The organism is Prevotella sp. ne3005 (assembly GCF_900110085.1).
Classification (GTDB): Bacteria; Bacteroidota; Bacteroidia; order Bacteroidales; family Bacteroidaceae; genus Prevotella.
In genome coordinates, this window is sequence record NZ_FOCK01000005.1 from 57672 (window position 1) to 115342 (window position 57671).

Annotated in this window: 49 protein-coding genes and 2 pseudogenes (2 of these 51 cut by a window edge); 25 read left to right on the forward strand and 26 right to left on the reverse strand. The window is 46.9% G+C overall.

The genetic code is table 11. From position 1 onward, the window contains the following. Window positions 1-23, reverse strand: partial view of a hypothetical protein gene (locus BMY16_RS08285; RefSeq protein ID WP_091841602.1) — the beginning only. It extends 199 nt beyond the left edge of the window; the window shows 23 of its 222 coding nt (coding positions 1-23); its start codon is at window positions 21-23; its stop codon lies beyond the left edge, outside the window. A 427-nt stretch (window positions 24-450) separates the two neighbouring features. Between BMY16_RS08285 and BMY16_RS08290 the strand changes: the two genes are divergently transcribed. The 7 genes from BMY16_RS08290 to BMY16_RS16040 all read left to right on the forward strand — a co-directional run bounded on the left by BMY16_RS08290 (window position 451) and on the right by BMY16_RS16040 (window position 13872). Further along, window positions 451-681, forward strand: a complete 231-nt coding sequence (locus tag BMY16_RS08290) for a helix-turn-helix transcriptional regulator (protein WP_091841603.1) — start codon at window positions 451-453, stop codon at window positions 679-681. A gap of 201 nt (window positions 682-882) precedes the next feature. Then, the gene (locus BMY16_RS08295) at window positions 883-1749 is read left to right on the forward strand and encodes a hypothetical protein (RefSeq protein ID WP_139207173.1); all 867 of its coding nucleotides are present in this window, start codon (window positions 883-885) and stop codon (window positions 1747-1749) included. Window positions 1750-1794: 45 nt separating this feature from the next. Then, entirely contained in the window at window positions 1795-9174 is a 7380-nt protein-coding gene (locus BMY16_RS08300) for a sacsin N-terminal ATP-binding-like domain-containing protein (RefSeq protein ID WP_211839333.1), read from the forward strand. Then, on the forward strand, window positions 9164-11488 hold the full coding sequence (locus BMY16_RS08305; RefSeq protein WP_091841974.1) for a PIN domain-containing protein: 2325 nt from the start codon (window positions 9164-9166) through the stop codon (window positions 11486-11488). The genes BMY16_RS08300 and BMY16_RS08305 overlap by 11 nt, the downstream gene beginning before the upstream one ends. 103 nt (window positions 11489-11591) lie before the next feature. Beyond that, window positions 11592-13169, forward strand: a complete 1578-nt coding sequence (locus BMY16_RS08310; RefSeq protein ID WP_091841607.1) for an RNA-binding domain-containing protein — start codon at window positions 11592-11594, stop codon at window positions 13167-13169. 70 nt (window positions 13170-13239) lie between these two features. Continuing rightward, window positions 13240-13638 (forward strand): HTH domain-containing protein, encoded by a 399-nt coding sequence (locus BMY16_RS08315; protein WP_091841608.1) that lies wholly within the window; start codon window positions 13240-13242, stop codon window positions 13636-13638. Window positions 13639-13710: 72 nt separating this feature from the next. Further along, window positions 13711-13872 (forward strand): helix-turn-helix domain-containing protein, encoded by a 162-nt coding sequence (locus BMY16_RS16040; protein ID WP_091841610.1) that lies wholly within the window; start codon window positions 13711-13713, stop codon window positions 13870-13872. On the opposite strand, the gene BMY16_RS08325 is transcribed toward BMY16_RS16040, so the two are convergent. The 3 genes from BMY16_RS08325 to BMY16_RS08335 form a co-directional block, all read right to left on the reverse strand. Beyond that, complete coding sequence (locus tag BMY16_RS08325) at window positions 13845-14315, reverse strand: hydrolase (RefSeq protein ID WP_211839334.1); 471 nt, start codon at window positions 14313-14315, stop codon at window positions 13845-13847. The genes BMY16_RS16040 and BMY16_RS08325 overlap by 28 nt on opposite strands. A 78-nt stretch (window positions 14316-14393) precedes the next feature. Further along, window positions 14394-15689, reverse strand: a complete 1296-nt coding sequence (locus BMY16_RS08330; RefSeq protein WP_091841611.1) for a hypothetical protein — start codon at window positions 15687-15689, stop codon at window positions 14394-14396. Between the two features lie 24 nt (window positions 15690-15713). Further along, a complete protein-coding gene (locus BMY16_RS08335; RefSeq protein ID WP_139207174.1) occupies window positions 15714-16655 on the reverse strand; it encodes a carboxylesterase family protein in 942 nt (313 codons plus the stop codon). 147 nt (window positions 16656-16802) lie between these two features. Between BMY16_RS08335 and BMY16_RS15835 the strand changes: the two genes are divergently transcribed. The 3 genes from BMY16_RS15835 to BMY16_RS08350 are packed head-to-tail and all read left to right on the forward strand — an operon-like array spanning window position 16803 to window position 18940. After that, entirely contained in the window at window positions 16803-17084 is a 282-nt protein-coding gene (locus BMY16_RS15835) for a DUF4113 domain-containing protein (protein ID WP_091841614.1), read from the forward strand. Between the two features lie 13 nt (window positions 17085-17097). Then, on the forward strand, window positions 17098-18093 hold the full coding sequence (locus tag BMY16_RS08345) for a nuclear transport factor 2 family protein (protein WP_170836052.1): 996 nt from the start codon (window positions 17098-17100) through the stop codon (window positions 18091-18093). Between the two features lie 13 nt (window positions 18094-18106). Further along, on the forward strand, window positions 18107-18940 hold the full coding sequence (locus BMY16_RS08350; protein WP_091841975.1) for an aldo/keto reductase: 834 nt from the start codon (window positions 18107-18109) through the stop codon (window positions 18938-18940). A gap of 77 nt (window positions 18941-19017) precedes the next feature. Here BMY16_RS08350 and BMY16_RS08355 read toward each other — a convergent pair whose 3' ends face one another. The 3 genes from BMY16_RS08355 to BMY16_RS08365 form a co-directional block, all read right to left on the reverse strand. Then, window positions 19018-20193, reverse strand: a complete 1176-nt coding sequence (locus tag BMY16_RS08355) for an iron-containing alcohol dehydrogenase (protein WP_091841617.1) — start codon at window positions 20191-20193, stop codon at window positions 19018-19020. A gap of 129 nt (window positions 20194-20322) precedes the next feature. Beyond that, entirely contained in the window at window positions 20323-20775 is a 453-nt protein-coding gene (locus BMY16_RS08360; protein ID WP_244512991.1) for a pyridoxamine 5'-phosphate oxidase family protein, read from the reverse strand. A 5-nt stretch (window positions 20776-20780) separates the two neighbouring features. Then, window positions 20781-21236, reverse strand: coding sequence for a cupin domain-containing protein (locus tag BMY16_RS08365; protein WP_091841620.1), 456 nt, complete (start codon window positions 21234-21236; stop codon window positions 20781-20783). Between the two features lie 220 nt (window positions 21237-21456). On the opposite strand from BMY16_RS08365, the gene BMY16_RS08370 reads away from it, so the two are divergent. Together BMY16_RS08370 and BMY16_RS08375 are read left to right on the forward strand one after the other, a co-directional pair. Then, window positions 21457-21801 (forward strand): winged helix-turn-helix transcriptional regulator, encoded by a 345-nt coding sequence (locus tag BMY16_RS08370; RefSeq protein ID WP_091841622.1) that lies wholly within the window; start codon window positions 21457-21459, stop codon window positions 21799-21801. A 37-nt stretch (window positions 21802-21838) separates the two neighbouring features. After that, a pseudogene (locus BMY16_RS08375) lies at window positions 21839-22018 on the forward strand (cell filamentation protein Fic); the annotation flags it as partial. Window positions 22019-22199: 181 nt separating this feature from the next. Here the strand turns inward: BMY16_RS08375 and BMY16_RS08380 are convergent. After that, the gene (locus BMY16_RS08380; RefSeq protein ID WP_091841623.1) at window positions 22200-22886 is read right to left on the reverse strand and encodes a flavodoxin; all 687 of its coding nucleotides are present in this window, start codon (window positions 22884-22886) and stop codon (window positions 22200-22202) included. Window positions 22887-22919: 33 nt separating this feature from the next. Between BMY16_RS08380 and BMY16_RS08385 the strand changes: the two genes are divergently transcribed. Continuing rightward, window positions 22920-23261 (forward strand): hypothetical protein, encoded by a 342-nt coding sequence (locus BMY16_RS08385; protein ID WP_139207175.1) that lies wholly within the window; start codon window positions 22920-22922, stop codon window positions 23259-23261. 9 nt (window positions 23262-23270) lie between these two features. Here BMY16_RS08385 and BMY16_RS08390 read toward each other — a convergent pair whose 3' ends face one another. The 9 genes from BMY16_RS08390 to BMY16_RS08430 all read right to left on the reverse strand — a co-directional run bounded on the left by BMY16_RS08390 (window position 23271) and on the right by BMY16_RS08430 (window position 29136). Continuing rightward, window positions 23271-23639 carry a YccF domain-containing protein gene (locus BMY16_RS08390; RefSeq protein WP_091841626.1) on the reverse strand — a complete coding sequence of 123 codons (369 nt, stop codon included), beginning with the start codon at window positions 23637-23639 and terminating at the stop codon, window positions 23271-23273. A gap of 9 nt (window positions 23640-23648) precedes the next feature. Continuing rightward, entirely contained in the window at window positions 23649-23966 is a 318-nt protein-coding gene (locus BMY16_RS08395) for a heavy metal-binding domain-containing protein (protein WP_091841628.1), read from the reverse strand. Window positions 23967-24030: 64 nt separating this feature from the next. Beyond that, window positions 24031-24579, reverse strand: a complete 549-nt coding sequence (locus BMY16_RS08400) for a 3'-5' exoribonuclease domain-containing protein (RefSeq protein WP_091841629.1) — start codon at window positions 24577-24579, stop codon at window positions 24031-24033. A gap of 3 nt (window positions 24580-24582) precedes the next feature. After that, the gene (locus tag BMY16_RS08405; protein ID WP_091841631.1) at window positions 24583-25407 is read right to left on the reverse strand and encodes an MBL fold metallo-hydrolase; all 825 of its coding nucleotides are present in this window, start codon (window positions 25405-25407) and stop codon (window positions 24583-24585) included. Between the two features lie 41 nt (window positions 25408-25448). Continuing rightward, the gene (locus tag BMY16_RS08410; protein ID WP_091841633.1) at window positions 25449-25988 is read right to left on the reverse strand and encodes a flavodoxin family protein; all 540 of its coding nucleotides are present in this window, start codon (window positions 25986-25988) and stop codon (window positions 25449-25451) included. Between the two features lie 37 nt (window positions 25989-26025). Then, window positions 26026-27021, reverse strand: a complete 996-nt coding sequence (locus tag BMY16_RS08415) for a DUF362 domain-containing protein (protein ID WP_091841635.1) — start codon at window positions 27019-27021, stop codon at window positions 26026-26028. A gap of 69 nt (window positions 27022-27090) precedes the next feature. After that, window positions 27091-27471, reverse strand: coding sequence for an aldo/keto reductase (locus BMY16_RS08420; RefSeq protein WP_091841637.1), 381 nt, complete (start codon window positions 27469-27471; stop codon window positions 27091-27093). A gap of 5 nt (window positions 27472-27476) precedes the next feature. Next, window positions 27477-28181 (reverse strand): flavodoxin, encoded by a 705-nt coding sequence (locus tag BMY16_RS08425; protein ID WP_091841639.1) that lies wholly within the window; start codon window positions 28179-28181, stop codon window positions 27477-27479. A 19-nt stretch (window positions 28182-28200) separates the two neighbouring features. Continuing rightward, entirely contained in the window at window positions 28201-29136 is a 936-nt protein-coding gene (locus BMY16_RS08430) for an aldo/keto reductase (RefSeq protein WP_091841640.1), read from the reverse strand. A 150-nt stretch (window positions 29137-29286) separates the two neighbouring features. On the opposite strand from BMY16_RS08430, the gene BMY16_RS08435 reads away from it, so the two are divergent. Continuing rightward, a complete protein-coding gene (locus tag BMY16_RS08435) occupies window positions 29287-30180 on the forward strand; it encodes a helix-turn-helix domain-containing protein (RefSeq protein ID WP_091841642.1) in 894 nt (297 codons plus the stop codon). 69 nt (window positions 30181-30249) lie between these two features. Here BMY16_RS08435 and BMY16_RS08440 read toward each other — a convergent pair whose 3' ends face one another. Further along, window positions 30250-30924, reverse strand: coding sequence for a flavodoxin family protein (locus BMY16_RS08440; protein ID WP_091841643.1), 675 nt, complete (start codon window positions 30922-30924; stop codon window positions 30250-30252). 202 nt (window positions 30925-31126) lie between these two features. Between BMY16_RS08440 and BMY16_RS08445 the strand changes: the two genes are divergently transcribed. Both BMY16_RS08445 and BMY16_RS08450 read left to right on the forward strand, forming a co-directional pair. Continuing rightward, a complete protein-coding gene (locus tag BMY16_RS08445) occupies window positions 31127-31336 on the forward strand; it encodes an NAD(P)H-dependent oxidoreductase (protein ID WP_091841645.1) in 210 nt (69 codons plus the stop codon). A gap of 6 nt (window positions 31337-31342) precedes the next feature. After that, window positions 31343-31978, forward strand: coding sequence for a GNAT family N-acetyltransferase (locus tag BMY16_RS08450; RefSeq protein WP_091841647.1), 636 nt, complete (start codon window positions 31343-31345; stop codon window positions 31976-31978). A gap of 64 nt (window positions 31979-32042) precedes the next feature. On the opposite strand, the gene BMY16_RS08455 is transcribed toward BMY16_RS08450, so the two are convergent. Together BMY16_RS08455 and BMY16_RS08460 are read right to left on the reverse strand one after the other, a co-directional pair. Further along, a complete protein-coding gene (locus tag BMY16_RS08455; RefSeq protein ID WP_170836053.1) occupies window positions 32043-32429 on the reverse strand; it encodes an HAD family hydrolase in 387 nt (128 codons plus the stop codon). A 103-nt stretch (window positions 32430-32532) separates the two neighbouring features. Further along, window positions 32533-33060, reverse strand: a complete 528-nt coding sequence (locus BMY16_RS08460; protein ID WP_091841650.1) for a hypothetical protein — start codon at window positions 33058-33060, stop codon at window positions 32533-32535. Between the two features lie 97 nt (window positions 33061-33157). Here BMY16_RS08460 and BMY16_RS08465 point away from each other — a divergent pair, with 97 nt between their 5' ends. After that, on the forward strand, window positions 33158-33529 hold the full coding sequence (locus BMY16_RS08465) for a thioesterase family protein (protein ID WP_170836054.1): 372 nt from the start codon (window positions 33158-33160) through the stop codon (window positions 33527-33529). Between the two features lie 296 nt (window positions 33530-33825). Here the strand turns inward: BMY16_RS08465 and BMY16_RS15930 are convergent, their stop codons facing one another. The 4 genes from BMY16_RS15930 to BMY16_RS08480 form a co-directional block, all read right to left on the reverse strand. Continuing rightward, complete coding sequence (locus BMY16_RS15930; protein ID WP_139207176.1) at window positions 33826-33951, reverse strand: iron-containing alcohol dehydrogenase; 126 nt, start codon at window positions 33949-33951, stop codon at window positions 33826-33828. Beyond that, window positions 33951-34796 carry an aldo/keto reductase gene (locus BMY16_RS08470; RefSeq protein WP_091841979.1) on the reverse strand — a complete coding sequence of 282 codons (846 nt, stop codon included), beginning with the start codon at window positions 34794-34796 and terminating at the stop codon, window positions 33951-33953. Before BMY16_RS08470 ends, BMY16_RS15930 begins: the two co-directional genes overlap by 1 nt. 11 nt (window positions 34797-34807) lie before the next feature. Continuing rightward, on the reverse strand, window positions 34808-35413 hold the full coding sequence (locus BMY16_RS08475) for a flavodoxin (RefSeq protein ID WP_091841651.1): 606 nt from the start codon (window positions 35411-35413) through the stop codon (window positions 34808-34810). A gap of 134 nt (window positions 35414-35547) precedes the next feature. Then, on the reverse strand, window positions 35548-39444 hold the full coding sequence (locus tag BMY16_RS08480; protein ID WP_091841653.1) for a hybrid sensor histidine kinase/response regulator transcription factor: 3897 nt from the start codon (window positions 39442-39444) through the stop codon (window positions 35548-35550). A 208-nt stretch (window positions 39445-39652) separates the two neighbouring features. Between BMY16_RS08480 and BMY16_RS08485 the strand changes: the two genes are divergently transcribed. The 5 genes and pseudogenes from BMY16_RS08485 to BMY16_RS08500 all read left to right on the forward strand — a co-directional run bounded on the left by BMY16_RS08485 (window position 39653) and on the right by BMY16_RS08500 (window position 49533). Continuing rightward, a complete protein-coding gene (locus BMY16_RS08485; RefSeq protein ID WP_091841655.1) occupies window positions 39653-42766 on the forward strand; it encodes a SusC/RagA family TonB-linked outer membrane protein in 3114 nt (1037 codons plus the stop codon). A gap of 12 nt (window positions 42767-42778) precedes the next feature. Next, the gene (locus BMY16_RS08490) at window positions 42779-44293 is read left to right on the forward strand and encodes a RagB/SusD family nutrient uptake outer membrane protein (protein WP_091841657.1); all 1515 of its coding nucleotides are present in this window, start codon (window positions 42779-42781) and stop codon (window positions 44291-44293) included. A 193-nt stretch (window positions 44294-44486) separates the two neighbouring features. Next, window positions 44487-47540: pseudogene (locus BMY16_RS08495) on the forward strand (alpha/beta fold hydrolase); the annotation flags it as partial. Between the two features lie 15 nt (window positions 47541-47555). After that, complete coding sequence (locus tag BMY16_RS15840) at window positions 47556-48839, forward strand: family 43 glycosylhydrolase (protein WP_244513017.1); 1284 nt, start codon at window positions 47556-47558, stop codon at window positions 48837-48839. A 19-nt stretch (window positions 48840-48858) separates the two neighbouring features. Further along, the gene (locus BMY16_RS08500; RefSeq protein WP_091841660.1) at window positions 48859-49533 is read left to right on the forward strand and encodes an SGNH/GDSL hydrolase family protein; all 675 of its coding nucleotides are present in this window, start codon (window positions 48859-48861) and stop codon (window positions 49531-49533) included. A 55-nt stretch (window positions 49534-49588) separates the two neighbouring features. Here the strand turns inward: BMY16_RS08500 and BMY16_RS08505 are convergent, their stop codons facing one another. After that, window positions 49589-50497, reverse strand: coding sequence for a helix-turn-helix domain-containing protein (locus BMY16_RS08505; protein WP_170836055.1), 909 nt, complete (start codon window positions 50495-50497; stop codon window positions 49589-49591). A gap of 162 nt (window positions 50498-50659) precedes the next feature. Between BMY16_RS08505 and BMY16_RS08510 the strand changes: the two genes are divergently transcribed. The 3 genes from BMY16_RS08510 to BMY16_RS08520 all read left to right on the forward strand — a co-directional run bounded on the left by BMY16_RS08510 (window position 50660) and on the right by BMY16_RS08520 (window position 56207). After that, complete coding sequence (locus BMY16_RS08510) at window positions 50660-51685, forward strand: efflux RND transporter periplasmic adaptor subunit (protein ID WP_091841663.1); 1026 nt, start codon at window positions 50660-50662, stop codon at window positions 51683-51685. Between the two features lies 1 nt (window position 51686). After that, window positions 51687-54797: an efflux RND transporter permease subunit gene (locus tag BMY16_RS08515; protein ID WP_091841665.1), complete on the forward strand. Its 3111-nt coding sequence runs from the start codon at window positions 51687-51689 to the stop codon at window positions 54795-54797. Window positions 54798-54869: 72 nt separating this feature from the next. Beyond that, window positions 54870-56207 (forward strand): TolC family protein, encoded by a 1338-nt coding sequence (locus BMY16_RS08520; protein ID WP_244513003.1) that lies wholly within the window; start codon window positions 54870-54872, stop codon window positions 56205-56207. Window positions 56208-56218: 11 nt separating this feature from the next. Here BMY16_RS08520 and BMY16_RS08525 read toward each other — a convergent pair whose 3' ends face one another. Beyond that, window positions 56219-57671, reverse strand: partial view of a DUF5597 domain-containing protein gene (locus BMY16_RS08525; RefSeq protein WP_244513004.1) — the 3' portion only. It continues 89 nt past the right edge of the window; 1453 of the gene's 1542 nt are visible here — the last part of the coding sequence; its start codon lies off the right edge, out of view — the gene reads right to left on this strand; its stop codon occupies window positions 56219-56221.

Below are 57671 nucleotides of genomic sequence, written 5' to 3' on the forward strand. Positions count from 1 at the left end.
TTACGTTTCTTCAGTTTCATCATTCGATAGTTTAATACCATTTGTATCTGCGAGTCTAATGACTACTCCTTTAATTATCAATCACTTACAGATAAGCAAAACTTTAATAGGTAACGGTTTAGAAACTTCCTGTCTGCGTCGTTCTGCTTTGTTTCAATATGTCAAATATCTGATGCAAAGGTAATCATTTTCCTCGAAATCACCAAATAATTCTTCAGTATTCTAATACAATGGCAGACAGCCCCCATTGAGAGATAAAGAAATCACAAAACTGCTGTCCCACCTTAATTATATATATGGGACAGATGTTTTGACCGCTGTCAATCGTGCCAATGTTAACGTGTCGTCAGACCTAAACTCGTAAAAAAACATAATTTTAGAAGAAAAACCAAGATATTCGGCAGAAAATGAAAAATTTTCATTATCTTTGTGGCATAAAAACTTTATCGTATGGAAGATGTAAACAGAATTAAATTGGTTCTTGTGGAGAAAAAACGTACCAGCAAATGGCTGGCAGAGCAGCTCGGTGTTAACCCCTCGACTGTCAGCAAGTGGTGTACGAACTCTTCCCAACCAGACCTTGCGTGTATTTTAAAGATTGCAGATCTACTGGAAGTTGACTTAAAAGAACTCTTTGTGAGAGAGTACAAACAATATCTCCTTTCTCAGGAATCAAAATGAACAACAGTAGAACTATCGTAGCAAGGGCGTAGCGTAGGCCGAGGATAGAGGTGGCCGAGAGCAAGCCGAGACCTTTGGGAGAGGTTTGAGAGGGGGTCGAGAAGCCAAGCCGAGTCTTACGTTATGGTAAGAAGATGGTAAGAAGACCCCAAGAAGAGGATAAGAAGTAAACAAGAATATAAAAAACGAAATATAATTCTGATGGATTACGACAATGGATTTATATTGCAGAAGACGGTTGATTGGTCGTTGCTCAATGACGGGATGACCATTCCGGTGTCGGTGTGCTCGCTGTTCAGGGCGTGGGATGAATCCATCTTGACGCACGGGCAGAGCAAGGACATCAAGATTCTGATTGACGGCGAGTTCTACGATGCGAAACTGAAGAACCAGAACTTCGTGCAGAGCAACTGGGCGGGACATAAGGATGTCATTCAGATTCGCTATGGCCGCCAGTCGCCGTTGGCCGTTAAGTTGCGGGCTGTGTTCCAAAAGAGCTATGCGTACCTGTTTGCGCAGAAACAGGAACTGGGCAAGGGCAAGCGGCAGATTCCGCTGCCCGACGACCTGCAGGAGTACATCCGGCTCTACCTGACCTCGTCGCCCGACGTGCTCTGCATGGAGTGCTGCTCCAACTCCGACTATCAGCAACTGGCCCACACGCTGAGCGCCATTCCCGAGGAAGTTTACGAGCAGAGCGACGACGACCAGTTCTTCATGGCCGACAAGACGGCTTCGATTGAGGAGAAGCAGCGGTTGGTGAAGTATCGCCGTATTGACCGCAGCATTATCCTGACCCTGAAGCGGTTCTACGACTATCGCGACGAGATTAGCGGCGAGAAGATTGGCGACGCGTATGGCGACAGCGTTGTCGAGGCCCACCACATTGACTACTTCACCCGTTCGCAGAACAACGACTCCACGAACATCATTATCATCAGCCCGAACTACCATCGGATAATCCACAAGAACAATCCGAGGTTCAATCGCAGGAAGTTCCAGTTCGAGTTCGAGAATGGCGAGGTGCTGAGGCTGAAGCTGTATGAGCATTTGAAAGTGGGAGGATAAGACGATGAAGGTTTAAAATAATAATGAATAAAATATCAGAATAATATGCCTAAATTTATAAATAAGGGACAAATGAGAAGAGCGACCGACGAAGAATTAGAAAAATTCTTCTCGGAAACAACATTTGAAGGTATCTTCTCACGTGAGATTAAAAGTAAGAAAACTGATTTTTATAAGGGCAGTATTATGGATATCAAATTGGAAGGAAGAACAAGTAATCTTGCTCCGTTGTTCCTGAATGTTCCCCGTTCCAGTAATACAATACCAGAAGGACCGTGTTCTTTCAAATGTAGGCTAAATGTTGCTGCATTTAGAGAAGAACCATCAAGATATATATTGAATCTGCTTGGAAGTTCTCTGCGTTCTATAAATTCTGTATCTACGCCAAGTATTGACATTAGTTCCAAGGATACTAAAGAGCAAGAACTTTTTGACATGTGGGGAGTAGAAAGCTGTCAATGTATAGGATTCTACCACTACGATGAGGAAAATGAAGTATATATTGTAGATGATCTTAGGAAACCCAACTTCGACCACATTCCATATTATCCAGGAGATTCAGAAAAAAAAGCAATAAAAATATCATATCCTAATAGAATCCTTGGCATTAAACTTGATGATTACTATGTTTTTACATGGAAATTATCTCATAGAAATGCATTTAACCCATACGAGATAGTTCTGGATTTTGAAAAACAGCAACCAAAGCCAATTGATCCCAAATGGTTCATTGACACCCTTTTTGATGACCGTCACAATGACAAATCAAAGAATTTTGGTTCAGCAACCAATTTTCTTGATACTCTAAGCAAACAATTAAGCGCAAAGGAATCTACATTTGTATATGAACTGCTACAAAATGCTAATGATTATCCTGTAGAGGGGAAAAGTGTGGATGTAGAGTTTTATATTACGGATAATTATCTTCTTTTCCTGCACTCTGGCGAGAAGTTTAACGTCAGGAATATTTCAGGAATCTGTGGTATCAACGAAAAGGAGAAAACAGCGAATAAAAAAACAATTGGTTACAAGGGTATTGGATTTAAAACAGTTTTCCTAAACAATCACTATGTATATTTACGTACAGGAAAGTATTCATTCAGATTTGATGAAGGTGAGATGCCAGAGAAAAAAATGGGTGGTAAAATCCGTCGTTTAGGTGCACCATTCCAGATACTTCCGATTTGGACGTCCCACAATGAAGTTGCAAAAGAAGTAAATGACATCTTAGATAGTGCTGATAAAAAATTCCAGGTACAAATTGCCCTGCGACCTGATGACAACAAGTTGTTACATGTTGGAAGGAACAGTTATGAAACACTTTTCAAAGATATATTCTCTGATTCAAATATTATACTCTTCATTCCAAACATCAATTCTGTAAGGGTTTTTATTAACGGAAATGAAGAGCGTACTTGTTATAGAAATAACGATGTATGGATTGTTGGGGACTATGAAAATGAAATAGCATTTGAGGTTCAGGAACTAATTAATAAAACCGTAGACAAAGGAAATAGTCGAATACCTGAGAAATATAAGGATTTTGAGCGTACGAAGGTGTCTTTTGCCTGTAAGCATAAGGGGGCGATGATAGAACCTGTAGAAGATGCTACATTGTATTGCTATCTTCCAACACGTGCATCATGGGGATTCCCTTTCTTACTGAACACAGATATGATTCCAAAGGGAGACCGAAATGATATTGAAACAGAGGTAAAACTGCTTGATGAAGATGAGACAAACTTCAACGTATTTCTATCTTCTATAGCAGGAAACAAACTCTTCTGGTGGATAAGAGATCTTCTTACTTCAAAGAAATATCAATTAGGAACGGTTTTTTCTTTAATTCCAGATTTTAAGAAATGTAAAAGAGAACACCGTGATTACACTGAGTTTATTGGTCAGTTTGAAGATGCTTTCAACGAGTGTATAGAAACGGAGACCATTGTACCTGTCCCGCAGGGTATTAGCATGGTCAAGAATGTGATTCTAGACACAACAGATTTAAGTACATCCGGAATTATGTCGGATGAACAATTTAGAAAATTTACAGGGATGGAAGATTTTTATCTTCCTTTGCCAATGTTGCGTAAAGACAAGAACTTCCTCTCTTTTTTGAAAAGGTATGCTAAAGATGAACAAAGATTTGACGAGGATAAGCTTGTAGACCTAATCGCCAATACTGATTTCCAAGAATGGCTGAATAATCAAGATAACAATAACAAATTCATAAGCTTCCTACTTGAAAAGAATTATTTAAAGAATCTCCTAAAAGAAGAAATCTTTTTGGAGGCAGAGGGTGGCCTTTTTAGTGCTTCAGACCTGTTTTATGACATAGATAACTATTTGGAGGATCTTCATGCTTTCGAAAATCATATTTTGTATCTTTCGCCTAAAACAAGAGAATTTTTTAAAAATAGTGAAAAATGGGATGAGATAATAAATGATGCATTTGCAGAATTTGATTGTGAAGAGTTTGTAGATAATTTACTTTTATCAGAATATGAATCTGAGACAAAGGAAAAACTTAAGGACAAATCGACATCAATCCATTTCTTCAAATTCTTGGCCGAAAACGTAAAATATAATGACTCTTACAAATATCTACCGTTCATATCTGTAAATGATGAGACAATTATCGACTTTAATGATAAATTTATATTCTTAAAGTCCGCAACAGGACAATCTATATTTGAGTCAAAATGGTTATCTACTATTGAAGTGGGGTTCGTGTCCGACGAATATACTGATAAAACCAAGAAGTATTTCAAAGAGAATTTTGGCGTGGTAGATTTTTCTCATGATTATCTTATTAAAAACATAATTCTTAATGATGATTACCGTGAAAGCATATCAGAAGGAATAGATGAAGATTATGAGATAAGTAAGACCTTTGTTGACTACTGTTACAATCATAAGTCTTTGTTCGAGAGTGGCTCCTTACGCAACTATGCCCTCAGTGTATATGATGGCAATGGCGATAATTATTTCTGCTTATCCGAGGATGTAATTTATTTCTCTTCTAATGAATATGATAAATATGCTGCAAAGGAGTGGATAGATAATAGTTGGATGTACGTACTTGATGATAATTACTTTGATGGTATTGCTGATAAGAATGATTTTACAGGCTTTCTTGACAAAGCATTTTGGGTTTTAAAACTAACGGAAAAGAATTTCTACCAAAAAGTTGTCAAGCCAAATCTTCCCAAGATATTCCAACTTACAAGTGGGGATATAGATTCTGATGGGAGTAAGAATATTGACTTTGTTTCCTATCTCGATCATAATTATATATTAATATTTGAAGAAGAACATGATTCTGCATCTTACAAAAACTTTATTATCTGCTCTAATGATATTGGTGACCTCAAATTAAGCAAAAATATTTACATCTACAACAATGAACTTGCCGACTTGCTATCACAAACTTGGTTCCCTGAAGGTATTGCTTATATGTGTCATAAGGACTATGGCAGTTCTAGAGCACTTGAAGCTATTGGTTGCAAACCTTTCAAATTTGGAGAATTTTATGATGCAATTATCATACCCAAACTCGGTGCAATCAACAGGCTTGTAAAGACAAAGGAGATGAGCATAGCCTTTCATTCATATATCATCGACAGGAGTGGAATGCTTTCTTCAGACCAACTGACTAATATGCAAAAAGCCAAGGTTTACCTCTATGGCCGAACTTCTGCTTCTGCAACCTCAACTGGTCACAAAACTCTTAGTGCCAAGGCGCGTGAGCTGTTTGATCAAAAACTTGTTTCCATATCTGACCTCGACATAATTGACCCTGATTATAAGACATCAGAAAATGCAGAATATTGGGAAACACGACTTGGCAACAGTAAATTCAATGTTGCAGACTTCTTTTCGTGGCTGAAAGAAAATGTAGCCACCTTCAATAAAACTATTGGAACTTTCGAGCAAAGTAAAGTTTTCTATCGATGGCTCAAAGAAAACGCCAGTGATACACATCTTGAAAGTGTACAACAGCTATCACTTACAAAGTTTGTAATGACTTCAGATGGAAATCGAAAGAGTGACACCATATATTTTCCGAATGCATACATGCCGGATGGAGGTATAGAAGAAGTAGTAAAACTCTTCGACCCAAATGCATGGTTTATATCTCCAGACTACATAGAGGATGGAGATGATATAGAATCATGGCAAACTTTCTGGTCAAAGTTAGGCGTTAAAAGTGAGATTATTGACATACTTTATAATACGGTTATAAAAACTCTTTCTACAATCAACAATGAGAATCTTCCAAAACTGCTTGCTGACAATCGACCAGCACTAGAAGAATTGTATGATAATGACTTAGTCTCTCATCTGACGGCACTTAGAGTAAAAGGCCATGATGGAAATTTTTACACACTCGATAAGACTGTCTATATTGATTGTGATTTAGACGAGCCCTTTACATACATCGAGCTGCCCAATGTTATTGCATTTGACTCAAAGGAAGAAAAGAAACTTATAAAAGATATTATTGAAGAAGTTGATGGTATCCGAATTACCTCCTTAAGCGAATGGCAACAGAAGAAAGTTGACTACTATCTTGAATTACAAGATAATGATGTAGACAATCTGCGTAATTATCATTACCAATTTATTGAAGAATTGGCTATTATCCGTCAATTGACCAAAGACAGGCTAAAGGCTATTGAACATATAGACAAGATTCTTCTTCTTAGCAAAGACGATGAATTTGCCTTGGCTAATAATCTAACTCTCAGCTCCGTCTATCATCCTAATTTCGACTTCGAATTATGTGGGGTGCAGACATCATACGTAAGCGACACATACGATGAGGAGTGTAAGGAGAAAGTTGGTCGTTTATTCAAGGATATGGGCATACACTATGACTTTGAGGAGAAAGACATTTCTCATCTTGCGTCACGTAAATGTGCCATCTATTTTTGGACACAATATGTAGTAAAGCCCAATATATCAATTGTATATATTAAAGAAATTATAAACAAGCATCTACTAGATAACGTTGCATGTATTCCGACCAAAGATTACATGAAATGTCCTTCACAGTTATACTTTGGGAAGGAAGTCAAAAATTATGTAAAGTCAATTGAAGACTGGGAAAATAAGATTCCCCTTCAAGATATACCTGAGATTAAACTAAATGATGACACAACACTTTTTTCTTTGTTACCTTTTGGTACAAAACTGAAGTTTTCTGATGCACTCTTTGCGTTGTACAAAAAAGCAGGTCAAGAAAGTAGAACACAATTGCTACAATGGATGATAGCTGATTATGACGAAGAAGCACATTCACCTTTAATTGAGCAATATAGAGAGGATGAGGAAGCAAAATGGTATAATAATAATAATGATCTTGTTCAGATAAAAGGTCTATATGCTTTGGACAATTCTGACAAGAGTCTCAAACAATACCTTGGATCCAGTCCTAAAATCATTAACGATTATTATTTCCCTGCTGGTGATTCATTCCGTAGAGCTTGTGATATATTAGGTATCCAAACCATAAAATTTGAGGACTTAATCATTGATTTTTTTGATGATGTTGTTGTAAACACACAGCATACGGACTTCAAGTTATATGCACTTGTTATTGCAGGCATTATCGACTCCACAAAATGGAAAGAATTATACGATGCCTATTGTGAAAAGATAGATGTACTAGTTCTTCACAAATGCAGCAATATCAATATTACATGCCAACAAGATAGAGAGATTTCAAAATCATTAAAGAAGTTTTATCATAAGGATGACTCTAATGATTTCTATTATGTCGACAACGATGCAGGATGGCATGATGGACGTATTTATAAGGATTTCTATAAAGCATTTGCCGCATATATTGGTGCATTGAGTATTACCGATGACCATCTTAATGACCTTATGTATAGCCGTGAAGATGCTTTGAGTTTCATTGAAGAGAATAATGCACTCAAACTTGATAATGAATACAAAACTGAACTTGAAAAGCTCATTTCGGGAGCAACAAACAATCTGACTGGCAAAGAAGCTGTTGAGGACGAAGTAGAGGATATAAATTCCGATTATCGCCCGAAGATTAGTATTCAGCGTGAAGATAAAGCTATCAATGAAGAAGATGACGACAATGAAGAGGTAGAGGAAGTTGATGATGGGAATGTATATGATAAGCAGGAAATCGAAGAAGAAAAAATCGATGAAATAGAAGCTGAAGAGGAGCCCACTGAGGAAGAAATCCCTGAGGATGACTATAGGCTTTCAGATGAAGAAGATTATTCTCTTGAGGATGAACTTGAAGCAACCCAACAAGAAGATTATACATCTCATGGAGAATTCATGCATGCGACTATCCAACGGTATCTTGACGGTGAGCATGAAGAAGTCGTATGCGAACATTATCGTAGTGGTACATGGGTACGTGGTCATTTTCGTAATGGGGTTTGGATAAGTGGTCATTGGCGTAGTGGTTCCTATGTAAGCGAGCATAGTCGTACCGCTCCTGATTATGATCATACAAATAATTCATTATCGCAAAAGACTGCTCGACCATCGTCCTCAACTTCTTCAGAGCACAAACCTGAGCTTCAACAGGAGATACCACAGCAAACGGTATCGCCTAAGAGGACTTCTTCTAAGGAATTGCCTTCTTCTGACAAAAAAGAGCCGCAAACAATATCGGGCAATGATTTTGATTCTGACCGCGGCTCATATGTTGGCTCCGTGAATAATGATAGTGATTATCAGCCACTTGGATCTAAGCCATATCCCCCACGTCAAAGAAGGAATATAAAACCTTATACACGTGAGGAGATAGATCGTTTGCGTTCTAACCCATCACCTCTCCAATTGGAATCACTTCCTCCCACTGCTGAAGAAATAGATATATTAGCAAAGTGCGGAATTAGCGTTGAACAGATTGCAGACACCAACTATCTTGTAAATCTTCGTCTTTACCAAAATCTACAGAAGGAACAAGGAGAAGAACCCGAGGAAGGCCTCGAACAGTTTATACGCAATGCCAATGATGTCGCAACTCACAGGATGAAGAGCGGCAAGTATGTCAGAGCTTACAGCGCCGCTCGTGGTGTAATGTATGTAGGTCCTTCAGTGTGGAAAAAAATGGTTGATGATAAGTGGGCCATCTGTGTTTACCTAGATGGACGAGGCAAGAAATTTGCATATATAAACTCTGCTGAAGAATTCCTCGAACTTGTTGCTAAAGATGATGTTGTAATTAAAATAACAGGCAAAGAAAAAGTTGACGTTGTGAACAAGCTGTACAACGGCATTTTAAATGGAGTTAAGGGAAGCGCATACACCCTTATTCGTGTAGCAGCCCAAACCAATATGGACGCAGTCTTTGCACACTATATTGGCGCGATGGCAGAAAAGGAGGATGGAAATGAAGAACTTAATGAAGACGAATATGATGAATAATTCAAAAATAACAAAATATCAATCATTCTTTGCAGATCAGGTAAAGGAGGCTATTGACGAGCAGCAAAAGATAAACCGTACTCAAATGCGGAATCTATTCAAGACAGATGACCTCTCATTGGCTTACGTCGATAGAGTCGACAATGAGACAGGTATGGTTATCCTAAAATGCCCACGACGTATGGCTCCTCGTCTAAAAGTACAGCGATCGCTTGTCGTAATTAAGAAAGAGGCGAAACAGCAACTTGGAGATCATCCTACAGAATGGACATGTAAATGGGAGGACTATGCCAGAAATCCTGATTACCATTCCCCAGAGACAGATTGTACACCTATGTATTTTGTCTCAGGAAGTGATAGCGGTTATGATTACGTTGCATGCTCAGGAATCAGTTCATCACTCTACGACTTGTTCTTGAAAACAACGTCTAAGGGAAAATCTCTAAGTGTTCTAGTTTATAGTCCTTTTCCCCCTCTTGATTATTTCAAGAACATGTCTAAGTACATGGATCTTTACCCGGAAAACAAAGAACTATATATTGAACCTACTCTTAATTATGAAGATTGGAAACCTGAAGAATTGGCTTTTGACGAGTCAAATCCATCAGGAATTAGCGATACTATTCTAGGCACACTTGAAAAAGATGATGTATGCATTGTTCAAGGCCCTCCTGGAACTGGAAAAAGTTACACAATTGCTACGATTATTGCTTCCTATCTCAAACAAAACAAACAGGTTTGTGTCACCACAATGGCAAATAAGGGGCTTATTGAACTTATAAAACAGAAGCCTCTAAATGAATTTGCCAAGAAAGGTTGTATTTATAAAACAAATCTATCAGTGGATGAACGTAAGCAGACAAGTGGTATAAAAAATGCATCTACAGATTTAAAAATTGCTGATGGAGAATTGCTGTGCGCTACCAATTATCAATTGTCAAGTGTTTTTAGCGACAAAAAATCATCTCTCTATGGACTTCCATCTTACGATTTGATAGTTATTGAAGAGGCCTCACAAGCATTTTTAACGGCTATAGCCGCTTTCAAGCAGCTAGGGAACAAATGCTTAATTGTTGGTGATCCCATGCAGTTACCTCCTATTGTAAAACTTGATAATCCGTTATATAACTCCTGGAATGTGAATACTCAAGTTGAAGGTCTGAAAACTTTTGCTCTAGGTACAAATATAAAATCATATAGAATTGTCACTACATTCCGTTTAACACAACGAAGTGCAGCTCTTACCAAAGTGTTCTATGGGAATAGATTTGTGTCAGTAAAGCAAAATTATCTTGACTTCTCACTTACCAAGAGTAATTTGTTCCCAAGTGAAGGTGGCGTATTATTCTGTTGTACAGGCGATGTACGTAATGGTGCATATTCTCAGAAAGCAGATGCTATCATAAGTTCTGTTATAGAAATACTAAATCAAAGCTATCCAGAACGTTCGCTTGCAATTATCACACCTTTCCGTGACTCTGTCAAAGAACTGCAGAAAAGATTCGCTCGTCCTGATTTAAGTCTTGACATTACGATTGAAACCATTGATCGTATTCAAGGTATGACAGTTGACTATGCTATTCTTTATATTCCTGCTCGCAATGCAGCCTTTGCACTTGAAGAACGGCGTTTTAATGTCGCAACCAGCCGTTCTCTCAGCACAACACTAATTATCTCTGATCTCCCCACAAAGGATTTTCATTCAGTTCCCCCCTCAGTTATTCGTTTTATTAACGAATGTGATGACATAGACGCTACGGGCCAGGTGCATCGGAAAAGAATCCATGAAGTTCCATTAGATATCGAATCTATAAGCACTAATGCATCTACTGTTAAGCCAACAATAAGCGTAAAAGTTGTTGGAAAAATTGATTTATCCAAATTTGAATGTCCTAAGAAGGAACTTGCTGCTAATAAAAAGAATTATTATATTATTGATACAAATGTATTTGTTGATTGTCCAGATGTAATAAGTAAGGTTGATAAAAAATATCCTGTCATATTATCAGCCAAAGTTACTGATGAACTTGACAAAATGAAAATAAAACTGGATGAACAAAAGAAAAAGAATGCAGAGAAAGCTTTGTGGCAGTTGAATAATGAGAAGGCTCATGAAATAATATATGAGTTTGCTGACACATCTTTATTGCCAGAGGATTTTGACAAACGTTCTCCAGATAATATGATATTATCCGTCGCATTAAAGTATCGAGAAGACAATCCAATTATGCTTACTTCTGATAATGGCTTGCAACTAAAGTGTAAGATCTTCAACATTGCGACAGTATCGTTAAGGAACTTTCTTAAAAGATAGATTCATGTTTATGGTAGACTTTTCCTTTGGCCGTTGAGCCAAGCGCAAGGTTTACGGTTCATGATTAAGCAATAGAACAGAAATCGAAAACGTTATAAGATATATGAGACTACCAATTAACATAGAAGAATTGCTCGGTGGACGGGCTGTGGAGGGTGACCGCATAGAGTATAAGACAGGATGGAATCCGGATGCTATCTACCGTAGCGTGTGTGCTTTTGCCAACGACTTCGACGAGACGGGTGGCGGTTATATCGTTGTGGGTGTGAAGGAGGTGAACGGCCGTCCTGTTCGTCCCGTCATCGGAATCGACCCCAATCAGATTGAGCCTATCGAGAAAGACATGGTGGGATTCAACAACCTGATGCAGCCTTACTATCAGCCGCGGTTGTATATCGAGGAGGTCGACGAGAAGACGATTCTGATCATCAAGGTGTCGGCTGGTGAGCGTCGCCCTTACAAGGTGCCAGACCAAATCACCGCCAGGCAGAAGACATACAACTACTACATCCGATATAACAGTAGCAGCATTGTGCCCAAGGGTGAATATGAGCGCGAATTGATAAACCTGGCAAACCGTACGCCGTTTGACGACCGAGGGAACGACCAGATAATGCTGAAGGACATCTCGCCGCTGTTGCTACACGACTATCTGGTGAAGGTGAAAAGTAGCCTTGCTAACGAATCGTTGACGGAGAACATGGAATCGGTGTTGGAGCAGATGGAGCTGCTGGAGCCGACGCCTGAGGGATATAGCATTAAGAACGTGGCAGCTATGATGTTCGCAGAGCGTCCAGACCGTTTCTTCAAGCAGTCGCAGATAGACATTGTTGTTTTTCCCGAAGGACGAGAGAAGAATCCCAATAACCTGATTGAAGTGGAACCCATCAGGGGAAGCGTACCGACGATGATTGACAAGACGCTGAGTTATCTGCGTACTAACGTTGTGAAGAAGAAAATAGTGAAGCCCAAGGACGATGAGCATTCCGACAAATTCTACAATTACCCATATCAGGCGCTGGAAGAGGCTGTTGTGAACTCGCTGTATCATCGCGATTGGACGATTAGGGAGCCGGTGGAGATAACCATTGAACCGGACAGAATATCGATTCTGAATTTCTCTGGGCCTAACCACACCATCCCAATGGAGGCTGTGCGTGAGGGAAAGTCGTTGCGTTCACGCCGCTATCGTAACCGCAGGCTGGGTGAATTCTTGAAAGAGTTAGATCTGACGGAGGGTCGTGCAACGGGTATTCCAACCATTCAGGACGAACTGAAAGCCAATGGTTCAACCAAAGCGACTATCGAGACGGACGAGGAGAGGACGTACTTCCTGATTGATATTCCTTGCCATCCAGGATTTATGAAAGAAACGCTCTCGGTAGAACAAATTGGCGTAAAAGGTGGCGTAAAAGAACCGAATGTCACCAAAGATGTCACCAAAGATGTCACCAAAGAACTTACTGAAAGACAATCAGTTATATTAGAAATGATTACCGAAGATTCTTTTGTGACAATACCAGAAATGTCACTAAAGACTGGTGTTGCGACAAGGACTATTAAACGCGATATAGAGAACCTACAGTCAAGTGGTATCTTAACTCGTAAGGGTGGCCGCAAGGATGGTGAATGGATTGTGACGGAGTTGGGCTTGGCTATGCTTGAAGCGTTGAAGAAGTAACATCTATCACAGTATCTGTGCGTTTGCCAATGTTTCAAAAAACGAGCGCAGAACCAAACTTGTTTGAGTTATGCTGAGTCAAAGAAACATCAACGCAGTTAACGACTTTGACACCTTTGAGACTACCGAAGACCGTTTGACCTTCTTGATTCATATCCCTATTCATGCTGGATGTGGCAATAAACCCGCTACGGAGAAAACTACGGTGATTACTACGGAGAAAAGTGCCATAGGTTCGGAGAAAAATGGTTCTGGTTCGGAGAAAAGTTCGGAGAAAAGCCAAGCAATCATCTCTGCTATTAGGCTAAATCCAAAAGTTACTGCGGCTGAAATTGCCATGAAGCTTGGGGTGTCCTCGCGTGCAGTGGAAAAACGTATTAAGACTTTGCGCGAAAATGGTGTCATTCGCCGCATAGGAGGCGACAAGGGCGGCTATTGGGAAGTGATAGAGAATGGTACTGAACAATAGCAACATACCGAAAGTGGCGTAAAAGGTGGCGCAAAAGAACTGTCTGAAATTCAGGAGGTTATTGTAAAAGAAATGCTATTCGCCCCGTCTATTACGACCAGTGAAATGGCGCAAAAGACTGGCATAAAGTTCAGAACTCTCCAGCGACATATCTCTCAGCTTCAGGCAATGGGGGTTGTTGTCCGCAAAGATGGTCGAAAAGATGGTTATTGGGAGGTCGTAAAAAACAAATAGTCTTCTGACAGATGCCAGCTATTGAGCGACTTCAGTTCCATGTCCTGAACGCTCTTCGACGGGCGCATCAGGGCAGCAGCCCATATCAGTCCTGTCAGTTCATCGGTAGCATAGAGCACTTTTTCCATGAGGTGCTCTGGCCTCACATCGACGGTTATGCCATAGCCGTGGCTACAGATGGCATGGATCATTTCTTCGCCAACGCCACCTTCACGCAACAGTTCCGGGGCTTTGATACAATGCTCTTCGGGATATAGTTCAAAGTCAATGTCGTGCAGCAGTCCGACCATTCCCCAGAAGTCCACTTCACTGGCATACCCAAGTTGCTCGGCATACCAGCGCATGACACCTTCCACAGTCAGCGCATGCTGCAGGTGAAACGGGTCTTTATTATACTTTCTCAACAGCTCCCACGCTGCCTCTCTCGTGATGATACTTTCCATAATCCTCTATTCCGTTATATCTTTTTTTTTCGTATATTTCGCCTTGACTACCTTAATACTCGCGATAGTCTTCTATGTTCATTTCTGCTTAGTATTTCGATAATCGGCAATAGGGGCTATCTGTAGCGGATGACGGTCTGGAATCTCGTAAGTCAGCCCCTGCTGATGCAGCTCGTCGAGGAACGTATCAAGATATACATCGGTTGCAAAACGCTGCATGAAACTGATGCTGAAAACACCTGCGGCAGCACTTACTTCCACTACAATCATATAGGCAGAGTCGGTCTCTGTGCGCATCTCCCTGATATATTGTTCGGCAGCACCAAGACCAGCCTTCCCTACATAGCTGAACATGCATGAACCGTACTGCTGGCTCAGTTGGTTTGTTGGAGCAAAGGCCTGATAGCGGGCTTGAAGCGTGGGCAGCTGTTCCACCCTTTCCATACGGTCCTGGGTCTGCCAGAAATAGTCTTGCAGGTTGTCTGGATAAGTCTGCTCGGCTATCATCTTGCGGAAAGCTGCTATCTGAGTATCAAAGTCCGCCTGCTGCATATCTTGCCCCAGTGGCAGGAACAGTCCGCCTACTTGTGAATGGTGTGCCGCAGTGGTTCCGAGTGTCTTTCTCAAATCAACTGCTACTGTAACGGTTGGTGCCAGAGGCGCACTCTCTGGATGCAGACGGGCGATGGCTCTTGCCAGAAGCAGGGTTAGGAAAGAAGTAGGCGTGGCACCGCATGCCCGCACACGCTTCATCATCTGCTCCTCAGAGATGCGTTTCTGTACCACTTCTTTCTTATCAGCAAGGGGTACGATGGCATCGGTGGCCAGATTGATAACCTTAGGACGTTCAGGCAGCTGCTGCGGGTGGATGCTCGTTGGTCTTGGCAGTGTGGCAGGATCAGTCCATTCTGCCTCGTCGATGATGTCACCTGCCACCCAGACTCCTGCAGGGTCTAACTCACTATCGTAGCGTCGCCGGCAGTATTCATAGAGCAATGTCTTGAGGATGCGATAGGCGGCAGTCCCATCGATGAGCGCATGAAAGAAATCCAATGCCACACAATCGCCCCACCATGAAAAAGCCATCAGATGTTCGTTGGCTTCTTCACTGCACAAGCATACGGGCTGACGACAGCCCGAGACTTTCCAAGGCCGTGGATTGTCGTGATAGACATAGTGCTCGCTGCCGTCAGCATCGCGTTCGACACCAAGTTTGACACACAGGTAAGGGTATCTCGTCTGTGCTGCTGCAACTGCTTCCTCGAACAGATGCCTATCCACATCATCTTTCATCTGAAGAACGATGCGCACTGTCATAGGGTACTCGTCATCGGCCCTATTCAAGTAGAAACGCTCAATATATAATCTTTTCATCTGTCGGTTTGGATTTGTCAAAGTCTATTTGCTCTGCATGAACAGCCAGTCGCGCACAGCTGCAATCTTATAGCCGTAGTCAAAAGATGCCATGTGCTCCATACCCTTGCCTGATTCAGGGAGTACACTGCCTGCCTCCCACTTGATGAAGATGATATTGCCGCCCTTGGCTATCAGTTCCTCGGCCAATCGTTCCTGTTCTTCGCTTGGAAGCTTTGCACTCCATGATGTGGAGTCAACACGGGCATTGTTCTCCTTCAGCACCTCAGCCAGGTCTTGCATACCACCGTATGCCTTTTGGTCGCCTCCGGCCACGATGTAGAAGAAATGCTTCCGCCCGAAGTCCTTCATCTTCGTAGTGTCCCACTGGCTGCTGACGAAGAGCGAGGCGGCAAAGAGGTCGGGATGGGTGATGTTGAAGTAGAACGACATCATGCCACCCATTGACTGTCCTGTGGTGTATAGGCGGTTGGTATCTACATTGTATTCCTTGCAGACGGTCTGAAGCAGTCGGATTGTCATTTCCACCTCGTCCGTCGTACTCCAATCATCCTGCACAGCCCAGTCGGTGTATTGTGGCACCAGGACGAATGAAGGATGCTTCTGCTGGTCTCTATTTGAAGCGAACTCCAAGGCACCATACCCTTGCGTGAGCGGAGCCGTCACTTCCTTTCCTGCAGTACTGGCATCAGCCATGAAGAGCACTAAGGGGAGTTTCTGACCTGCCTCGGCACCTTCGGGAACCAGCAGATTATACTCCATCGTCTTGCCCGTCTGAGTGTCGTTGAAAGTCAGTTGCTTGAACTTTCCTAGTGTCTCTTGCTTCAATGCCGCGAAAACGCTGTCAGAATCTTTGTTAATCACCATGTGGCCACCTTGGCGAGGACCACGTTCACCGCCCTTCTTCTGGGCGCAGGCTGTCAGGCACATCACTCCTACTGCCAGCAAAAACAATACTTTCTTCATATTTTCTTGGAGTGTTTCGAGTCACAGCTCTGGTCTCTGCCAAGACCTTTTTACTTAAACAATGTTGCAAAATTAGTTATTTCTGATAAATTCTGAGGTTTTATGAGTAATTTTGTGGCAGAATTTGAGAATTATTAGGATTTGGAGATGGGTAACATCAAGATAATAAAAGGTGTATTTGACACCAAACTGGAGCTGGAACATGCGGGTATCAAGGCAGGATTCCCCAGTCCGGCTGACGATTATAGGCATGAGACGATAGACCGCATCAACCGCATGCACGGCTCAGAGACCATTGTCATTGGTGCCCAGCAATACACTCCAAAAAATGGTAAAGGCAAAGCTGAGGTGTTTGCCAATGCCATTAAGCACGATTTCAGAAGTAAGAATCCGACCACCCGTTGGAGTGACATTATAAAACTACGCTGAAAATGGAATGAATATGAAAAAGATAGCACTCATTACCATCAGCCTCCTATGTTCAATAGTAATTCTGGCACAGGGCGTTAAGGGCTTCGTCAACAAGCAACTACAGACTTATCCTCAGTTACGTTTGCTCGACCTGTATAAGTCGTGCTTTCAGGACTACATGGGGGCAGAGCATCTTGTGTCGGACAGACAAAGGGTGAAGGCTTATTTGGATGATGAGCTGAATACTACCAGCATAGATGACCTGATGCCCTGGAACTATGAGCCTTGCGGCATAGACAGCAATTATTATCGTGTCAGTATCAGAACGATCAAGGAGTCTGTTATATCAGAGGATTTGCTATTGGATGCCTTTATTCGTAGTGCAAACAGCAAGAAGCGTCCTACTGTAGATTCTTGGAGAGACCGATGGCACGTGATTATTGGCACAATTGACAAGATGCAACTTGAACTCCCTTATTATCAGCAGGACAAAGCTTTCATTGACAGCATCCTGTCTGTCGGCAGATATGCCATCAGCCACTCTCCAGAGTATCGTGAGGCATACCATCCACACTATAGGATAGTAGAACGTGGTATCTTCGAACGAGAGTTAAAACCATTGATAGAGCAAAAGTATTTACAAAACAAAAACAATGATATGGATGACAAGAAACAAATAGAACAACTTTACAAGCAGATGTACCAAGCAATGATAGCCAAGGACATTGCAACTCTCAACACGATACTTGCAGAAGGTTCGGTTCTGATTCACATGACAGGAACCAAACAACCCAAGAAACAGTATCTGCATGAGATTGAGAATGGTACGCTGAACTACTATTCCGTAGAGGATGACGAGATTAGCATCACTGTGAATGGAACGACAGCGGAAATGACAGGTCGTAGCAGGGTCAATGCTGCTGTATATGGTGGTGGTCGTCATACATGGAGGCTACAGATGAAGTCCAAACTGGCTAAGAACGATGGCCGTTGGCAGTTTGTGGAATCAAAGGCATCAACATATTAATATGGAAAGCGTTATGGAATACAAGGTTTTGAATAATGGCCTGCGGATGCCGATGGTTGGTCTGGGTGTCTATAATATCTCTGAGAGAGAAACCCAGCGAGTTGTTGAAGATGCCATATCGGTAGGCTATAGGAGCATAGATACGGCTGCTATGTACTACAACGAGAAAGGTGTGGGGGATGCAGTTCGGGCATGTGGCGTTCCTCGTGAAGAACTGTTCATCACGACAAAGATATGCGATTCCTGCTATACGAAGGAGGAAACCTTGCGTACAGTTGACCATTCCATGAAGCAGTTGGGGCTTGACTATGTGGACTTGATGCTGATTCACTGGCCTGTCGGAAATCCTACCGTCATGTGGCACACGCTCGAAGAACTCTATGAACAAGGTATGTTTAAAGCCATTGGCATATCAAACTTCTATCCAAACACCTTTCCGAAGATTGTGGATGATGCAAAGGTGATGCCTGTCGTGAACCAGTGCGAGACTCATGTGCTCTATCAGCAACGGAAGATGCTGGAATACCTGAAGCCTTACAATGTAGCTCTTGAAGCCTGGAGTCCGCTGGCAGAAGGCAGGCATGGTATCTTCAAGAATCCTGTTCTTATGAGAATCGGTGAGAAATACGGTAAGACTTCCGCTCAGGTAGCCTTGAAGTTCCTGATCCAGAATGGTATTATCATCATTCCCAAGACTACCCACAAAGAAAGAATGGTTGAGAACATTAAACTCTTTGACTTTACGCTGTCAGATGACGATCTCCGTGAAATTCGCCTGCTTGATACAGGCAGGAATGTGACGGGCTGGCCGTCGGATGCACTTAAATACAATCCTAAAAGCAAATGATGGTGATTTCTGGCATTTCTGGCATGATTTAAAAGCCCAGTTCCCTGGTAAATAGGAACTGGGCTTTAATCTAATAGTTACAGACACATTCTGAAAATCTTCTCAACATCGGCAGGAGTCAGGTCGGTGAATCCGTGTAGAATGCCTTCTGCGCCACAGGCCTTGCGTGCCATTGCCGCGAAGTTCTTGTCGTCGATGCCGAGATCGGAAAGTCGCCTCTTCAGTCCGAGCGTCTCGAAGTAGAAGGTTTCGAGGGCTTTGATGGCGGCCTTAGCCCCTTCCATTACGGGCAGCGAGCCGTCCAGTCCCATCACGTTTATGCCGAAGCGCTGGATAATGGGGGCTGTCTCCTCGTCGAGCACGTAGGTGAGCCAGCGGGGGTGGAGGATAGCTAATCCATGCCCATGAGTAATATCGTAGAATGCCGACAGCTCGTGCTCCATCGCATGGCAGACGGTGGCCTGGAAGAATCCCTCGAAGAGGAAGTTGTTCAGTGCCCACGACGATGCCCACATCAGGTTGGCGCGCGCCTCGTAGTCATCGGGCTTGGCCAATGCCACGGGGGCATATTTCACCACGGTCTTCAGCACCTCCTCCTGTATGCGATGCAGCATGTCCATCGTGGGGCGCTTGGTGAAGTAGCACACGTCGAACACATGCGCCATGATGTCCACGCTGCCGCAGGCCGTCTGGTAGGGGCTCACGGAGAAGGTGTTCGTGGGGTCGAGGAACGACACGTCGGGATAGTTGTCGGGACCGAAGTAGCCCAGCTTCTCGTTGGTCTCCATGTTGCTGATCACGCAGCCGCCGTCCATCTCAGAGCCAGTAGCCGAAAGCGTCAGCACGGTGATGATGGGCAGCGACTCGCTGACCACGGCCTTCTCTGTGATGAGGTCCCACACGTCGTCGCCCTCATATTTGGCAGCGGCAGCAATAGCCTTTGTGCAGTCGATGGTAGAACCGCCGCCAACAGCCAGCAGCACGTCGATGCCCTCCTGCTTGCAGATGGCTGCACCCTTGTTTACCGTCGTGTGACGCGGGTTAGGCTCTACGCCGGACAGTTCAAACACACTGGCTCCAGCCTTCTGGAGTTCGGCCATCACCTTATCGTACAAGCCGATTCTCTTGATGCTGCCGCCGCCATAGACCATCAGCACCCGCTTACCGAAACGTGCCACTTCCTCATGCAGGTGACACATCTGCTCCTTACCAAAATACACCTTGGTCTTGTTCTCAAATACAAAGTCTCTCATATTTCTTATCTTTATACCATTATATTCTGAATCACGGTGCAAAGGTACGACGATTTTCTGATACTTTGGTTTCACAAATTACGCCACATTTTTCACTTTTTGCAGGAAATGCGATTTTGCAGGAAATAATCAATGATTCTTGAATCTTTCGCCAACGAAACCGTTGCCGACCTCACCTGCAATGAGGTCGAAATGTTGAAATACCGGCGGTGTTGGAGACAGGTCGTAATAGTCCATCTCTGCTATTGGCAGGCAGAAGTATTCCATCTGGTCATAACTTGTATAAAGGCGGGGCAGCACGGGATTATTATCATATATCCATCGTTTCACATCGTCTTCGACATTGAAGTTCACCATGCCTGAGCATCTGACGGAAATATTATCTGCGTATGCCAGTATCTCGACATTGGGATTCTGGCGCAACTCACGATAGACTGCCTTCTGGGCAGAAGTGGCAAAGTAGAGCACATGCCCTTCCTGCTTCATAATCTGGAAGATGCGCAACTTAGGCAGATTGCCCTCGCACGTGGCAAGGGCAATCTCTTTGTGGTCTTTCAGAAACTGAATTGCTTTGTCGAACATCTCGCTTACCATTTCAGTTCTTCCTGCAGGATGACACCATCAGTCATGGGACTGTCAGCCTCGGTGAAGGCATTGGCCTTGTACTGGATGCAGAGCATCGTCAGGTTCTCGCTGCCAGTATTCTTCAGTGCACGCTTGCCATCGGGAGCGACGCGGATAATGGTGCCTTCGCTGACGGGGAAAATCTCACCGTCCACCTGATACTGGCCTTCACCCTTCAGGATAATGTAAAGTTCCTCGTGAGTCTTGTGGGTGTGCAGGAAACCACTGTCCTGACCAGGAATGAGTGTCTGGAAACTCAGTTCGCTACCAGTTGCACCTACGGCCTGACCTGCGAACACCTTACCTTGAATGGTTACGTTGGGGCCCATCGGAAGCACGTGCTCGATAATCTCACTCATCTTACCTACGCTTACTGCGCTGAAGTTCTTTCCACTCTTAATTGTCTCAATCTGTTTCATAATTCTTATTCGTTTAAAATGTTATTTGTTCGTTTTGACGCTGCAAAGGTACAGCGAAAAAATCATTCCCACAAGAAGGCACTTTTTGGTGAGATAGTTACCAAAAAGTAGGAATTGTGATGTTATCGGACTTCTGCGAAAGTGGCGTTAACTTAGATTAACCAAGTGTAATTTGGTAATTCGGTAACTATTGGTTACCTTTGCACTAAAATCATGAATTATGGCAGATATTAAAGCTGAGTATTTAGCCTGTCCTATCAGGCAAGTAGTGAGTCGCTTTGGCGACAAGTGGTCTATGCTGGTGCTTTACATGCTCCACACCAGCGAGACGGGTGTATTGCGCTTTAATGAGATCCGTCGTCTGATGACGGACTGTTCCCAGAAGATGCTCTCGCAGACGCTGAAGAATCTGGAACAGAGTCACCTCGTTCATCGTGAGGTCTATCCGGAGGTTCCTCCCCGGGTGGAGTATTCCCTGACAGAGACTGGCAAATCGCTGATGCCTGCACTCACAGCGCTGATAGTCTGGGGCAAGGAGCATTTCAATGAAGTGGTAACAGATTAGCATTGTTCCATAAGACGATTATAAGAAGTAATATATCATGAGCAAGAAGTCGATACGTTTTTTCAATGACCGCGAGGTGCGTGCGGTATGGGACGAGGAGCACAGCAAGTGGTGGTTCTCGGCTACTGATATTGTGCGGGCGATAAATGATGAAGAAGACTACGTCAAGGCGGGTGGCGGCTATACTGAACTGGTGGGTAAGGGCGAACCAAAGAATCTTATCCCCTGGGACAAGCTTGCAGACTTTTTCAACAAGAACCTGAAGTAATGCCCATTGTAGTCATGGCACACCTTCGTAAAATTTGTACCTTGACCCTGAAAGAATCCACTCTGTTCACCCACGCCCAATGTATGCGAGTACACTACGACGACGGGTGGACAGAGCAGATAGCACGTAGTCAGAACCCTTTATCCTTCAACCATTTGTCAAGCGACTGCTCTGCCTTGTCCATCTCTCTGTCGTAGATGGCTGGTCCCTGTACGACATTCGCCTTGGGGAACAACTTACGGACAGTCGGGACAGTCCTGCAGAAGCGGTTGCCGCCATGAGTGGTGAAAAGCACTATAGTCTTGCCACTGAAATCATATCCTTCGAGGAAGGAATAGATGGCCATTGGCATGTCGTACCACCACAGGGGATAGCCAACGAAGATGGCATCATAGTCGGAGAAGTTCTCCACCCTCGATTTCAGTTCTGGTTTCATGTGGCTGGTATTCTCCACTTTGGTTTCGTCAAGCAGGGCTTTGGGCTCCGTAGGATAGCTCCGCACGGTCTCTATCCTGAACAAGTCGGCATTGAGTTTCTTGCTCAGAATCTCGGCTATATACTCTGTGTTACCATAGAGCTTGCCGTCCTTCACGATATTGCTGGCTCCAGACGTTGCATCCAGATCAGGATAATCGGGACTCGGCCAAGAGAAATAAGCCACGAGGAAACAGGAATCCTTGCCGATGGCCTTGATACCTGCCGCCTGCTCTTCCTGGCTTTGTTCGTACTTGTCGAAACGGTGGCGATACATATATGTACCTGCGACTGCTATGATAATGACAGACAGCAACACACCTAATAGTATTTTCTTTTTCATATATAGTCGCCCATTACCTTTGCTGTGTGGAATTTGATAATCCTGTTCATTCGCAACAATATCCAATATGGTCTGCAAAAGTGGTGCAAACCGAATGCAATCGAACTCGCTCGGATTGCTGAGGTGCAGCCCACTTCTGCAATTCGTTGCAAAATTACAGAAAATCTTGCAGACCAAAGAAGGATTTACTTGAAAATCTTGTTTGAATTTGACAATGATATCGCAGTTGACCCAAAACACCCCTTCGGGGCAACAGCAACCAGCCCAAGGCTGTACTCTCTGTACTTATGCGGTCAATCAATGCCTGTCGTTTGGCTCTATCCCAAAGACATGTATATCCGCAAGGCCATGCAGAAGTTTATGGAACTTATATAGAGTCGGTATTTAACCTAATTCTTTCCCAAAAGGTGAAAGAGCCAGCTTTGCCAGTCGGAAGTGCATCTTTCCGAATGGGATGCCGATGATGGTGATGCAGAATATGAGGCCGTAGAAGATGTGGGTAAGCCATATCCAGATGCCGCCAACGAAGAACCACAGCACATTCATGAAGATGCTCAGACAGCCTGGTTGCGACTCCCGCCATTTCACTTTCGTACCGAACGGCCAGATGGCCAGCATACCCAGTTTCATGCTCTGCAAGCCGAAGGGGATGCCGATGATGGTTATCATCAGTATCAGTCCTGCGATGAAATACTCCAAGGCTATATGCAAGCCTCCGAATATGACCCAGATGATGTTTCCTAACGTCTTCATTGATCTGATTTAGATGACCACGGCCGTTCCGCTGGTGGCTACCATGAGCATTGAGCCATTGGCTCCGACAGTCTCATAGTCGATGTCGATGCCTACGATGGCGTTGGCTCCAAGAGCCTGAGCACGCTGCATCATCTCCTGCATGGAGGTGTCCTTGGCTTCGGAAAGCACCTTCTCGTAAGCGCCAGCACGGCCTCCTACGATGTCGCGGATGCCTGCAAAGAGGTCTTTGAACATGTTGGCACCAATAATTGTTTCACCTGTCACAATACCCTTATATTCGCGGATGGTGTGACCTTCAATCTGTGGGGTTGTTGATAGTATCATAATCGTTATCTTTTAAAAGTTTCTATCTGTTAGACGTAAGATTGTGGCGAAAAGTTGCAAGCCCTCACAAAATATATAATGCTATCGCTGCACAGGCTTCGGCATCGGCCAAAGCATGGTGATGGCTCTCGAGGTTGTAGCCACAGGCAGCAGCTACGGTGTGGAGCTGATGATTAGGCAGCGAACGGCCAAATTGCCGGCGGGATGCTATCAGAGTATCGTAAAAGCGGTAGTCTGGATAGTCCATCTGATAGACTCTGAACACAGCTTTCAGACAACTTTCGTCGAAGCGGGCATTATGAGCCACGAATGGGATAGTGGCAATTTGGTATCTTACATCATCAAGATCTTGATCTGAAAAGAATATCTCAACAATTCGTTCCTCCAACTGTTGCCATACTTTGGGAAACACTAGTGCATCCTCTGTATCACTTTCCGAGATGCCATGTACCCGCTGACACCAATAGTTATAATAGTTCGGCTCAGGCTGGATCAGACTGTAGAACGAGTCAACTATCTGCCCGTCACGCACCATGACCACTCCGACGGAGCAGACACTTGACGGCTGCTGATTGGCCGTCTCGAAGTCGATGGCAATGAAGTCCCTGAGCATCGTTCAAATCTTTTTTGTTTCACCCTCTCTGGTGATTTCCCAGAATGGAATGTTCTTTTCATCCGTAAACTCCTTCATGCGCCACGAAGATTCAAAGCCTGTAGTGAAGTGCATAGGAACGAACAGTCCGACTTTGAACCGTTCGATGAATTGTCGGGCACCAAGGGTGTAGCCGTTACCTACACGTCCATCAATGGGGAACATCACCACATCGAAACTGTCGGCAACCTTACGGATGTCTTTCAACTCGCCAAGGAATTGCTTCTCGTGTGCTATCGGATTGAACGTCTCTTCCATCTCAAAACTGTATCGCTCTTGGTCTGGATTATCGTCTGTCAGGAACTTGGCATACCAGTTGTTCAGGTCGCCCGCATGGAAGAATCGTTTGACCTTTGGTCGAGCCTGCTTACGCTCGGCAGAGTCCAAGCAAGCTTGGCTCTGCTCTCGCTTAATCGCAGCCTTGTCCTCAGTCTCAACAATCCACGACACGCCGCTGTCTGTGCTACCTAACGCCCATACGGATATGCTGTCGTTAGACCATGTGCCACCTTTGGCCAACCACACGTCAGCATCTTCTTTACTGGCTCTCCGATGCTTATAGATGTCCTTGGAGAGAATGTAGGTGATATTCGGTTTATGCTTCTTCCACTCAAAGATTTCCTTCGTAAAATGGTCTTCGTGGAAGTGACTGGAGAAAACATATAGGGGCTTCTCGCTCCGCAGCACACCATCCATTACACCACTGGGATCCATCCAGTAGTCGAATACTAGGATGGACTGCTCCGTTTCGAGCACAAAGCCACTATGGAAGATGTAGGTCAGCGTCATGTTTCCTTTGCAGGTGTGAGCACATTTTACTCTTCATTGTCTTAGCCGATGCTCTTTCCTAAATCAAAAGCCTCCTGCAGTTTCGGATTACCCTCAATCTCACGAGGGTCATTCACACCTCCGCAGAAAAGCGTTCTTGCCAGGCGACTCTTGGGATAGCAGTCTATCCAGCCCGTCAACCCCGTCTCTGCACGCTTCGGAGTCTCGGTTTCATCCTCTGCAGCCGTTGTCAACAGATAGACATCACGAAACGCATAATCCTGTTCATACATCGCATTCATGCGGTCTATGAGGGTCTTCATTTGGCCGCTCATCTCATAATAGTAGATAGGTGTTGCCCAGCAGATAACATCAGCCTTCAGCACCTTGGCCATGATGTCGTTCACATCGTCGTTGATGACACAGCGGCCAAGTTTCTGGCAACCCAGACAACCCTTGCAGAACAGAATGTTCTTGCCAACGAGAGAAATCTTCTCCACTTCGTTTCCCGCAGCCTTGGCACCTTCAACAAACTGGTCAGCGAGCATGTCGCTGTTTGAGCCCCGTCTAAGGCTCGTAGATATCACAATTACTTTTTTCATATTGTCTCTGATTCATCTAAATAATGTTATTTGTAAATTACAAATCCAGATTTACCAGCTCATACTTCTTGGAGCCAAGGCCAATCTGGGCTGCATGGTCGATAGTGTGTGTGCCATGCTGCTTGTCGATGCGCTTCAGCAAATCGGTAGGATCGTTCTTGGCCGTCACTTTCTGTTGGTTGATGATGTCGATGCAGGCCTGGTCGAGCGCTACGGGATCGGTAGAGGCGAGGATGCCATAATCCTCCAGCTTCACAGGCTCGGGATGATCCACGCAGTCGCAGTCTATGGACATGTTGTTCATGACGCTGATGTAGATGATGCCCTGCTTCTTGTTGAAGTAGTTCACTACGGCTTGGGCAGCGGCTGCCATACTTTCGAGGAATCCGTCCTGATTACCGATGAACTCTGGAGTCCACAGCTTGCCCATATCCAGTTTCTCCATCTTGCCAGCCGAGTGGATGTAAGCCTTGCCGTTCTGACTGGCACAGCCGATGGAGAGGTTCTTCAGCGCACCACCATAGCCGCCCATAGGATGCCCCTTGAAGTGGTTGAGGGCAATCATGAAGTCGTAGTTGGCCATGTGTCCGCCAACGATGTCGTACTTGATGTGCGTCTGATCCTTTACGGGGATGCGAATCTCATCGTACTCGTCCATGATATCGACAGGAAAATACTTTGTGAAGCCGTGACGCTCAATCACTTTCCAATGGTTCTCTGACGTGTTGCGCTCGTCTTTCTTGTCGGAAGGGCCGTTGCCGTATGCTGTGTTACACTCCACAATGGTGCCGTCCACCTCCCATATCAGGTTTTTCACCAGTTCAGGTTTCAGGTAGTTGGGATTGCTGCCTTCGCCTGTTGACATCTTCACTGCCACACGCCCCTTGGCTTCAACGCCAAGTGCCTTGTAGATTTTTACCAACGATTCTGGTGAAATCTCCCTTGTGAGATACACCTTTGATGCCTGCTGAGCCATCACCGCAGCTGACGCCATCAACATGGCTGCTGCCAAAATAAAGTTTGCTTTTCTCATAAATACAATTTAATATTGATGGCAAAGTTACCAATAAATGCCGAAATTTCGCTATTTTTACGGAATGATTTAACAAATGTTGACGGCCATCACGCCTGAGAGGTTGTGGGGCATGTATGGCTCTTCCAAGTAGCGGATGTCTTCTGTTGTCAGACGGACATCGAGCGACTTCACGGCTCCCTCGATGTGGTGCAGTTTTGTGGCTCCCACGATGGGCGACTCCACCTTGGTCAACAGCCAAGCCAGCGAGATCTGCGTCATCTCCACACCATAGCGGTCGGCCAGTTCTACGACACGCTCCACCACCAGATTGTCCTGCTGGATTTCTTCGTCGGTTCGCGGCAGGAACTTCGTGGCTACCACCACTTCGTCACGCTTGGCCATATCATGCAAGGCACGTCCGACGTATTGCTCTGATGTGCCCAACTGATAGGCGATGGCCGTATCCATTTCTCTCACTTAATCACGACCTTCTTGCCGTTTTTAATGTATATTCCTTTTGATGGTTCCTTAACTAACATCCGACCGCCTAAGTCATAGATACAGGTGGGTGCTGCTGTTGTGGTTTTGGTCTCGTTGATGCCGGTAACAGTATTATAATTAATGGCAGAGAGCCAGTTCTGGATCAGTGTTGCCCGGTTTGAGTGATTGGAGTGATTGATCCAGAGATTCTCGCTGAAGTATTTGCCGTCAGGTACAAGACGTTTACAGTCGTCGACCACACCACTGATGCCGCTGCTGGCACTCGATACAATCAGACCGATGTTCTTGCCAGCCAGTTGTGAACCATAGTTGAACAGGTAGGTTTGCATATTGGCTGCCATCTGGCTCCACCAGAGGGGGGTAACGATGATGATGGTTTCGTAATCGTTCAAAGATGTCGTTACGGGGTCGATGGCAGGATAGCTGCCGGCATCATTGGGGTTGGCCTTGATGGCATTGAGCAACTGAGTACCCAATGCGTAATTGTTGGCCTCGTACTTCAGTCCCTTCTCGGCTGGTTGAATCTCCAGCACGTCAGCCTGAATCTGGCTGGTCAGCGTGGTTACTATCTCACGGCAGTTACCTGTATAGCTGTAGTACACCACGAGTGTCTTCGATGATGCGCTTGTACTCAGCAATGTGAGCATCGTACAAAAGAGAAACATTATTTTCTTCATGGCAATTGTATATTTTCAATTATTCCATACTATGTTCCCAACCGCCACGTGTATCAATGCCTGTGGCATCGGCAAGTGCTTCGAGTTTAGAGATTTCCTCAGCTGTCAGTTGAATCTTGGCTGCCTCGGCAGCCTCGATGACGTGGCGCTCCTTCGTGGCTCCGATGATGGGCAGCGTACCTTTGGCGATGGCCCATGCGATACCAATCTGAGAGCATGAGACACCATACTTCTGCCCGATGGCGGTCATCTCGTTGGTCAGCGCCTCTAACTGAGGCAGCACGGGGTTGTACTTCTTACCGCGATCACTCTCTGCAGGCAGCGGGTTCTCCTTATTATACTTACCAGATAGGGCTCCCTGCTCCAGCACCATATAGGCCCAGAACTCGATGCCGTTCTCTTTGCAATAGTCCAGCACGCCGCCTTTCTCTGACGAACGGTAGAGTAGAGAAAAGTGGTTCTGTACGGCACTTACCTTGAAGCCCGCCTCGCCCAGAATCTCGTTGGCACGCTGAATCTCCTTGATGTTGTGGTTCGACACACCCACACGCTTCACCTTTCCCGACTGCAACAGGGGAATCAGTCCAGGTGTCCAGCGCTCCACGTCCATCGGGTTGTGAATCCAGTAGATGTCAATATAGTCGCAGCCCATGCGCTCGATAGAGGCATCGGCCATCTTCTCCACACTGTTGTCAAACATCTCTGCAAGTTGCGGAGTGAACTTGGTTGACACCTCCACCGTCTCACGCTTTTCGCCTGCTACGAATGTTCCGAGAATCTTCTCCGACTCACCCATGCCATAGACGGTAGCCGTGTCCCAGAGGTTCAACCCGGCTTTCATGGCTGCGTCGAACACAGGCTTCAGGTTATCTACGTCAGTCTTACTCCCAAATACGGCGTCTCCGCCGAATGCTCCTGCGCCCCAGGCCCAGGTTCCTAATGCAATCTTACTCATATCTTCTTACTGTTTTTGATTTGATGGTGCGAAGGTACGACTAATTACGCAAAAAACTCCTAACTGTTTTACTGATAAATCAACCGATTTTACGGATTTCGCTGTTTTTTCGCTTTTATGTCGGAAAAAATGTGTAATTTCGCCCCCGTTATGGAGAAGATATTAAGAGTCCATCGCGTCAACGACTATGCCCGATACATCGGAGCGCCGGAGTTGCATCCGCTCGTCTCGGTCATCCACTACGACGAGCTGGAGCATTGCCGTCACTCGCTCAACAACTACGATGTATATGGTATGTTTATCGGTGATGAGGAACTGGAAGATTTGTCTTACGGACAGCTTCAATACGTGCTGCATCGCCATGCACTGATGTGCGTAGCCCCGGGACAGATAGGTGGCAAAACTGACACAGGTGAGGAAATACATACCAAAGGCTGGGCACTGCTCTTCGACACTGAACTGCTGCGTAACACCGAACTTGGCCGTCGCATGGCTGACTATCATTTCTTCTCCTATACCACCAGCGAGGCTCTGCTTTTGACGCCAGAACAACGGCAAAGTATCGTTACTTTGCTGGACGCGATTCGTAAGGAACTGCTTGGCGATGAGGACTGCCACACCCTCCGGATCGTTACCTCGCAGATAGAACAGGTGCTGGAACTCATAGCTCGCTATTATGCGCTTCAACTCTCCACGTCGGCCACTTCAACAAACTCTGACCTGTTGCCTCGCTTTGAGCATCTGCTACGGAAATACTATGATGACGGCATGCAGCGACAAATGGGACTGCCTACCGTGAAATACTGTGCCCAGCAGCTGTTCCTGTCTCCCAACTATTTCGGTGACCTGATCCGTGAACTGACAGGCGACTCTGCTACCTCCCATATCCGCCGTTTCATCATGCAACGTGCCCAGCAGCTCCTGATGAGCGGATCTACCATCTCAGAGGCTGCAGAAAGTCTTGGATTCGACTATCCACAGCATTTCACCCGCCAGTTCAAGAAGCATTTTGGCGTTACCCCTTCCGACTTTATCAGGAAATAACATGATTGCTGTCAACCGATAATATATTAGAACAATCCCTCGTTCTCTGCGATGATAACCAGTGATGTGTCACTCGACGAGGAGATTTTCCTTAATTTTTTTAACCAGGCGCTTGCCCAACTCGTAAGCTTTTTCGAGGTCGAGAGGGAACTGTGTGTCGCGCACCTCAGCCTTGTGAGCCTCGCTGAACGTGGCAGCATCGTAGCGGTCGTAGTTGGGGAACTGATAGGTGTCGTAGGAGTATAATATCTCCGTAGGTCCGAACGCACCGAGTTGCTGGGCAGAAGTGTCCATAAGAATGTGATAGTTCATCTGGCGATACACCTCTTCGTTGGGACAGTTCATCGTATAGATGGTAGCCGAACAGATGCGCTTCAGCACGACGGGCTTGGAGTAGTCAGAATAGTTGACTGCGGGAAACTCTATTCGCTCCATAAATGCACGAAGGGCTGCTGAAGGGTAGCCGCAATAGTTGGGCGAGCCGCACACCAGCACGTCGGTCTCCACTGCCTTCTGGAGTATGGGCTGCAGGTCGTCCTTGAAAGAGCAGACTCCCTTTTTACCGCCCTTAACCTTACAGGCGAAACACGACATACAACCCTTGAAGTTCAGGCTGCGGTCATAGAGATTCACCAGTTCCACCTCGGCACCAGCCTCTCTGGCACCGTCCATGGCACGTTTCAGCAGCTGTGCCGTATTACCGTTCTTACGCGGACTTCCGTTGATGAATAATGCTTTTGTCATAACTTCTGTCTTCTTTTTATCTGAATTGAAAAATGGTTCTTAAATTGGAATTTACTTCAATAGTATGAATTCCGATTTATCTGCTTGTATTATTAAACTTTGTTGCAAAAATAGTCATTTCTTATAAAATACGGAGAATAATGCGTAACTTTGTGCCATCTTTTGAGAATAATTAGGATTTATAGATGAGTAACATCAAGATATGAAGGTATTATTGATAAACGGAAGCCCGAAAGAGCATGGGAATACTTTCCAGGCACTCAGCAAGTTGGCAAATACGCTGAACGCCGAGGGCATGCAGACGATGCGGACACTGGGGCGCAACATGGCTTGGATGATCAAGAAACTGAACGTTATCGAAGACGGACATCCTCAGAAAGAACAGCCGGTTTGGACTAATTTCATCAGATAAGAAGGAATGATAGAGATTCGAGAAGCGACCAAGAACCAGGCGGCAGAGATTGCCAGCCTGATAATGACGGCCATGACGGATGACTGTTGCCTGTATTTTTGTGGTGAAGGGGACGGGCTGGAGGACTTGGCCTCCGGCCGAGCCTGCTCACACTCGGCTGAGCAAGCGAGCTTGCGCCGCTCTCGCTTACTCGCAGCCTTCCGCAAGATGATGACAATGCTTGTTGAACGCGAGGATTCGCAATACAGTTATCGGAATACGCTGGTGGCAATGGATGCAGATAGGGTTGTCGGCATTTCCGTCAGCTATGATGGTGGGCTTCTGCATGAACTTCGGCGAGCCTTTATCGAGGCTGCCAAAGAACATATCGGCAAGGATCATACGGGTATGGACGATGAGACGCAGGCTGGCGAATTGTATCTTGATTCTTTGGCCGTGCTTCCAGAATATCGTCGTCAGGGCATTGCCCGAAAGCTGTTGTTGGCTACCAAGGAACGGGCCAATCGTCTGGGGTTGCCATGTGTCGGACTATTGGTAGATAAGGACAATCCCGTTGGCGAGGCATTATACGCATCCGTTGGCTTCCAATACGTGAATGATAACCAATGGGGTGGTCATCCCATGAAACACTTGACATTATAGACGATGGCATGATGGCGTAGGGTGAACTGAGGCGCAACCAGTTGTTGGCTGAGAAGTCGGATGGCTATCTGGCAATACCCATATTGTGAGTCAACTCCGTGAGGGAATTGCGTGAACGGGACGAAGCGATAGTGAGCGTAAAACCTTGTTCCTTCAGTGTTTTCAGGGTCTTGACAACGCCTGGGAAGGCTTCTGGCGTAATCTTCTGCAGATTCTCATTGAATATCCTGCGATATGTTTCTGCGCATCGGGGGATGAGTTCATCCTGAATATCAGGGAACAGTGTCCTGAAACACCCGGCCAACGGCAATCCTATGGTGGCTGCACACTCTGCCTCAGTGCGGCTTGGCAGTTGCAGTTCCTTGATGGTCATCTGCATGGTTGTAACGATATTCCGTCGAGTGTCGCCCAGCGTCCCGTCAAAGTCAAATATGATCAGTTTTATGCTCATGCCTCTTATTCCATTCGTCCCCATTTGAGTTCTTCTCCCTCTTTGTCATACTGCTTGCTCTGGTCGTTCATCAGTTCTTGCTTTGGCAAGCGACTTACGTCGATTACATTTTAGTCATGTGATAGCCCATTCTGTTCAACTGCATGGCGGCTCCAAACAGGTAGAGTTGATGCAGGCATGAGACATAGGCATCAAAAGCCTCCTTGGTTCCTGGCTCTATATGCTGGTGCATCAAGGCATTATAGACCCGTGAGGCACACTCGCCAGTGACTTTCTCCAGAACGGTATAGTCAACACCTTGCAGTAGAAGGACATCTTCACGGATATATTCGTCCATTGAATCGTAGCCCCTCTTGTCTCGCATGTAGGCATAGAGGTCGTGAATCTTTGAATAGATATCCCATTCCGTGTCCCACATCTTAGCAACGGCCATACCGATATACATCATCCAGCCGAGTGATGCCGACGGGAAGTCTTGAAACTCGCGGATGCCATCTGGGATATAGGCCTTGGCTATCTCTTCCCATTTATCTTCCACATCAAGACACTCCGGCAAGTGTTCATCAACCTCCTTCATTGACAGTAGGAACTGGTGCAGATCTTGGTGCAGCTTATCTTCAAATTGTTCCATTGTATCTCTTAAACTTTGTTGTAATTGAGGGCAAAGTTATTCATTTCTGCCCGATTTTCAGTACTTTTGTGCCAACAATTAGGATTGTTTATGAGATATGATAGAAATTGGACTAAAACATACGAGCGAATTGACAGTTACAGATGATGTTACTGCTATAACTATTGGCTCTGGGGATATGCCAGTTTTGGCAACTCCTATGATGATGGCCTTGATGGAGAATGCAGCCATGCTTGCCGTCAAGGATTTCCTTCCCGAAGGACTGACTACCGTTGGTGGCCACATCGAGTCATCTCATCTAAAGCCCTCAAAAACTGGTGATGTAGTTAAGGCAGTAGCCGAAGTGACTAAGGTTGACGGAAAGAAGATTGAGTTCAAAGTGGCTGCTTATTCTGGCGAAACGCTTATAGGAGAAGGTACACACCTGAGAATTATTGTAGATCGAGAGACATTCATGTCAAGACTATAGTATTATGGCATACACAGGACGTTTCGGACAGTCAGATGACTTCAGACGTGACGAGCTTTAAGGGTAATCGAGCATTCTGTTGAGAAGTTGACGTTAACAGAGTTCTTGCCTTGCAAGCGAGCAGAGCTCGAACGAGAGGCACTGTATTATGATATGACCACGAAGTCGTATATCAATGACAATTAAGTGATATGATACAGCAAATAGAGATAACCTGAAAGCAAATAATGGTGATTTCTTGCATGATTGAGAAGCCCAGTTCCCTGATATATAGGAACTGGGCTTTAATCTAATAGTTACAGACACATTCTGAAAATCTTCTCAACGTCAGCAGGGGTTAGATCGGTGAATCTGTGGAGCACACCTTCTGCACCGCAGGCCTTACGTGCCATTGCACCCACTAATACTGATACTTGTTTCATTATCCGTAATTCTTGATGAGATATTTCACAAATTGCGGGTCTCCGAAGTTGATGGTGCCCGTGTCGTGCTGGTTCATCTGAGCGATCTGTGCCATATCGTCATCACTCAGCGAGAAGTCGAAGACGTCGAAGTTTTGCTCCATGCGCTCCTTATGACTCGACTTGGGAATAGCTACGATGCCGCGCTGGGTGAGCCAGCGGAGGGCAACCTGGGCTGCACTCTTACCATACTTGGCTCCGATAGCAGTCAGCGCCTCGCTCTTCACGATGCCGTCGACGCCCTGTCCGCCAAGCGGTCCCCAGGCCATTACCTTTGTGCCAAATTCAGCATGAATCGGCTCGATGCCCGTCTGCTGGATAAGCGTGTTGCATTGCAGCTGGTTTACCATCGGCTTCAGCTCTACATAGTGGGCGAAGTCGAAGAAACGGCCAGCCTGGAAGTTGCTCACACCGATGGCACGCACCTTGCCAGCACGATAGGCTTTCTCCATCGCCCGCCAAGTACCGAACACGTCGCCGTAGGCTTGATGGATGAGCAGCAGGTCGATATACTCCGTCTGCAATTTGCGCAGACTCTCATCGATACTCTTGGCGGCCTTTTCCTCGCCGTTGTTCGAAATCCAGACCTTTGTTACAAGGAATATGTCCTCGCGCTTCAGTCCGCTCTTACGCCAGGCATTACCAACGCCTTCCTCGTTTTGATAGGCCTGTGCCGTATCAATCAGGCGATAGCCTACACTTAATGCATCACTCACGCAACGCTCACACTCTTCAGGGCTTACGAGAAACACACCGTAGCCCAATGTCGGCATCTGAACACCGTTATACAGTTTTATGTATTCCATATTATTCATTGTTAATATCCTATATCATTGAGCCACTTCTCGACCTTTTTCTTTTCCGTACGCACTTCGTGTCCGTAAATGCTGAAACCTTTCAGCACATTTGCGCCAGGGAATGCATCCTTCACATCCTCTACACAGTTGGCCAATCCTGACCCTTCGTGAGTGGTGAAAGGGATGACGGTCTTACCCTTCAGGTCGTTAGCATGCTTCTTGAAAAAGGTAAACATCACTTGCGGATAAGTGCCCCACCATACGGGACCACCAATGAATACGGTGTCGTAGCCGCTCAGATCCACGTCGCCTTCGTACTCAGGTAATTCACCCTTCTTAGTTTCTTCTTTCGCCAGATTGATGAGCGGGGTATAAGCCATACCGTCGTACTTGTGGGTGACGATTTCAAACTGCTTTGCACCCGTCAACTCAGTGATGTAGTCGGCAACAATCTTCGTGTTGCCCACCTCAATGTTTCCTACTGCGTAGTTGTCTCCAGCATGTGAGAAGAACACTACAATTGCCTTTGAATCCTTATTCATAACTTTCTCTTGTTTAGCGCCGCCGCTGCATGCTGTGGATACGAGCAGACCAATAACGGCTGTGATAATACTCTTGATATTCATAATCGTTTGTAGTTTCTAACTGGGTGCAAAGGTACAGCGTTTTTCTGATACTTTGGTTTCACAAATTGCGCCATTGTTTTCACATTTTACTGAAATCGTTCGTTTATATACAAAATAATGTGTAATTATTGCTATTATGAAGAACAGTAACTACCAGGTGGTATGCCGTATTGGGCTTTGAAACAGCGGCTGAAATAACTCGGTGAGGAGAATCCGCAAAGCGTGGATATCTCTGTGAGGTTGTAGCTGCCTTCCTTTATCATGCGGGCGGCATGCTTGAGGCGTATAGCCCGAATGAATAGGCTGGGCTTTTGACCTGTCAGTGAATGAAGCTTACGGTAGAGGGTGGAGCGACTCATACAGACATCGGCCGCCAGGGCATCGATGTCGTATTCTTCGTTGCTGAGATGACGCTCTATTGCCTCGACGGCACTACGAAGGAATTTTTGGTCGATCTCATTGAGTGCTACAGCCTCGACTTCGACATCCTCACCTTTCAGGAAATCCTGATTGCGTTGGCGGCGCAATTCCAACAGATGGCTGATGCGCAGTTGTAGCATCTCCATGTTGAACGGCTTTGATAGGTAGTCGTCGGCTCCTGCCCGGAATCCCTCTATCTTGCTTTCTTCGGCAGTGCGGGCTGTCAGCAAGATGACCATCACGTGGGATGTGTTGACGTCTTGCTTGATACGGCGGCAGAGCGTCATTCCATCCATGGCGGGCATCATCACGTCGGATACCATCAGGTCGATATCCTGCTCGGCAATTACGGTGAGCGCCTCCTCGCCATTGGCTGCCTGATGGATGTTGTATTGCTCTGCCAGTTCGCCGCACAGGAACTGACGGAACTCGTCGTTGTCGTCAACAATGAGCAGATTGGCCTTATGGGATTCGGTCTCTGATGTTTCTGCCTGCTGATGAGGCTCGGCAGGCAGGGGCTGCTCCTTCATCTTTATGTTTGTAGGCAGAAAGGCTGTGAAAGTGGTGCCCTCGCCAAGCTTGCTGTTGACGGTAATGTTTCCGCCATGAAGCTGTAGGTATTCTTTGGTTAGATGTAGCCCGATTCCAGTGCCGGTCACCGAAGGGTCTGCCGTGTTCTTGCTTTGGTAGTAACGGTCGAAGATGTGTGGAAGGTCGCGACTGGGGATGCCGCATCCGGTATCCTTTACGGTGATGCTGAGCCACTCTGTATCAGTCTTGGCTATGCTTACTGCTATCTGGCCGCCTGCAGGTGTGAACTTGAAGGCATTGCTGAGCAGATTGTATAAGATATGCTGTAATTTGCGGCTGTCGAAATTGATATAGAGCTGTTCGTTGGGAATGGCATATCCCAGGCCGATGCCTTTTTCGGTGGATATGGGACGGAATGTTTCGCAGACGGTGCGGACAAACTCGAAGATGTCGCCGTTGGTCAGTTCCAGTTTCTGTTGCCCCATCTCCAGTTTGCGGAAGTCGAGAAGGTTGTTGACAAGCGATAGCAGCCGTTGGGCATTCCGCTGGATCATCATAAGTTGATTGCTGATAAAGGTGAGGTGTGTCTCTTCCTGATCCTCTTGTTGCCAGCGGTCAATTTTCCTCACCATGCTCTCCAACGGCGTGAGTATGAGTGTGAGTGGGGTACGCAGTTCGTGGCTGATGTTCGTAAAGAAGCGCAGTTTCATCTCTGTCAGTTGCACATCCATCTGATGTTGCTGCTTTTCCTTCTGGCGTCTCAGATAGTAGCGGGTGATGCTGCCCATTAGCAGGACGGCCGTCAGCAGATAGAGTAGATAGGCCCACCACGACTCGTACCAGGCTGGCAGCCGGTGGAGCTGGAGGGCATGGACGCTCTGTCCCCAGCAGCCGTACTCGTCGGTAGCCATCAATTCGAGCGTGTAGTTGCCTTTGGGCAGCAGGACGAAGGTAGCCTTGTTAACGCCCTGTGGCAGATAGTGCCATTGGGTATCGATGGAGCTGAGCCGATAGGCATAGGAAACCTTGTCGGCATGCAGATAGTTGAGGGTGGAGAATTGTATTTCGATGTTGACCGCATCATGACGGATGTCGAGTTCCTTACTATTCATGCCTACGATTCGTCGGATGCCGTCGATGGTGACCGATGTGACGATGGGCGATGCTCCAGATGAGAGTTGGTCGATGTTAGCCGACGGTTGGATGTAGAGAATGCCTCCGGCACCGTCGATTGTCACATGGTCGCCTTCGGCCTTGACATGATGGAAACAGTCCATCTGGATAGCCTTGTCGGATGAACGGAAGATGCGATAGGCCCCGCTTCGGGGATTGTACTCTTTCACCATCTGGTCGGATAGCAGCCAGAGATGCCCCTTGGCATCAATAGCTATATGTTTGATATTGTCGCCGTTGGTATTGCTGCCTTTGCCGTCGATAGTGGTCTTGCCGGTTTCTGGATGATAGCATAGCAGGTCGCCATGACGGGTTGATGCCCAGATACATCCTTTGCTGTCTTCGGCCAGATCGGTAATCTCGCTTTTCACCAAAATCATCCGTTTGCCTTGTCTCGGGTTATAGCATGTCAGGTGGTTCTCGTCGGAGGCATAATATAGATTACCGTCGCGGGCTTTTAATATAGCCACGACCTGTTTGGCTGAAATAGGGAACGAACTGATCATCTTGGCCGTAGTATGGTAGATGTCAATACCTTCTTGATGGCCAATGTAAACCTCACCGTCGCCAGCATCGAGAATGCAGTTGATGTTGCCTCGTGCCTTGGTTTCTACCCGTGACTGGACTGTATGCCCGTCGTACCAGAGGTGATAGAGCAGATTCTGCTCTTTCCCCCAGATGCCCTGCTCGTCTTGACGCTTGCAGAAATCGGTCACGCTGGGGCGGGAGATGGTGCTCACATTCTTGTCGAAAGCGATGGTTCCAGCCTTTGGCAGATATAGTGCGATAGGTTCGCGATCTTGCCCCAGCCAGATGTTGTCGCCTTCTTTCACGGTGTTGCGGATGAAGGGGCGGTTGTGCAACTGCTTTCTGATAGACGAGAGGTCGGCTTTCATGATGCTCGTGTCGGGATGTGACAGGATAAACGTGTGGGGCGAGAATCCTGAAACCCAGAGGTTACCATTGTTATCGAAGGCCGTGTTGTCGATGACGCTCATGCCCTCAGGCAAGATACCGCCCAGACTTACGGGGTGCAGACTGCCGTCTATGATGTCGTAGGCGCGTAGACCATACATCGTTGACGCCCATAGCCGTGGGGAGGAGGTGTCGCCGATGAGATGGATGGTCAGCGAGGTGTTGGCATCGCCGTATGTGCAGGGGAATGGCGTCACCCGGCGATGATTGGGGTCGTAGTGCATGATACCCTTTCCCCAGGTGCCTACCCAGAAGCCGTGTCCCGTGGGGTCTTCCACAAGGTCGGCTGGGGGGATGCGTTCTTCCCAGTATTGTTCTTCAAACTGGCGGGTGGTTTGATTGTATCTCACGATGCCGCCATTCCATTGTGTCACCCATATACTGCCGTGGCTGTCCTGCATGATGCGCGACGCCCATGCATCTTGACCCTTCCATTTCGATGGGATGGTTGCCATGAGGTGCAGATGCTGGTCATAATGATAGACCTGTTTTGAAGAACAAACCCAGACGGTACTATCGGATGCCACTAATATGGGCCCTGCGGATTTGCCCGCCAGTTGCTGATCGACGACATGGATGGTGTAGTCGTTTTTGTCGAGCATATAAAGACCCTCCTTCGTGGAGAAAAGGATATGATTGTGGAAATCGCCTGCCAGACTTGTAATATCATTACTTGCACCGATCAAGTCGGGATGATTGCGGTCGGAGCGAAAGACATCAATATGATAGCCATTGTCACGGCACAAGCCTCCTCCCCGGGTTCCATACCAGATAAATCCCTCCCTGTCCTGATAGATGCAGTGGACATTGGCCACTGGCAATTGTTGCTGGGTGGGCAGTTCGGTTAATACGTATTCGTTAGCTAGCCAGCCTTTGGACGGATAGCTTAGTGATAGTGAAATGATAAGTAGAAGAATTGTCTTCAGTTGCATAGTAGAGTTCTTTTTCTGGTGCAAACTTACAAAAAAATCCTCATATACCTATATAATTATAAAAGAAAAATAGTGTGAAACCTCACTTTGCACAAATAGTGAAAGCTAATGAACGGCATAGACAAGCCTGTTTCTGGAAAACACCCTAACTTTGCAGCCGGAATCAAACTGAGAGATAACTCAATTATTAACTAAAAACATTTTTAACATGAGTAAAACAAAATTATTCTTCTTGGCTTTGTTCACCATCTGCAGTATGGTGACCATGGCACAAAACCAAAAGGCCAGTGGTGTCGTGGCCGATCGGGACGGTGTCCCCGTCATCGGAGCCACAGTAGTGGAAAAAGGGACAAAGAATGCCACGGTAACTGACCTGGAAGGGCGCTTCTCGCTTCAGGTGGGGCAGGGAACCATGATTTCTGTTTCTTACATCGGCTATAAGTCGCAGGACATTAAGCCTACGAATGCGCCTATGCACATCACGCTTGAAGAGGAGGCCAATGGGCTGGATGAAGTGGTGGTGATCGGTTATGGTACGTCGCGCAGAAAGGACATCACTGGCGCCGTGGCTTCTGTCAATGGTGATCAGCTGAATTCCGTCAGCAGTACCAGCGTGAGTCAGATGCTACAAGGTCGCGTTACGGGTATGTCGGCTACACAGAGCTCTGCTCAGCCTGGTGCGGGTATCTCTATCAATATCCGTGGGGCAGCATCGCCTCATGGTAGCAATGCCCCGCTCTATGTAATCGACGGCGTTCCTATCCAGACCAACTCGTCGGCAACGCCAGGCATCAGCACACCGGGATATGACTATATGGCTGGCGTGGATCGTGACCCGCTGAATACGATCAATCCTAATGACATTGAGAGCATTGAGGTGTTGAAGGATGCTTCGGCGGCTGCCATCTATGGTGCTTCGGCTGCTAACGGTGTCGTACTGATTACAACCAAGAACGGAAAGTCGGGCAAACCGAAGGTGGAATATCGTAGTGTTTTCACGGCTCAGCTGATGAAGAAATACCCCGAGGTGCTCAATGCCCGACAGTTCAGAGAGCAGGCCAACTTCTGGACAAAGGAGTATTACCTTTATAATAATAAGATGGGTGTGTATGGCGACAACCCCGAAGACCTCAGTGGCTATCAGCTCGTATTCGACAACGTGGATGGCTATGAGGCAGATACCAAGTGGATTGACGAGGTGTCGAGAACGGGGTATGTGATTGATCAGAACGTATCGGTCAATGGCGGTAATGACAAGACGAAGTATTTCTTCTCTTATAATTATTACGATAATCAGGGTATTTTGAAACAGTCGGGACTGAAGCGCCATAACCTGCGACTGAATCTGGATCAGGAGTTCTCGAGAATCTTCAAGGCGGGTATTAAGTTCAGCTACTCGAATGTGAATGCCAACAGCACCTCCGTAGGTACGGGCGGTAATGGCGATAACATGATCATGCGACTCATTGACTATGCGCCGGACATTGCCGTGATGGACGAGAACGGCAATTATAACAAGAGCTATAATAAACTCTACACGAACCCGGTATCTTATTGTGAGATAGAGGATAAGACCACGACGGAGCGCATATTCATCGCGCCCTCTTTCGACCTGAAGTTGATGGACGGGCTAACGCTGAGGGGCGTGGGTGGCTATGACACGCAGACATCTGTCAGAAAGTTCTTTATCCCTAAGCACGCGAATAATGTGAATGCTCAGGAGGGTATGGCCAGTCTGGGACAATCAAAGGTGGTAAATGCCAGTATTGAGTCGTATCTGAACTACGACAAGACGTTTGGCGAAGTACATCATGTGTCGGCAGTATTGGGTGCTGGTTACTATAAGACCACCAGCGAGAGCTTCGGGCTTACGGGGTCCGACTTCTTTACCGATGCCTTTGGTTACAACAATGTAGGTATAGCCAGTGATAAGGATAAAGAGGGTATCAGCTCCAACTATGCTGAGCGCACGAAACTGTCACAATTCTTCCGTGCCAACTATTCGTATAAGGATCGTTACATCGTGACCATCACTGCTCGTCGTGACGGATCGAGCTATTTCGCCGAGAACAAGAAATGGGGGTTTTTCCCTAGTGCTTCCGTGGCATGGCGACTGAGTGAAGAGTCCTTTATGCAGAACGCCAAGGCCATCAGCAATTTGAAACTCAGAGTGGGCTATGGTGCTACGGGTAATGAGAATGTGCTGGGCACCAACTCGCAGTCGCTCTACCGCTCAGTCTATAACTTCCTGATCGGCTCGACGATGCATACCGGACTGATGCTGACTCAGATAGAGAATCCGGAACTGAAATGGGAAACCGATTACACACTGAACATCGGTATCGACTATGGACTATTCAACCAGCGCATCAATGGCTCTATCGAATTCTTCCATCGTGGCGTAAAGGATCTGCTTGACTATCAGACGCTGCCCTCAAACAACGCCGTGGGGCGTGTGGCTGCCAATATCGGTGAAACCAAGAGCGAGGGCTTTGAGTTCTCCCTGAACAGCGACAATCTGAACAGCAAGACCTTTAAGTGGGAGACCACGCTAAACGTATCCTATTTCAAGGCCAGTTGGGTGGAGCGTAACCCGGAAGTGGCTCTGGCGGAGTATATCGACGAAAAGGGTGAGATTGACGCTATCTATGGGTGGCAGACTGCAGGCATTATCCGCAGTAAGAGCGATATCCCATCGTATATGCCCGATGCCAATATTGGTAATATCAAGTATGTTGACCAGAATGGTGATGGTGTACTTGATGCCAAGGATGTAGTTAAATTAGGTAACAGCACGCCACGCTGGATGATAGGCTTTGGCAATACATGGAGTTGGAAGGGCTTCGACCTGAACATATACTTCTATAGCGCTCTTGGTTTCAAGAAATATATAGGTTCCCATAACAGCGGAACAGGCAGGACCTACGGCCAGATTCCCGTAGCAGCAAACCTCGGCAACAATGGTAATGCACCTAGTAACACTTATACCAATGTCATGACAGATGTTTGGAACTGTCAGAAAGGACAAGGCTGGATGCCAGGTATTGCAACCAATCCATACGACAGCAAGAATCCATCGGGTGCCAACGATTTCTATCTACAAGATGGCAGTTACGTCAAGTTGAAGAACATCACCCTTGGCTACACGTTGCCACAAAGTGTCTTCCTGAAGAGCAACTTCATCCGTGGTGCCCGCTTCTTCGTGGATGCGCAGAATGTGGCTACCTTTACTGGATATGACGGCTTTGATCCCGAACTCTCGACGGGCAATCCCTACCCGCAGGCTTTGTCACTCTCATTCGGATTTAATCTTAACTTTTAACTCAGACAGAATATGAAAAAGATCATGATAAGCGCTATGATGTGCGCAGTAGCAATGGTGACTCTGCTCACTTCGTGTGAGGACACGCTAGAGACAAAGAACTTCACGGATATGTCGCCAAATAATTTCTTCAAGACCGAAGGCGACTTCGATGCAGCTGTAACAGGACTTTACCTGCCATTGACAACCAACTGGGGATATAGTGATGGCGGCACGGGTGGCTGGTATAACTCCCTTTTCAACGCAGATATCAATGCCTATTTTGCGGGAGGCATGGTTACGACTGATATCATGCGTCACTACTCAAGTTATGTATATGACGAATTCAACGTTGGCCCTTCTACAGGTGGTGCTATCAATACTACTTACAACGTACTGCGATTTGTTGCCCGAGCTACAGATGTAATCAATCAGATGGAGAAAAGCAGCGGTTCGACAGAGGCTGTTCGTACTCGCTATATTGCGGAGGCCAAGACTTTGCGTGCATTCTATATGTATACACTGCTTGACTTCTTTGGACCGTTGAATGTGAAATTAGATCCATCGACACTGATGGACAACACCATAGAGCCGCGACCATCAAATAATGTCTATATCGGTTACATTGAAAAGGATCTTGACGATGCCATTACCACGACTTCTTTCCCTGACAAATATAACTCTAATCCTGATGAGTGGGGACGAATGTCAAAGGCAATAGCATATGGTATCAAGCTTCGTCTTTATATGCATGAGAAAAATTGGCAGCAGGCAAAAGCTGTGGCCAAGACGTTGATGGGAATGGGCTACTCGTTACTGGCCAACTACGAGGATGTTTTCAAGTCGGCAGTTAACGATGAACTTATATGGGCCGTACCTTCAAACACAGCATCAGATAACTATTATGTGACCGAAGTGCTTCCTAATGATTTCAAGCGTGGCTATACGAGTAAAGGTACATCGTATATCCGTGGTACTGAGGATAATTATTTCTCTGGATGGAAGGTTTACTGCATGCGCTGGGAATTTTATGACACCTTTGAGGATAATGACACACGCAAACAGGTCATCCTCTGTGAATATGACAATTCAAGTAACCAACACATAACTAGAGAGTCCGGTATGGTTGGAGCCATTCCTGTCAAGTATATGGACACGCAGTTTGCCAACTGGGGAACACAGACAGCCCAGCCCGTGCTCCGCTATGCAGAAGTCCTGTTGTCGTTTGCTGAAGCCGAGAATGAACTGAACGGTCCGAGTGCCGAGGCTGTTCAGGCTCTGAAGCAGGTGACCGACCGAGCTGGTGTGGAGATTCCCGCATCGGCAACTGCCAGTAAAGAGGCATTCCGCGACTATCTGCTGCTGGAACGTGGTCATGAACTATTTGGTGAGGGCATGCGTCGTCAAGACCTGATCCGCCACGGGGTGTATATAAAACTGGCTCGTGAGCGTGGCAATAATGCTCAGGACTATCAAGTGCTGTTCCCCATTCCACAGTTTGCCATTACGGAGTCAAATGGAATCCTTGAACAGAACCCTGGATATTAATAAGAATTAGCATCATTATTCATAATAAGTTGTTATTTTTCACGTTATTAGTTTTAGTTAATGTTAATTGTTAGTGAGAAGGGGCAGGACCTTCAACCTCCTGTCCCCTTCTTTTTATAAAAAAGCGATGACGATACGATATTTGATGATGAGTATCCTGTTTCTGGCAGGCATAGGGGCAGAGGGTCAGACCATGGAGGATGCATTCAGGAATCCTCCGGCGGAGGCGAAGCCGCTTATGATATGGCAGTGGATGGATGGACTCGTCTCGAGAGAGGGAATCACGGCCGATCTGGAAGCCTACAAAGAGGCGGGTATTGGTGGTGTGCAGAACTTTCAGGTGGGTGGCCCCATGCAGGGTCTCGCTAAGGACACCACCAATGCCATCGGTTCTGAGAGATGGCAACGACTGATGCGCTTTGCCATCGACGAGTGCCGTCGGCTGGGTTTATCGTTCGGCACGCATAACTGTCCAGGATGGTCGTCAAGCGCCTATCCGGCGGTCAAACAGGAATATGCCATGCAGAAACTGGTATGGAGCACAACGGTAGCTTCTGGCAGGAGTCGCACTCGTCTCATCATGCCAGAGACAGAGCCACAGTATAGTTATTATCGGGATGTGGCAGTGATAGCTGTCCCCGATCAGGACAGCGTGCCGATGAGTTCGATCAGGAATCTGACTGGCAAGATGGACAGCAAGGGCATACTGCATTGGAAGATGCCTCAAGGACGTTGGAGGATCTATCGTTTCGGGCATACACCCAACGGGAAAACCAATGTGGCTACGTCGCCAGAGAGTGGTGTTGGATTGGAGTGTGACAAAATGAACCGTGAGGCAATCAGGCATTTCTGGGAGTCTTATCCCTCTATCTTAATAAGTCTAGCTGGCGATGAAATTGGGAAGACATTCCAACGATTGGAAATTGACAGCTATGAGGCTGGTGGTCAGGACTGGACCTCAGCGATGCCTTGGGAATTTCAGAAACGGCGTGGCTACGACATGTTGACTTGGTTGCCCGTGGCTGCGGGGATGACTATCGGTGACAAGGCGAGCAGCAAGAAGTTTCTGAATGACTGGCGTGAAACGGTTACCGACCTGTTTGCCGAGCATTATTACGGTTATATGAGCCAGTTGGCGCATGAGCACGGCCTACAGCTATTGGTACAGCCCTACGGAACGGGGGGAGGAAGTGGCCGTTTCAATCCTATCAATACCGACAAAATCTGCAGGCAGTTGGCGGCAGATGATCCCATTAGTGCCGAGTTCTGGACCAACCCCACCAACTGGGGATGGAATGACGTACCGAGGGTGGTGGATGCGACAAGACGGGCAGGACACGAAATCGTCTATGCAGAGGGATTCACCTGCTGGCCCCTATATGCGTGGAAAGATGATCCAGCACGGCTGAAAGCCATCGCCGACTCGGCTTTCTGCCGTGGCATTAACAAGCTGATGCTGCATGCTGGCGCACACAATCCTTGGGTGAATGCCAAGCCTGGCATGTCGTTCGGTATGTGGGGTACACAGTGGACGCCAGGACAGACATGGTGGAAGGATGGTGCCAAGCCTTTGTTCTCTTACTTTGCCAGATGCCAGGCATTGCTGCAGCGAGGGGTTTACGTGGATGATTTCAAGAGCAGGGATGCCTCGCTGACCACTGACGCCCACAGCATCCACTGGATACACCGGCGGGACGGTGAGACCGATATCTATTTCGTAGCCAATACCAAGGACAGTACGCTGATGCCTCATGTTACTATTACAGGTACGGGCAGACTGCCTGAGGTGTGGGATCCGGAAACAGGGAATATGTCTGAGGCAGAAATATGGAAGATGGCAGACGGCAAGACACAAGTGACGTTGAATCTGACCACACGGCGAGCCGTGTTCCTCGTCTTCAGGAATCCAACGGCTGAAACTGGTTCGGGAAAAGAGTCTTTCTCAGAAGACATCACCGACATCATACCTGTAACTAGAAAGTGGACGGTCAGGTTCGATGAGGGTAAGGTGGTGGAATGGCCATCGCTGACACTTTGGAATGAGTCGGCTGATAACGATATTAAATATTTCTCAGGGACTGCACATTATGAGCAGCGTCTGTATCTGAAAGAATTCGACCGCCACTACCGATATATCCTCGATCTGGGCGAAGTGAAGAATCTTGCAGTAGTTCGGGTGAATGGAAAGGTTTGTGGTACACTCTGGCGACCACCCTTTACCATTGACATTACAGAGTCACTACTTGGTGGTGACAATCTGCTGGAGGTTGATGTCACAAATCTGTGGGTGAATCGTATGGTGGGCGACGAACAGGAACCTGACGATGTGGAATGGTCTGAACCAGTGGCCTTCGGAGCAGCTCCCAATTCACCAACCATTGGCCGGTTTATGAAAGAAGTGCCGGAATGGCTCAGTCAGGGACAGCCACGCCCCTCCAAGCGCAAGGCTATCGTCTCGTTTAAGTTTTTTGAAAAAGACACCCCACTTCTCCGCTCAGGATTGATAGGCCCAGTGATGCTAAAGAAAACAGCAGCCCCCGCACTGCAGCCTTCCGTAGAGAAAGAACTATGGATAAAACGTGGCGAGCATCCGATCTACGGCGTGCTGAGTACGCCTGACAATGGACAAAAGAAACATCCGATCGTGATAGTGGCCCATGGCTTCAACGGAGCACATCATTTTGGACGCAGTTATTTTAAAATGCTGAATGAGATGGGGTATATGTGCTATACCTTTGATTTTCCATGTGGCGGTACTGGAAGCCGGACAGACAACAATACGGTAAACATGTCTGTGATTGACGAGCAGAAAGCATTGGAGACCGTCGTGCGATACTTTAAGTCGCGTTCAGATGTCGACAAAAAGAATATCGTACTTCTTGGTAGTAGTCAAGGCGGCCTTATAGCAGTTCTAACCGCTGCCAGCATGCAGAAAGATATCAGTAAACTGATTCTCGAGTTTCCGGCCTTGTGCATCCCCGACAATTGGAACAGTCGCTATCCACAGGTATCCGAGATTCCAGATACCACAGAAGTTTGGCGGGTACCCATCGGACGACGATTCTTTACAGAACTCCGCAATATGGATCCCTACAAGGCTGTTGAGGCATATCGCAGGCCTGTTCTTATTATTCACGGTGATGCCGACCCTGTAGTGCAAATAGATTATTCCCGTCGGGCTGTTAAACTATTCAAGGATGCCCAACTGCTTGAAATACCAAATGCTGGACATGGTTTTGGCGTAGAGGATTTTCAACGCTCTTTGGAATGTATACGACAGTTTTTGCGCCCTTTCAGCTATGTAGTCATCAATGGTGTTCCATGGTATGACCAACATGGTAACGTCGTGAATGCCCATGGGGCAGGTATAACATATGACAATGGACGCTACTGGCTGTTTGGTGAATACAAATCAGATTCAACCAATGCGTTTCCCGGTTTTTCTTGTTATTCTTCTTCCGACTTGGCTACCTGGCGTTTTGAAAGAGTGGTCTTACCTGTTCAGAAGAATGGCATCCTTGGTCCGCAACGGGTGGGTGAACGTGTGAAGGTGATGAAGTGTCCCAAGACAGGACAATATGTCATGCTGATGCATACCGATGCAATGGACTATAATGATCCGCATATCGGCATAGCCACTTCTCCAGCAATTAACGGAGAGTATCAACTGAAGGGTACGCTTCAATATAAAGGCAAACCGATAAAGCAGTGGGATATGGGCGTTTTTCAGGATGATGACGGTACTGGCTATCTTCTTATCCATCATGGACCCATCTATCGGCTGAGCAATGATTACTTGTCAGTTGATACGATGGTGGCCCGTGTGGAAGGAATGGGGGAGTCGCCTGCAATGTTCAAAAAAGACGGTATCTACTATCTGCTGACATCGAACCTGACTAGTTGGGAACGTAATGACAATTACTATTTTACGGCTCCATCTCCAGCTGGCCCTTGGACGCGTCAAGGAAACTTTTGTCCAGAAGGTTCACTGACATGGAACTCGCAGACGACCTTTGTCATGAAACTACCCGATGGAACACCGATGTATATGGGCGACCGTTGGAGCTACCCCCATCAGGCTTCTGCCGCTACATATGTCTGGTTGCCATTGCAGACCAATGGAGTTAGACTCTCTATTCCTGCCTATTGGAATGCATGGGATGTTCGGACTATAGCACCTGTTGACCCGTTAAAGGAATGTTTGAAGACACAAGTCAACTTCTCGTCGAATGACATTGGAGCAAAAACCACCATTCCCTTCAAGGGCAGAAGAATATTTGTAACAGGTGAGGCAAATGCTCACGGAGGGTATGCTAAACTGACCATCCGTAATCAAAAAGGGAAGGTGTGTGTAACAACTCTCATAGACTTCTATGCCAAAATGCCAGAACAGGGAATTCGTTATGCCAGTCCGATACTGCCAATGGATGAATATGAACTGGTGATAGAAGTGACTGGCGACAGGAGTAATTGGACTGACAAACGTCACAACCTTTATGGTACGGACGGTTGCTTTGTAAATGTTTTAGCAGTATATAATGAATAGATAATAAAGATTATTAATTATGAGAAAATGGTTAATGATATCCTGTCTTATGCCGGTGCTCGTTTTTGCACAGACAGGAAGCTTGAAAGGCAAGCAGATTGGCGTTATTGGCGATAGTTATGTCCGCAATCATGTTGGTAAGATTGAGGATACCTGGCATTATAAGTTTGCACAGAAACATCAGATGCTGTATTTTAATTATGGTCGTAATGGGAATTGTATTGCTCTCGATTTGGAACGTTGGGGACCTGGCATGTACCAGCGCTACAAAGATATGAAGGACTCTTTGGATTATATCATAGTTATTGCTGGCCACAACGATGCCGTCCGCGAACGTCTTGACTCTATTGGCATGGATACATTCCGTGAACGTCTTGGCTTACTATGCAGTGGGCTTATTGAGCGATATCCTAATGCAATGATATTCTTTTTTACACCTTGGACTTGCAAAGATTTTATAGGCAGTCCACGTCAACAGGTGGTTGATACGATACTTGAGATCTGCGGATCATACGGAATCCCTGTTTTTGATGCAGCCCGTCATAGTAATATCTTTGCAGCAAGTGAACAGTTTCGGAAGATTTATTTTCAGGGAGGAAAAGGTACTGACACAGCTCACCTAAATCCGCAAGGGCACGACCGATTCTTACCTGTGGCAGAAAAATTCATTCTTCAATACATAAATGAACAATGATGCCATCTGTTAGACGGCTTTGACGCCCTCGCGAAGTCGTAGAGGATGTGTCTATTCAACTGTTTCTGAATTCCAATGGTGTCATACCGAAATGATCTTTCACGTATTTACCAAAGAAGGAGGGATTTGGAAAAGCGAGTTTGTCGCAGATTTGCTTAATACTGAGATCTGTCTGACGCAGGTAGTAACGGATATCCTCCAGCACATGTTCTGTAATCCATTCGTTAGCGGTCTTGCCAGAATTCTTCTTGCAGACGGCCGTGAGGTATTTGGGCGAGATGCAAAGTTTGCTGGCATAAGCTTCTACCGTGTGACGTTTCACATCGTTGGAGTGTAGCAAATCAAGGAAATGCTGGAAGTGGACCTTTGACGTCATTTTCCTATTATCATGCAAAGTAGCAGAGTCTTCCAGATTGGTATCTGATGCCAGCATCTTCTCCATCCGGCCGCAGAGTCCAAGAATGGCCGAGCGTAGCAGCGACTGGATAACGTCGGTTTTTAATGGATAGTCCCCTCCTTTGGTAATGGCCAGCGTCAGCATGTCATAGAAGTGGGTGTAGAATAGCATCTCGTCTTCGTCCATGGTCACGATATGGTGGCGACGGATGTACATCATGTCGTTCCAGATGTTCATTTTCTCGCGCAGAAAACTCTGAAGGATGCGGTAGGTGAGGAACATAGCCTTCAGGTTGAAGTCAGGGCTGACCATCACGTCGGTCACCGTGACGTTCTGGGGTACGATGGCCACCTGGTTCTTGTGAAGTTCCATTTGTTTGCCATTCATCTGAGCCTGTACCTTGCCGTTGGTACAGATGACGACGGCATTCATGGCCACATGGGCTGTATTGACTTCGGTAAATTGCTGAATACTGTCAACAACCACAATATCGTTGTCGGAATAGCCAATCTGGATATCCTCATTGTTAGCTAATGTCTGAAATGTTACTTCTTCATGCTGTTTCATGTTGCAAAAGTACTTAAAATTTTCCATATTCAATGTCTTATTTGGCATCAATGTTGGTTGTTTTGACCTCATGATGTCAAATTGGTAAGATATGAAGTGAAATCGGACATTGATGATAGCCGATTTTGGATTAATTTTGCAGCTAAAACAAGTCATTTAGTTATGAAAAAGTATTTTTTGATACTGCTATCAGTCATATTACTGGGCAGTTCTTGCCAAAAGCAAGCAGCAAAATCGAGCATGAAGGCTCCGACGAGAGTGAAAACCCAGGTGGTATCACCTGGCATGATGGATAATGCCCAGACGTATGTGGGTATGGTAGAAGAACGCGAGGCTACCGCTGTCAGTTTTACGGGGATGGGTGTCGTTAAGCGTGTGCTGGTACGTGAAGGCCAGGCCGTAGGCAAAGGTCAGTTGATTGCGGAGATGGACGACACGCAGGCTCGCAACCTGCTGAGTGGTGCCGAGGCGCAGATGACACAGGCCAACGATGCGTTGGCGCGCTACAAGATGCTGCACGACAATGGCTCGCTGCCAGAGGTGCAGTGGGTGGAGGTCCAGAGTAAGGTGGCTCAGGCCAAATCGCAGTTGGAGGTAGCCAAGAAGAATCTCGCCGATTGCCGGTTGGTAGCACCTGTAAGTGGTGTCATAGGTAAGAAACTGATTGGTGCAGGCGAGACTGCCTTACCCTCACAGGCCGTTGTGAGTATTCTTGACATCTCTGCAGTAAAGGTAAAAGTAGCAGTTCCCGAAGCTGAGATTGGCGGTATCAATGCCAGTACTCCAACGAATATCCAGGTGGAAGCCATCAATGGTAGTTATCAAGGAGGCCAGATAGAGAAGGGCGTGCAGGCCGATGCCCTCACGCACACGTATGATATTAGAATAAATGTGGCAAATGGTGACCGGAAGCTACTGCCAGGGATGGTGGCCAATGTACGTTTTGTCTCTGATGGCTCGCAGGCTATTGGTAGCAAAATGGTTCCTGTAACGGCAGTACAGAGGAAGTCTGACGGCAGTCTGTTTGTCTGGACGGTTGGCAAAGACAGCACTGCTCATCGCACAACTGTTACTATTGGTCAGCCACAAGGCAATTATGTGAGTGTCATCGACGGGCTGAATATCGGTGGCCGTATTGTCACAGAGGGTTATCAGAAACTGAGTGAAGGAACCAAAGTGATATATTAGGATGAAAAATACGAATTGGCTCCGATGGCCGTTGGAGCATTACTCAATATCATTGCTCATCGTCGGCATCTTGTTTGTGATGGGTATTTACGGTATGTATATCATGCCGAAGGACGAATTTCCACATGCCACCATCCGACAAGGTGTGGTAGTGGCGGTCTATCCCGGTGCTACATCGGAAGAGGTGGAGCAGCAGGTGGCACGTCCTTTAGAGCGCTATCTTTTTACCTTTGGTGAGGTGAATCGCAAAAAGACCACCACGCAGTCGCAGAACGGCATGTGTATCGTGATGGTGAAGTTGAACGATGATGTGAACAACAAGGACGAGGTGTGGTCGAAGATTAAGCACGGGCTGAATGGTTTTAAGGCGCAGTTGCCCAGTGGGGTGCTGGCCATCGTGGTGAACGATGATTTTGGCAATACCTCGGCTCTGCTCATCGCCATTGAGAGCGACCAGCGCAGCTACCGCGAACTGAAACAATACAGTGATGATTTGAGCGACCGCCTACGTCGCATCCCGTCGGTAGCGAATGTGAAAATCTTCGGCGAGCAGAAAGAGCAGATCAGTCTTTATATAGACCGCCAGCGTCTGCAAGCCTATGGTATAGGTCAACAGATGCTCTTTTCGCGTCTGCAGGCTCAGGGCATCACCACGATGAGTGGCAGTATCAGCGATGATGACCAGCAGATACCCATCCACGTGGAGGCTCAGGAGAACAGCGAAGAGGAGATAGCCAACCAGATTATTTTCTCTGACCCTGCAACGGGTAAGGTGGTACGTGTTCGCGATGTGGCCCGTGTGGTACGCGAATATGAGCCGATGTCGAGTCGTATCGAGCAGGACGGACACCCCTGTGTGTTGCTGTCGATGGAGATGACGCCGGGTAATAACGTGGTGCAGTATGGTCAGGAGGTGGATCAGGTGCTGAAAGATTTCCGTCAGAACGAACTGCCCGAGGACGTGAATGTGACCCGCATAGCTGATAAACCCAAGGTGGTGGCAAAGAGCGTGAGCGACTTCCTGCGCGATCTGCTCATCTCGATGGCCATCATTATCCTGGTGATGATGGTGCTGTTCCCCATTCGTTCGGCCATCGTGGCGGCCATCACCATCCCGCTGAGCACCTTTGTGAGTGTGGCGGTGATGTATATGATGGGTATCGAACTGAATATCGTGACGCTGGCGGCACTGATTGTGGTGCTGGGAATGATTGTCGATAACTCGATCGTGGTCATCGATGGCTATCTGGAGTATCTTGGCAAAGGATTCAAACCCTTTGATGCCGCTATAGAGTCGGCCCGTCAGTATTTTATGCCTATGCTCTTGGCCACCATCTGCATTTGTGCCATTTTCTACCCATTCCTCATCACGATGAAGGGTATGTTCCACGACTGTCTAGTGGATTTCCCAGTCACGATTACCATCAATCTGATGGTGTCGCTGGTACTGGCGGTGACCGTGATTCCATTCCTCGAAACGCGTATCATCAAGCCTGACAAAGTGAGTACGGATGGTAATAAAATAACCAAATGGGTGCAGAATACATATAATAAGGTGTTAGACTGGACTTTTGCCAACCCGTGGCTAACCATCGGTGGTGGCATCGCCGTCATTCTGCTCTCAACACTGATAGCTCCCACGCTGAAGATACGTCTCTTCCCATATGCCGACCGCGACCAGTTTGCCGTAGAGATATTCCTGCCAGACGGTAAGGGACTTGCAGAGACGGAGCTGATAGCGGATTCTGTACAACATGTGCTTGAGAAGGATGAACGTATCACTGGCATAACAGGTTTCATCGGCTGCTCGTCGCCTCGGTTCATGGATGCATACGCCCCGCAAATGGCTGGAAATAACTATGCACAGTTTATCGTGAATACCCGGGGCGACAAAGCCACGCTTGCCCTCTTAGCCCAGTATCAGCCACAACTGAGTGAGGCATTCCCCAATGCCTATGTGAAGTTCAAGCGATTGGACTATTTGGAGGTGAGTGAGTTGGAGTACCGTTTTTATGGCGACAACCTCGACTCGCTTCATGTGGCGGCGGAACGACTGATGGAGCGGATGCGCCAGATGCCGGAACTGGAGTGGGTGCATACCGACTATCTGCAGCCTTATCCCCTCATAAACGTCGAACTCGATCCTGTAATCTCAGCTCAATTAGGCATTACGCGCACTACCGCCCAGCTGGCTCTGAGTGCCACATCAAGCGACCTACGCGTAGGACAGATTTGGGAGGATAACTACGGCCTTCCCATTGTGGTGAAGGACGATACCGATATGACCTTCTCTGATGTGGCCAATCTGGGCATCGCATCACCGATGTCGATGGTATCGGGAGGTCTGCACGGCACCAATTCTACAGTGCCTCTGCGACAGATTGCCAAAGTTGCTCCCAAGTGGAGCGAGAGCCGCATCATGCATCGTGGCGGTGAACGCTGCATCACGGTGACGGCCCAGTTTGCACAGGGTGTCTACACCGCTCCTGTAGAAAAAAAGATAGCCCGCATCATGCAGGAGGATATCCAACTGCCGCAAGGTGTGCGTACTGAGGTGGGTGGCGAGATTGAATACGGTGACGAGGCCATGCCGCAGATTATCGGCGGCATTACCATTGCGATGATCATTGTATTCTTCTTCCTATTGTTCAACTTCAGGAAGTATGGTGTGACGACCGTCTGTATGGCTGCCTTGGCACTGATGATCCCCGGGGCGCTCATTGGTCTGGGACTGATGAACCGCGCCTTAGGACTGACCTCTATTTTCGGTCTTATCACGCTGATGGGCATGATTATGCGTAACGAGATTCTCATCTTTGAGCATGCCATCGACCTGATTAAGAAACATGTGGCAGAACATGGTGACTGGAAGAAGGACAAGCAGGCCTATAACAAGGCAGTGCGTCAGGCAGCCTATGAAGCTGGCAAACGACGCATGGTGCCTATCTTCCTCACCACAGCCACTACTGCCGTTGGTGTGGTGCCGATGATCATCGCCCAGAGTTCTTTCTGGATGCCCGTTGGTGTCACCATCTTCGCAGGTGGTATCGGCTCACTCATCATGGTGGTTACCATGCTCCCCGTCATTTATTGGAAGGTTTCGACTAAGTGAGAGAAGTAAGAGCTTGCTCTCACTTCCGAACGTGAGAAAGCTCAACGAAGTTAAAGTTTCTACAAAGTAATTATGAAAAAGATATTATTAATGATAGCTTTGGGCTGTGCACTCTCTGCCTCAGCACAGACCTACACATTGGAGCAGATAAAGGATTCTGCCCTGCATAACAATATCGCTATCCGCAGTGCCAAATACAACATCGAGACTGCCCAACAGCAACGTAAGGAGGCATTTACCAAGTATTTCCCCAATGTGAGCGGTACTGGTCTCTGGTTCAATGCCAATAAAGGTATGGCACAAACTACGCTGAACCTCTCTGAGAGTATGTCGCCCGAACTGGGGATGTCTCTGGCTCAGTCGTTGCCTCCAGAGGCCTTGGCTGCCTTGGGTAACCCCATCAGTATCTCGATGATGAAAAACGGTACCATCGGCTCGCTTATGGCTGTGCAGCCTGTCTTTGCCGGTGGTCAGATCATCAACGGCAATAAACTCGCCAAGGTGGGTGAACAGGTGAGCCATCTGCAATTACAATTGTCGGAAAACGAAGTGGAGAAGACTGCCGAACAATATTTCTGGCAGTTGGCCTCAATGCAGGAGAAGATGAAGACTATCGAGGCTGTGGACACCCTATTGGCTGGTATCCACAAAGATGTAGATGTGGCTGTGCGTGCTGGTTTAGTCATGCCCAATGACCTGTTGCAGGTGCAGCTGCGCCAGAACGACATCCAAAGTCAGCGGTTGAAGTTGAATAACGGCATCTCCATTGTTCGTCTGTTGCTGTCGCAGTATTGCGGCCTGCGCGATACGTCGTTCGTCATATCCTATCAGTCTGATGTTACTTCACCACTAGTTACCAAGCAAGACCATCGTCAGGCACTATTGGGAACCGCAGAGTATCAACTGCTTGGCAAACAGGTGGAAGCCACAAGTCTCCAGAAAAAGATGGCCGTTGGCCAGAACCTGCCATCAGTTGCTGTTGGCGCGGGCTACAACTACCATAATCTGCTGGACAACAATCACTCGTTCGGGATGGTGTTTGCTACCGTCAGTGTGCCCATCTCCGACTGGTGGGGCGGTTCTCACGCTATCAAGCGCCGTAAGATAGAGCACCAGAAGGCAGTAGAACAGTTAGAGGATAATGCCCAACAGCTGCAGATCCGTATGCAAAATGCCTGGAATGGGGTGGAAGAGTCGCATCAACAGCTGGTCCTGGCTCAGCGAAGTATCGAACAGTCAGCGGAAAACCTGCGTCTTAATCGCAACTATTACAAAGCCGGTATCTCTAAGATGAGCGACTTACTCGAAGCCCAGATGCTCTATCAACAATCTCTCGACCGCCGTACAGATGCCTATGCAGATTTGCAACTACGGCTTTTAGAATACAAACAAGCGACAGGACAAGAATAAAGTATTTTGTTTTAATATTCGTAGAGTCTGATGTGCAGTAATTTCCACTCGCCGACACTGATACGTGCATGACGGCCTTGGTGGGTTTGGTCACCGTTATGACGACGGAGATACTGCATCGTGCCATCATCCGAAATGCAGACTTCATCGACGGAAAGGAGGCCGAGGCGTTTGCCGTGGAAGTGCTTGTCCGCTTTTGGGCTTGTGCTTCCGCCTGCTTCGGCAAATCCATCTTCGCCTAACTGTTTCTTTTCCTCTTGTTGTTTCTCTGTAGGTGTCTTGAAGTCGACGACCACACCGCTGCCCGCCAGCAGATAGTCATACTTTCCTAATCGGATTATCATGGCGCCGCCCTCTGGCCACGTACTGCCGTCGGTGGCGCGTGGATCCCAAGGAAGGGTGAAGTAATGACGACAGGTCATCACTACGCCTTTGTCATTAATGATGCGTTCCTTGTCTTCCTGATCGAAGAGTAATCCCCAGGTATTCAATGTCTGCTTGATATTGGATACTTGCCGCAACAGCGAATAAGCTTTTGTTACCGTTTCTGTCTCTTTAGGAGATGCCTGGTCGATGGCGAAGGGAGAGAATCCAAGTGCCTGATGCTCGCCAAAGGCATAGAGGGCACGCACACCGCTGTTCTCGCAGCAACGGCTCTCAGGGATAAAGAGGCGATTGTTTACCTTCCGACCATCTTGTGGACGTAAAGGCATCGCATACTGTGCACACCACGACTTGAAGCCTGTGTCGTAGATGTCGGGGGCGAGCAGGTCGATGCTGGGTGCACCCTCAAGCCAGAAATCGATGAGATGCGCCAACGGACCAGCTGATGGATATTCACCGGGACGGCGCCCACGACTGTTCATAGCGGCATTCACGTAGAGTGGCATGTCGTGAATCTCACGGGCTGCCTTGGCCAGATGCTCCACATAGCGGGCATAGCTCAGTGCCATAAACTTCTCATCGGCATATTCGTCCGTACCGTAACGCTCTGCCCACCGTTCTTTATTATAAGCCTTTTCTGCTAATGGAGAATGGTCGCGTGCTGACTCTAGCATACCAATCTCGTTTTCTATTTGCATCATGATGACTACCTCGCGCTGCGGGTCACGCTCTTTGATATGTCGCATCAGTGCTGAGAAAGCTTTCAGGTCGGCCTGCAGTACATTGTCGCTGAAGCACGATGCAATCTCCAGCTGCTTCCCCTCGGCAGTCATGGCCCGTGGAAACCGCTTCACATCGAGCTTGAACCATGCCGGCGCATAGCACGACATGGAGTTTTTCCAAGCTCCAAACCAGAGTGGCACAATCTTCAGCCCCTGCTGTCGTGCTACATCGATGGTGCAATCGACAAGTGTAAAGTCCATCTGTCCCTCCACGGGCTCGAGGAATTCCCAATAGACTGGCACGAGCACTGTATTCAGCCCCAAAGCCTTCATGCGTGGCAACACCTCCTCAACATCA

Coding starts and splice junctions, on each gene's coding strand:
- BMY16_RS08455 (WP_170836053.1), bottom strand. CDS start 32,429: ATGAGCATAAAACTGATCATATTTGACTTTGACGGGACGCTGGGCGAC.
- BMY16_RS08480 (WP_091841653.1), bottom strand. CDS start 39,444: ATGCAACTGAAGACAATTCTTCTACTTATCATTTCACTATCACTAAGC.
- BMY16_RS08370 (WP_091841622.1), top strand. CDS start 21,457: ATGGCAGATATTAAAGCTGAGTATTTAGCCTGTCCTATCAGGCAAGTA.
- BMY16_RS08440 (WP_091841643.1), bottom strand. CDS start 30,924: ATGACAAAAGCATTATTCATCAACGGAAGTCCGCGTAAGAACGGTAAT.
- BMY16_RS15930 (WP_139207176.1), bottom strand. CDS start 33,951: ATGAAACAAGTATCAGTATTAGTGGGTGCAATGGCACGTAAGGCCTGC.
- BMY16_RS08420 (WP_091841637.1), bottom strand. CDS start 27,471: ATGGATACGGCCATCGCCTATCAGTTGGGCACATCAGAGCAATACGTC.
- BMY16_RS08315 (WP_091841608.1), top strand. CDS start 13,240: ATGCTGAGTCAAAGAAACATCAACGCAGTTAACGACTTTGACACCTTT.
- BMY16_RS08510 (WP_091841663.1), top strand. CDS start 50,660: ATGAAAAAGTATTTTTTGATACTGCTATCAGTCATATTACTGGGCAGT.
- BMY16_RS08430 (WP_091841640.1), bottom strand. CDS start 29,136: ATGAGTAAGATTGCATTAGGAACCTGGGCCTGGGGCGCAGGAGCATTC.
- BMY16_RS08505 (WP_170836055.1), bottom strand. CDS start 50,497: ATGAAACAGCATGAAGAAGTAACATTTCAGACATTAGCTAACAATGAG.
- BMY16_RS08485 (WP_091841655.1), top strand. CDS start 39,653: ATGAGTAAAACAAAATTATTCTTCTTGGCTTTGTTCACCATCTGCAGT.
- BMY16_RS08395 (WP_091841628.1), bottom strand. CDS start 23,966: ATGATACTATCAACAACCCCACAGATTGAAGGTCACACCATCCGCGAA.
- BMY16_RS08330 (WP_091841611.1), bottom strand. CDS start 15,689: ATGAAAAGATTATATATTGAGCGTTTCTACTTGAATAGGGCCGATGAC.
- BMY16_RS08490 (WP_091841657.1), top strand. CDS start 42,779: ATGAAAAAGATCATGATAAGCGCTATGATGTGCGCAGTAGCAATGGTG.
- BMY16_RS08295 (WP_139207173.1), top strand. CDS start 883: ATGGATTACGACAATGGATTTATATTGCAGAAGACGGTTGATTGGTCG.
- BMY16_RS08415 (WP_091841635.1), bottom strand. CDS start 27,021: ATGAGAAAAGCAAACTTTATTTTGGCAGCAGCCATGTTGATGGCGTCA.
- BMY16_RS08465 (WP_170836054.1), top strand. CDS start 33,158: ATGATAGAAATTGGACTAAAACATACGAGCGAATTGACAGTTACAGAT.
- BMY16_RS08365 (WP_091841620.1), bottom strand. CDS start 21,236: ATGAAACAGATTGAGACAATTAAGAGTGGAAAGAACTTCAGCGCAGTA.
- BMY16_RS08450 (WP_091841647.1), top strand. CDS start 31,343: ATGATAGAGATTCGAGAAGCGACCAAGAACCAGGCGGCAGAGATTGCC.
- BMY16_RS08325 (WP_211839334.1), bottom strand. CDS start 14,315: ATGGAAAGTATCATCACGAGAGAGGCAGCGTGGGAGCTGTTGAGAAAG.
- BMY16_RS08345 (WP_170836052.1), top strand. CDS start 17,098: ATGAAAAAGATAGCACTCATTACCATCAGCCTCCTATGTTCAATAGTA.
- BMY16_RS08475 (WP_091841651.1), bottom strand. CDS start 35,413: ATGAATATCAAGAGTATTATCACAGCCGTTATTGGTCTGCTCGTATCC.
- BMY16_RS08425 (WP_091841639.1), bottom strand. CDS start 28,181: ATGAAGAAAATAATGTTTCTCTTTTGTACGATGCTCACATTGCTGAGT.
- BMY16_RS15835 (WP_091841614.1), top strand. CDS start 16,803: ATGGGTAACATCAAGATAATAAAAGGTGTATTTGACACCAAACTGGAG.
- BMY16_RS08470 (WP_091841979.1), bottom strand. CDS start 34,796: ATGGAATACATAAAACTGTATAACGGTGTTCAGATGCCGACATTGGGC.
- BMY16_RS08350 (WP_091841975.1), top strand. CDS start 18,107: ATGGAATACAAGGTTTTGAATAATGGCCTGCGGATGCCGATGGTTGGT.
- BMY16_RS08435 (WP_091841642.1), top strand. CDS start 29,287: ATGGAGAAGATATTAAGAGTCCATCGCGTCAACGACTATGCCCGATAC.
- BMY16_RS08300 (WP_211839333.1), top strand. CDS start 1,795: ATGCCTAAATTTATAAATAAGGGACAAATGAGAAGAGCGACCGACGAA.
- BMY16_RS08290 (WP_091841603.1), top strand. CDS start 451: ATGGAAGATGTAAACAGAATTAAATTGGTTCTTGTGGAGAAAAAACGT.
- BMY16_RS08335 (WP_139207174.1), bottom strand. CDS start 16,655: ATGAAGAAAGTATTGTTTTTGCTGGCAGTAGGAGTGATGTGCCTGACA.
- BMY16_RS08460 (WP_091841650.1), bottom strand. CDS start 33,060: ATGGAACAATTTGAAGATAAGCTGCACCAAGATCTGCACCAGTTCCTA.
- BMY16_RS16040 (WP_091841610.1), top strand. CDS start 13,711: ATGCTATTCGCCCCGTCTATTACGACCAGTGAAATGGCGCAAAAGACT.
- BMY16_RS08380 (WP_091841623.1), bottom strand. CDS start 22,886: ATGAAAAAGAAAATACTATTAGGTGTGTTGCTGTCTGTCATTATCATA.
- BMY16_RS08305 (WP_091841974.1), top strand. CDS start 9,164: ATGATGAATAATTCAAAAATAACAAAATATCAATCATTCTTTGCAGAT.
- BMY16_RS08355 (WP_091841617.1), bottom strand. CDS start 20,193: ATGAGAGACTTTGTATTTGAGAACAAGACCAAGGTGTATTTTGGTAAG.
- BMY16_RS08360 (WP_244512991.1), bottom strand. CDS start 20,775: ATGTTCGACAAAGCAATTCAGTTTCTGAAAGACCACAAAGAGATTGCC.
- BMY16_RS08500 (WP_091841660.1), top strand. CDS start 48,859: ATGAGAAAATGGTTAATGATATCCTGTCTTATGCCGGTGCTCGTTTTT.
- BMY16_RS08410 (WP_091841633.1), bottom strand. CDS start 25,988: ATGAAAAAAGTAATTGTGATATCTACGAGCCTTAGACGGGGCTCAAAC.
- BMY16_RS08515 (WP_091841665.1), top strand. CDS start 51,687: ATGAAAAATACGAATTGGCTCCGATGGCCGTTGGAGCATTACTCAATA.
- BMY16_RS08400 (WP_091841629.1), bottom strand. CDS start 24,579: ATGCTCAGGGACTTCATTGCCATCGACTTCGAGACGGCCAATCAGCAG.
- BMY16_RS08520 (WP_244513003.1), top strand. CDS start 54,870: ATGAAAAAGATATTATTAATGATAGCTTTGGGCTGTGCACTCTCTGCC.
- BMY16_RS08405 (WP_091841631.1), bottom strand. CDS start 25,407: ATGACGCTGACCTACATCTTCCATAGTGGCTTTGTGCTCGAAACGGAG.
- BMY16_RS08445 (WP_091841645.1), top strand. CDS start 31,127: ATGAAGGTATTATTGATAAACGGAAGCCCGAAAGAGCATGGGAATACT.
- BMY16_RS08390 (WP_091841626.1), bottom strand. CDS start 23,639: ATGAAGACGTTAGGAAACATCATCTGGGTCATATTCGGAGGCTTGCAT.
- BMY16_RS08310 (WP_091841607.1), top strand. CDS start 11,592: ATGAGACTACCAATTAACATAGAAGAATTGCTCGGTGGACGGGCTGTG.